The sequence below is a fragment of the Methylophilus methylotrophus DSM 46235 = ATCC 53528 genome (assembly GCF_000378225.1).
Taxonomy (GTDB): domain Bacteria; phylum Pseudomonadota; class Gammaproteobacteria; order Burkholderiales; family Methylophilaceae; genus Methylophilus; species Methylophilus methylotrophus.
The window spans coordinates 115344-173014 of the sequence record NZ_KB905145.1 but is presented as its reverse complement, the minus strand read 5'-3'; the positions used below and the strand labels follow the sequence as shown (position 1 = coordinate 173014).

Annotated in this window: 51 protein-coding genes (2 of these 51 cut by a window edge); 13 read left to right on the top strand and 38 right to left on the bottom strand. The window is 49.7% G+C overall.

Annotated elements, in window-relative coordinates; genetic code table 11:
• The 3 genes in view from F463_RS0111765 to F463_RS0111755 are tightly spaced (at most 22 nt apart) and all read right to left on the bottom strand, a layout consistent with a single transcriptional unit that may run on beyond the window.
• Positions 1-44, bottom strand: the start of a protein-coding gene (locus F463_RS0111765) for a TolC family protein (protein WP_018987295.1). Its footprint begins 1420 nt before the window's first position; the window shows 44 of its 1464 coding nt (coding positions 1-44); its start codon is at positions 42-44; the stop codon falls past the left edge of the window.
• A complete protein-coding gene (locus F463_RS0111760) occupies positions 44-2167 on the bottom strand; it encodes a peptidase domain-containing ABC transporter (RefSeq protein ID WP_018987294.1) in 2124 nt (707 codons plus the stop codon). The genes F463_RS0111765 and F463_RS0111760 overlap by 1 nt, the downstream gene beginning before the upstream one ends.
• Before the next feature lie 22 nt (positions 2168-2189).
• Positions 2190-3458 (bottom strand): HlyD family secretion protein, encoded by a 1269-nt coding sequence (locus tag F463_RS0111755; RefSeq protein ID WP_018987293.1) that lies wholly within the window; start codon positions 3456-3458, stop codon positions 2190-2192.
• 310 nt (positions 3459-3768) lie between these two features.
• Here F463_RS0111755 and F463_RS14825 point away from each other — a divergent pair, with 310 nt between their 5' ends.
• Positions 3769-3975, top strand: coding sequence for a hypothetical protein (locus F463_RS14825; RefSeq protein WP_088177814.1), 207 nt, complete (start codon positions 3769-3771; stop codon positions 3973-3975).
• A gap of 159 nt (positions 3976-4134) precedes the next feature.
• On the opposite strand, the gene F463_RS0111750 is transcribed toward F463_RS14825, so the two are convergent.
• From F463_RS0111750 to F463_RS0111715, 8 genes are read right to left on the bottom strand one after another with little or no spacing between them, the layout of a single operon-like run.
• Positions 4135-5472, bottom strand: coding sequence for an FMN-binding glutamate synthase family protein (locus F463_RS0111750; RefSeq protein ID WP_018987292.1), 1338 nt, complete (start codon positions 5470-5472; stop codon positions 4135-4137).
• 2 nt (positions 5473-5474) lie between these two features.
• A complete protein-coding gene (locus tag F463_RS0111745) occupies positions 5475-6167 on the bottom strand; it encodes a GltB/FmdC/FwdC-like GXGXG domain-containing protein (protein WP_018987291.1) in 693 nt (230 codons plus the stop codon).
• Positions 6155-7051, bottom strand: coding sequence for a class II glutamine amidotransferase (locus F463_RS0111740; RefSeq protein ID WP_018987290.1), 897 nt, complete (start codon positions 7049-7051; stop codon positions 6155-6157). The genes F463_RS0111745 and F463_RS0111740 overlap by 13 nt, the downstream gene beginning before the upstream one ends.
• A 58-nt stretch (positions 7052-7109) precedes the next feature.
• A complete protein-coding gene (glnT, locus tag F463_RS0111735; protein ID WP_018987289.1) occupies positions 7110-8444 on the bottom strand; it encodes a type III glutamate--ammonia ligase in 1335 nt (444 codons plus the stop codon).
• A 42-nt stretch (positions 8445-8486) separates the two neighbouring features.
• Complete coding sequence (locus F463_RS0111730; RefSeq protein WP_018987288.1) at positions 8487-9161, bottom strand: hypothetical protein; 675 nt, start codon at positions 9159-9161, stop codon at positions 8487-8489.
• Between the two features lie 2 nt (positions 9162-9163).
• Entirely contained in the window at positions 9164-12058 is a 2895-nt protein-coding gene (locus F463_RS15285; RefSeq protein ID WP_018987287.1) for a 2Fe-2S iron-sulfur cluster-binding protein, read from the bottom strand.
• Positions 12055-12315: a sarcosine oxidase subunit delta gene (locus F463_RS0111720; protein WP_018987286.1), complete on the bottom strand. Its 261-nt coding sequence runs from the start codon at positions 12313-12315 to the stop codon at positions 12055-12057. The genes F463_RS15285 and F463_RS0111720 overlap by 4 nt, the downstream gene beginning before the upstream one ends.
• 18 nt (positions 12316-12333) lie before the next feature.
• Entirely contained in the window at positions 12334-13575 is a 1242-nt protein-coding gene (locus F463_RS0111715; RefSeq protein ID WP_026295546.1) for an FAD-dependent oxidoreductase, read from the bottom strand.
• A 323-nt stretch (positions 13576-13898) separates the two neighbouring features.
• Between F463_RS0111715 and F463_RS0111710 the strand changes: the two genes are divergently transcribed.
• Entirely contained in the window at positions 13899-14552 is a 654-nt protein-coding gene (locus F463_RS0111710) for a helix-turn-helix domain-containing protein (protein ID WP_018987284.1), read from the top strand.
• Positions 14537-14995: a GNAT family N-acetyltransferase gene (locus F463_RS0111705; protein ID WP_018987283.1), complete on the top strand. Its 459-nt coding sequence runs from the start codon at positions 14537-14539 to the stop codon at positions 14993-14995. The genes F463_RS0111710 and F463_RS0111705 overlap by 16 nt, the downstream gene beginning before the upstream one ends.
• Positions 14996-15169: 174 nt before the next feature.
• Here the strand turns inward: F463_RS0111705 and ssb are convergent, their stop codons facing one another.
• Positions 15170-15694, bottom strand: coding sequence for a single-stranded DNA-binding protein (gene ssb / locus F463_RS0111700; RefSeq protein ID WP_018987282.1), 525 nt, complete (start codon positions 15692-15694; stop codon positions 15170-15172).
• Between the two features lie 7 nt (positions 15695-15701).
• Positions 15702-17093 carry an MFS transporter gene (locus tag F463_RS0111695; protein ID WP_018987281.1) on the bottom strand — a complete coding sequence of 464 codons (1392 nt, stop codon included), beginning with the start codon at positions 17091-17093 and terminating at the stop codon, positions 15702-15704.
• 78 nt (positions 17094-17171) lie between these two features.
• Here F463_RS0111695 and uvrA point away from each other — a divergent pair, with 78 nt between their 5' ends.
• Entirely contained in the window at positions 17172-20006 is a 2835-nt protein-coding gene (gene uvrA / locus F463_RS0111690) for an excinuclease ABC subunit UvrA (protein ID WP_018987280.1), read from the top strand.
• 138 nt (positions 20007-20144) lie between these two features.
• Here the strand turns inward: uvrA and mtgA are convergent, their stop codons facing one another.
• From mtgA to F463_RS0111675, 3 genes are read right to left on the bottom strand one after another with little or no spacing between them, the layout of a single operon-like run.
• Positions 20145-20831 carry a monofunctional biosynthetic peptidoglycan transglycosylase gene (mtgA, locus tag F463_RS0111685; RefSeq protein WP_018987279.1) on the bottom strand — a complete coding sequence of 229 codons (687 nt, stop codon included), beginning with the start codon at positions 20829-20831 and terminating at the stop codon, positions 20145-20147.
• Between the two features lie 7 nt (positions 20832-20838).
• Entirely contained in the window at positions 20839-21663 is an 825-nt protein-coding gene (gene aroE / locus F463_RS0111680) for a shikimate dehydrogenase (protein WP_018987278.1), read from the bottom strand.
• An 11-nt stretch (positions 21664-21674) separates the two neighbouring features.
• Entirely contained in the window at positions 21675-22124 is a 450-nt protein-coding gene (locus tag F463_RS0111675) for a rhodanese-like domain-containing protein (protein ID WP_018987277.1), read from the bottom strand.
• A 350-nt stretch (positions 22125-22474) separates the two neighbouring features.
• Here F463_RS0111675 and glnA point away from each other — a divergent pair, with 350 nt between their 5' ends.
• From glnA to ntrC, 4 genes are all read left to right on the top strand, one after another.
• Positions 22475-23884, top strand: a complete 1410-nt coding sequence (glnA, locus tag F463_RS0111670) for a type I glutamate--ammonia ligase (protein WP_026295545.1) — start codon at positions 22475-22477, stop codon at positions 23882-23884.
• A 126-nt stretch (positions 23885-24010) separates the two neighbouring features.
• Positions 24011-24502: a DUF4124 domain-containing protein gene (locus F463_RS0111665; RefSeq protein WP_026295544.1), complete on the top strand. Its 492-nt coding sequence runs from the start codon at positions 24011-24013 to the stop codon at positions 24500-24502.
• 110 nt (positions 24503-24612) lie between these two features.
• Complete coding sequence (gene glnL / locus F463_RS0111660) at positions 24613-25713, top strand: nitrogen regulation protein NR(II) (protein WP_018987274.1); 1101 nt, start codon at positions 24613-24615, stop codon at positions 25711-25713.
• Positions 25714-25726: 13 nt separating this feature from the next.
• Positions 25727-27118: a nitrogen regulation protein NR(I) gene (gene ntrC, locus F463_RS0111655; protein WP_018987273.1), complete on the top strand. Its 1392-nt coding sequence runs from the start codon at positions 25727-25729 to the stop codon at positions 27116-27118.
• A gap of 242 nt (positions 27119-27360) precedes the next feature.
• Here ntrC and F463_RS0111650 read toward each other — a convergent pair whose 3' ends face one another.
• Entirely contained in the window at positions 27361-28596 is a 1236-nt protein-coding gene (locus F463_RS0111650; protein WP_018987272.1) for a porin, read from the bottom strand.
• A gap of 371 nt (positions 28597-28967) precedes the next feature.
• Here F463_RS0111650 and F463_RS0111645 point away from each other — a divergent pair, with 371 nt between their 5' ends.
• Positions 28968-29450 carry a hypothetical protein gene (locus F463_RS0111645; RefSeq protein WP_018987271.1) on the top strand — a complete coding sequence of 161 codons (483 nt, stop codon included), beginning with the start codon at positions 28968-28970 and terminating at the stop codon, positions 29448-29450.
• A 3-nt stretch (positions 29451-29453) separates the two neighbouring features.
• Here the strand turns inward: F463_RS0111645 and mutY are convergent, their stop codons facing one another.
• The 4 genes from mutY to katG all read right to left on the bottom strand — a co-directional run bounded on the left by mutY (position 29454) and on the right by katG (position 36296).
• The gene (gene mutY / locus F463_RS0111640) at positions 29454-30497 is read right to left on the bottom strand and encodes an A/G-specific adenine glycosylase (protein ID WP_018987270.1); all 1044 of its coding nucleotides are present in this window, start codon (positions 30495-30497) and stop codon (positions 29454-29456) included.
• A gap of 2 nt (positions 30498-30499) precedes the next feature.
• A complete protein-coding gene (locus F463_RS0111635; RefSeq protein ID WP_018987269.1) occupies positions 30500-33184 on the bottom strand; it encodes an AsmA family protein in 2685 nt (894 codons plus the stop codon).
• Positions 33185-33202: 18 nt separating this feature from the next.
• Complete coding sequence (locus F463_RS0111630) at positions 33203-34006, bottom strand: undecaprenyl-diphosphate phosphatase (protein ID WP_018987268.1); 804 nt, start codon at positions 34004-34006, stop codon at positions 33203-33205.
• Positions 34007-34109: 103 nt separating this feature from the next.
• Entirely contained in the window at positions 34110-36296 is a 2187-nt protein-coding gene (gene katG / locus F463_RS0111625) for a catalase/peroxidase HPI (protein WP_018987267.1), read from the bottom strand.
• Between the two features lie 321 nt (positions 36297-36617).
• Between katG and F463_RS0111620 the strand changes: the two genes are divergently transcribed.
• A complete protein-coding gene (locus tag F463_RS0111620; protein WP_018987266.1) occupies positions 36618-37523 on the top strand; it encodes a hydrogen peroxide-inducible genes activator in 906 nt (301 codons plus the stop codon).
• Between the two features lie 287 nt (positions 37524-37810).
• Here F463_RS0111620 and F463_RS0111615 read toward each other — a convergent pair whose 3' ends face one another.
• The 8 genes from F463_RS0111615 to cutA all read right to left on the bottom strand — a co-directional run bounded on the left by F463_RS0111615 (position 37811) and on the right by cutA (position 44753).
• Positions 37811-38686: a DUF3426 domain-containing protein gene (locus F463_RS0111615; protein WP_018987265.1), complete on the bottom strand. Its 876-nt coding sequence runs from the start codon at positions 38684-38686 to the stop codon at positions 37811-37813.
• Positions 38677-39579, bottom strand: a complete 903-nt coding sequence (prmA, locus tag F463_RS0111610) for a 50S ribosomal protein L11 methyltransferase (RefSeq protein WP_018987264.1) — start codon at positions 39577-39579, stop codon at positions 38677-38679. The genes F463_RS0111615 and prmA overlap by 10 nt, the downstream gene beginning before the upstream one ends.
• A gap of 2 nt (positions 39580-39581) precedes the next feature.
• The gene (gene accC, locus F463_RS0111605; protein ID WP_018987263.1) at positions 39582-40931 is read right to left on the bottom strand and encodes an acetyl-CoA carboxylase biotin carboxylase subunit; all 1350 of its coding nucleotides are present in this window, start codon (positions 40929-40931) and stop codon (positions 39582-39584) included.
• A 6-nt stretch (positions 40932-40937) separates the two neighbouring features.
• Positions 40938-41396 (bottom strand): acetyl-CoA carboxylase biotin carboxyl carrier protein, encoded by a 459-nt coding sequence (gene accB, locus F463_RS0111600; protein WP_018987262.1) that lies wholly within the window; start codon positions 41394-41396, stop codon positions 40938-40940.
• 34 nt (positions 41397-41430) lie between these two features.
• Complete coding sequence (aroQ, locus tag F463_RS0111595; protein ID WP_018987261.1) at positions 41431-41868, bottom strand: type II 3-dehydroquinate dehydratase; 438 nt, start codon at positions 41866-41868, stop codon at positions 41431-41433.
• Positions 41869-42063: 195 nt separating this feature from the next.
• The gene (locus F463_RS0111590) at positions 42064-42597 is read right to left on the bottom strand and encodes a TlpA family protein disulfide reductase (RefSeq protein WP_018987260.1); all 534 of its coding nucleotides are present in this window, start codon (positions 42595-42597) and stop codon (positions 42064-42066) included.
• Positions 42590-44404 carry a protein-disulfide reductase DsbD gene (dsbD, locus tag F463_RS0111585; protein WP_026295543.1) on the bottom strand — a complete coding sequence of 605 codons (1815 nt, stop codon included), beginning with the start codon at positions 44402-44404 and terminating at the stop codon, positions 42590-42592. Before dsbD ends, F463_RS0111590 begins: the two co-directional genes overlap by 8 nt.
• Before the next feature lies 1 nt (position 44405).
• A complete protein-coding gene (gene cutA / locus F463_RS0111580) occupies positions 44406-44753 on the bottom strand; it encodes a divalent-cation tolerance protein CutA (protein ID WP_018987258.1) in 348 nt (115 codons plus the stop codon).
• Positions 44754-44782: 29 nt separating this feature from the next.
• On the opposite strand from cutA, the gene F463_RS0111575 reads away from it, so the two are divergent.
• A complete protein-coding gene (locus tag F463_RS0111575) occupies positions 44783-45238 on the top strand; it encodes an FxsA family protein (protein WP_018987257.1) in 456 nt (151 codons plus the stop codon).
• A 19-nt stretch (positions 45239-45257) separates the two neighbouring features.
• Positions 45258-46268, top strand: a complete 1011-nt coding sequence (locus F463_RS0111570) for a CDP-6-deoxy-delta-3,4-glucoseen reductase (protein ID WP_018987256.1) — start codon at positions 45258-45260, stop codon at positions 46266-46268.
• Between the two features lie 213 nt (positions 46269-46481).
• Here the strand turns inward: F463_RS0111570 and F463_RS0111565 are convergent, their stop codons facing one another.
• The 3 genes from F463_RS0111565 to F463_RS0111555 form a co-directional block, all read right to left on the bottom strand.
• A complete protein-coding gene (locus tag F463_RS0111565) occupies positions 46482-47726 on the bottom strand; it encodes an AmpG family muropeptide MFS transporter (RefSeq protein WP_018987255.1) in 1245 nt (414 codons plus the stop codon).
• A 170-nt stretch (positions 47727-47896) separates the two neighbouring features.
• A complete protein-coding gene (locus tag F463_RS0111560; RefSeq protein WP_018987254.1) occupies positions 47897-48217 on the bottom strand; it encodes a c-type cytochrome in 321 nt (106 codons plus the stop codon).
• 13 nt (positions 48218-48230) lie between these two features.
• Positions 48231-50099 (bottom strand): methanol/ethanol family PQQ-dependent dehydrogenase, encoded by a 1869-nt coding sequence (locus F463_RS0111555; RefSeq protein ID WP_018987253.1) that lies wholly within the window; start codon positions 50097-50099, stop codon positions 48231-48233.
• A 269-nt stretch (positions 50100-50368) separates the two neighbouring features.
• Here F463_RS0111555 and F463_RS0111550 point away from each other — a divergent pair, with 269 nt between their 5' ends.
• Entirely contained in the window at positions 50369-52282 is a 1914-nt protein-coding gene (locus F463_RS0111550; protein ID WP_081620825.1) for a sigma-54-dependent Fis family transcriptional regulator, read from the top strand.
• Positions 52283-52308: 26 nt separating this feature from the next.
• Here the strand turns inward: F463_RS0111550 and metW are convergent, their stop codons facing one another.
• The 6 genes in view from metW to prfA are tightly spaced (at most 56 nt apart) and all read right to left on the bottom strand, a layout consistent with a single transcriptional unit that may run on beyond the window.
• Entirely contained in the window at positions 52309-52914 is a 606-nt protein-coding gene (gene metW / locus F463_RS0111545) for a methionine biosynthesis protein MetW (RefSeq protein ID WP_018987251.1), read from the bottom strand.
• Entirely contained in the window at positions 52911-54038 is a 1128-nt protein-coding gene (gene metX, locus F463_RS0111540) for a homoserine O-succinyltransferase MetX (RefSeq protein WP_018987250.1), read from the bottom strand. Before metX ends, metW begins: the two co-directional genes overlap by 4 nt.
• A 53-nt stretch (positions 54039-54091) precedes the next feature.
• Positions 54092-54889 carry a TIGR01458 family HAD-type hydrolase gene (locus F463_RS0111535; RefSeq protein WP_018987249.1) on the bottom strand — a complete coding sequence of 266 codons (798 nt, stop codon included), beginning with the start codon at positions 54887-54889 and terminating at the stop codon, positions 54092-54094.
• Between the two features lie 56 nt (positions 54890-54945).
• Positions 54946-55803 carry a peptide chain release factor N(5)-glutamine methyltransferase gene (prmC, locus tag F463_RS0111530; protein WP_018987248.1) on the bottom strand — a complete coding sequence of 286 codons (858 nt, stop codon included), beginning with the start codon at positions 55801-55803 and terminating at the stop codon, positions 54946-54948.
• The gene (locus F463_RS0111525; protein WP_018987247.1) at positions 55803-56651 is read right to left on the bottom strand and encodes a hypothetical protein; all 849 of its coding nucleotides are present in this window, start codon (positions 56649-56651) and stop codon (positions 55803-55805) included. Before F463_RS0111525 ends, prmC begins: the two co-directional genes overlap by 1 nt.
• 6 nt (positions 56652-56657) lie before the next feature.
• Positions 56658-57671, bottom strand: partial view of a peptide chain release factor 1 gene (gene prfA / locus F463_RS0111520; protein WP_026295542.1) — the 3' portion only. Its footprint extends 69 nt past the window's final position; the window shows 1014 of its 1083 coding nt (coding positions 70-1083); the start codon falls outside the window, past its right edge; it ends in the stop codon at positions 56658-56660.

Here is a 57671-nt window from a genome sequence, read left to right as displayed (position 1 = left end):
AACAGGGCGATGAAGCATAGCTTGAGTATGCCCGGCCTGCTCATTAGGCGACGCCCTCATTAGCGGCTTTCACTCTACCGGCTTCTAATGTAATCACGCGATCAGCCGACGCAATCGTTTCAGGTCGATGGGCAATAATGATGCGCGTCATATTCAACGCCTGTATTTCCTGATTGACCATGGTTTCTCGGATGACATCCAGGTGGCTGGTCGCCTCATCAAGGAATAAGAGCCGAGGTCGCTTGTACAAAGCGCGTGCGAGCAGAATTCGCTGTTTTTGCCCGCCTGACAACGCAGCGCCCATATCGCCGATCAAGGTATTAAAGCCCATGGGCATGGCAATGATCTCTTCATATACTGCCGCTTTATGGGCACACTCTTCGACCCAGCCATGATCGACTTGCTGATCAAAGAAAGCAATATTGTCTGTAATCGAGCCGGCAAACAGCACATCATCTTGCATGACAACACCTATCATGGACCGCAACTGTTCAAGCCCTAATTTTGCCAAAGGCTGCCCCCCAATCAGAACTTCTCCCTCATTGGCTATACGGATACCAAGCATCACGCTCAGGAGGGTGGACTTGCCGCAACCAGAAGGGCCGACGATCGCCACTGACTCGCCTTCACGCACATGCAAGTCAACCCCATCCAGCACCCAAGGTTCACCATCTGCATATCGATAACGCAAACCTTTAATGTCGATAGTGGCAGGTAAGCGAGCCAGCTCTTGCCGATTCAACCCCTCTACAGAAGTTTGCTCCTGCTCGGCGAGGGCAATATCCGCCAGCCGCTCTCCCTGCAAATGCAACATGCGGATTTCAACCAGGCGATCAATCAGACCACTGACACGCGACACAAACTGGTCTTTATAGGCAATAAAAGCGAGGAGGGCACCCACGGTGAAATCGCCCGCGATGACCAGCCGGGCGCCCAGCCAGATAATTAACACGCGCTCCGCCCCAAACAACAGCCCATTCATCAAACGGTATAAAACATTCAGCTTTTGTGTACGTAAGTCAGCGTTCACTTGCTCTACAAACAAACCCAACCAGCTGGTTCTGCGTTCGTCCAGGCGCTGGAACAACTTAAGCGCACGCACACCGCGTACGGTTTCAATAAAATGGGTTTGCTGTTTGGCGGCGTGGACAATTTGCTCTTCGGTCGCATTACGCAAAGGGCGGAACCACACCCAGCGACCCAAGGCATACAGCGCCATGGCTCCAATGGCAATCCAGGCCATCGATGGGCTGTACAAGAACATCATGACCAGAGTGACAATTGTCAGTACGCCATCCAACATGGCTTCGACAAAAGTGCTGGTCAATGTATGCTGGATTTGGTCGATTGCGCCAAATCTGGAGACGACATCCCCCAGGTGACGCTTTTCGAAAAAGTCTACCGGCAGACGGATCAGGTGGGCAAAGATATTGGCACGCCATTGCACATTGAGCGTGGTGGCCATATGCATAATGACCCAGGCTCGCACGGTGGTAATGGCTTGTTGCATCAACATTAAGATGCCAAAGCCAATCGCCAGGGTAGTCAGCAAATCATAATCTGCGGCAACAATGGCATGGTCGACTACCCATTGCATATACAACGGTGACACCAGCGCAAAGACTTCCAGCGCTAAGGCTAGCAACAGGATTTGCCCCAGTGAGCGGTAAAGACCCGTGACATGACCCATCATGTCGCGCAACTTGATACTTTGCTTAAAAGTCACGCGCTTGAATCCGGGGTTAGGCCACAATTCAAGGGCGACACCGGTAAACGCAGCAGAAACCTCTTCAAATGGGACTTTGCGCAATCCCATAGCCGGGTCGTGGATGACCACATGCCGGGTGCCAACCTCCTTCAACACCACAAAATGATTAAAGTTCCAATGGAGGATACAAGGACGCCGCAAATCGCGAAGGTCTTCCAGTTCCAACTTGACTGGGCGGGTGGTAAACCCTACAGCCTGTGCCATCGCCATCAGGTAATTCAGCGTTGTACCCTTAATTGAGATCAGGAATAAACGCCGCAGGGTTGATAAATCTGTACGAAAGCCGTGATAGTTGGAAACCATCGCCAGGCAAGCCAACCCACATTCGCTGGCCTCGGTCTGTAAAATAATCGGCAGCTTGCGCCCAAAACCGAATGACAGTTGATTAAGAAATGACATGACCTTCTTTCATGCGGATGGATTACAGCTTCCCTGTCAAACTGAACAAGGGCTCTAGCACCCACTCATACAAGTGTCGACGCTCCAGCATAATGTCGGCATCCAGTAACATACCGGCCTGCAACGGCTGCTGCTTGCCATAAGCCACCATGGATTGGTGATCGAGTGCTACCGTGATGCGGTAAAAAGGTTCGCTATGCTGGTTGTTGGCAGACACATTGCCCATGGTAAAGATTTCCCCTGCGGGCAGTGCCGTTCTTGACACAGACTGTACCCGCCCACTTGCCTGGCCAAATTTCTGGTAAGGGTAGGCTTGGTAGCGCAACCTCACCGGCACGCCTTCACGCACAAAACCCACTGCGCGGCTGGGTGCAAACAAATGCGCTTGCAGCATTGCGCCGCTTGGCACAATGCTTACCAAGGGACGGCTACCTTCTACCGCTGTACCAAGGTTGGCGACCACTGCAGTTGCAGTGCCAGATTCTGGTGCTCGAATCACCAGCCTGCGCTTAGCCTCACTCTCGGTAAGCTGCTGGTTGACACCTGAAATACTGCGCTCAAGCTGGGCGATCTGGTTTTGATGCTTGGCCCGTAAACTGGATAACTCATCTTGCCTGGCGACCAATTCGCGCTGCATGCGTACCTGCTCGCGTGCCAGCGATTCAAGGCGGGAGGATTGCTCTATCCAGTCCTCCTGTTTTTGCTGGGTCTGTTCACGGGAAATATAGTTGTTTTCCAGCAAGCCCAAATAGCGCTTATGCGCTTCTTCACTGAGCTGTACACGCGTCTGCTGTGACTGATATTGCGTATCCAGCCGATGAAGCTCATCCTTGATTCCCTCAATACGTGATTGCAAGGCTTGCTGCTCATCTCGCTGCTGTAATTTTGTTTTTACAATTTCATTTTCTAATGACTGTCGCTGCTGCTTGTGTTGGGCACTAATAGAAGCCTGAATGGAGCCTTGCGCATCCGAATAACGCTCACTGGAAAGAATAAAAAGGATGTCATTCTGTTTGACTGGCTGCCCCTCTTGCACCCGCTTTTCGACCACAATGCCAAATTGTGGCGCATAGACCTTTACCAAGCCAGTTTCCGGTACCAGCTGACCGACCACTGTGCTGCGTTTGGTATATGTTCCCCATACCATGAAAGCCACGACTATCCCGGCAAACAGCAAGGCCATCAGCGTCAAAAAAAGATAACTCATGGGGCGAATGAGCAGAATCGTGCCCAGCCAGTGGTTTTTTTGCGCATTAAGTGCTGCATGACGGAAAAGAGGAAGATTTGCCATGAGAGTAGGCCGGAAGCGGTGATTACAATAGGTTAAATTTAATAATATTTATTAACAATCCTGTGGATTATAGGAGGGCTTCAAATTTGATGCAATAAAGTCTGTCTATTTACTAGTCATATTTCTAAACGCATCTCCTTCCGATTAGCAAGCACCCCACATTCATGGAGCTTTAATTTACAGAAAACCTCCTTTTAATCATCCCGATATCAATTCAACGCCAAAATACAGCATAATTAAGATTCTCTTACGCGCCGCAACCCATGGGTTGGCTAGCACATTACATGACCGCATTGGGACAGGATCGAGTTTGGTTAACAAAACAAGAGAAAGTGCTATCAAGGCCTTAGAGTTCAATCCACACGATCTTACCTGTGAAGAATTGCGCCATGTTTACCGCGGTAAAAACAGTAGCATATTGATTGTTCTTTTCTGTGGATCGGTCGCCGCAAGTATGCTGGCATGGGATATTAGCTGGCAATTGGCGATTCAAATATCTATTTTTGGAGCGCGTTAATCACCTATGCAAAAGCCCTGTAAAGGCGGCAATATCAATATTATTGCTTGACTCTAGTGCAATCTAAAAACCAAATAGCAGCTACTTATCTAAATCTAAACGTCAAGGGGCAAGATTTCTTAGCCTTGCCCCTTTGCAGCATTGATTAGTCGTTTTATGTCAGAACGAAGACGTTCCTGGAATCCAGGTAGTGCCTGCGAGCGGAACCTTGGCCATCGCAGCGGATTCAATCGTGAGTGCCACCAAATCCTCAGGTTCCAAATTATGCAAGTGAGATTTACCGCATGCTCTCGCGATCACCTGAGCTTCCATCGTCAGCACAGAGAGATAGTTAGCAAGACGACGGCCAGCTTTCACCGGATCTAAACGCTTCATCAATTCTGGATCTTGTGTAGTAATCCCTGCAGGATCCTTACCTTCATGCCAATCATCATAAGCGCCGGCAGTGGTCCCAAGTTTTTGGTATTCCTCTTCCAGATGTGGATCGTTATCACCCAACGCAATTAATGCAGCGGTGCCGATAGCGACAGCGTCTGCGCCCAACGCCAAGGCTTTAGCGACATCAGCACCATTTCTGATACCACCCGAAACAATCAGCTGAACTTTACGGTGCATACCCATATCTTGCAGCGCCTGGACAGCTGGTCGAATTGCCGCAAGAATAGGGATGCCCACATGTTCAATAAACACCTCTTGTGTGGCAGCGGTCCCACCTTGCATACCATCGAGTACCACAACATCGGCGCCCGCTTTAACAGCGAGTGTGACATCAAAATATGGACGCGTCGCACCAACCTTCACATAAATTGGTTTTTCCCAATCTGTGATCTCACGCAGTTCAGCAATCTTAATTTCCAAGTCATCTGGACCAGTCCAGTCCGGATGGCGACATGCAGAACGTTGATCGACGCCTTTAGGCAAGCAACGCATTTTCGCGACACGGTCACTAATTTTCTGGCCCAGCAACATCCCCCCGCCACCAGGCTTCGCGCCTTGGCCAATCACCACTTCAATGGCATCCGCTTTCCGCAGATCATCTGGATTCATGCCATACCGAGAAGGCAAGTATTGATAGACCAGAATCGAAGACTGACCACGCTCCTCAGGCGTCATACCGCCATCCCCAGTGGTTGTACTGGTACCGACTGCGCTTGCCCCACGGCCCAGCGCCTCTTTTGCTGGCCCAGACAGCGCACCAAAGCTCATGCCCGCAATCGTTACCGGGGTCTTGAGATGAATAGGTTTTTTGGCATACCGTGTTCCGAGGACCACATCTGTGCCACATTTCTCACGATAACCTTCAAGTGGATATCTACTGACAGAAGCCCCCAAGAATAATAGGTCATCGAAATGTGGCAATTTTCGTTTAGCACCCGCGCCACGAATATCATAAATGCCGGTGGCTGCTGCACGGCGAATTTCTGACATCGTTCCCGGATCGAACGTCGCAGAAAAACGCGGTTCTGTTTGCGGAGTTTTTTTAGAGGTATCGCTCATGATTAATATGCTCCTGCGTTATCAACATGGAAGTTATAGAGAGTGCGTGCAGAGCCAAATAATTTGAAGCTATCCGGATCCACCTCTGCGTGCCCGGATTTGGCCAGAAGATCCACTAAAATATTGCGTGACTCCTGATCCATCTCCTTCTCTTCACAATCGGCACCCAGGCTCTTGACGTTACCGCGCACAAAGAGCCGAGCTTCGTATAATGAGTCGCCTAATGCCTCACCTGCGTCTCCAAGCACCACCAGATTGCCAGCTTGTGCCATGAATGCAGAAAAGCTTCCCACAGAACCGCCAACCACAATATCAGCCCCTTTAAGCGAGATGCCGCACCGGAGCCCGGCGTCACCGTCAATAATTAACAAACCACCTTGCGCCGTTGCGCCAGCAGCATTAGAAGCGAAGCCTTTCACATGCACCACGCCGGACATCATATTCTCCGCCACGCCAGTGGAGGCACTGCCGGTCACAGTGACTGTCGCCAGTTGGTTCATGCCTGCGGCGTAATATCCTGCGTGACCATCGATCGTGACATTCACCTCAGCATTCAGACCGACTGCGATGTTGTGAGCCCCATTGGGGTTGCTAATGACCACGTTTTTACCACTCAACTCTGCTGCAGGGCGATGCAGATATTGATTCACGGTTCTCAACTCGGTATTTTCCAAGTCAAATTTTAGACTTTCCATACGTACATCTCCTTTGGTGAAGGTTCAAAAACGTGAGCATTCTTCACATCAGGAAGGTGGGCTAAAGAGCGGAACTCTGAAGCGATCGCGACATAATCATCATGCTCGGCGACCACTGCAGGCTTACACGCAAATGGATCCCTCACCAAGGCCAATTGATCTTTGGTCCCCATCAGCAATGTATAGAATCCATCCAGCTCGTCGAAACCATGTTCCAGGGCGGTTTTCAAATCATCACCTTCACGCATACGCCACTCAAGGAAGCGGCAGGCTGCTTCAGTGTCATTGTCGGTTTCAAAATTGATACCTTCATGTTGCAGCTTGCGACGGAGGCTGTTGGGGTTAGAAAGGGATCCATTGTGCACCAGGCACCAATCTGTGCCTGCTGTAAAAGGATGCGCATGCGCTGGGGTAATGGCAGATTCAGTCGCCATCCGTGTATGCCCAACCAAATGCGTGCCACTCAATGCTGGCAAATCATAACGCGCAGCCACATCGGCAGGCAGGCCGGTATCTTTGTACACGTCGATCGATTGACCCACCGAAAGGATATGAATCTGCGGATAGGCTTGCTTGATCCAGCTTTTTACTTTCACGGTGTCAACTGCGGAGGTGAGAATCGCATGATTACCCTTCACCGCGAGAGTGACCTGGTCTGAGTGCTCTGAATTAAACGCTTGCTCCAATGCCTTCCAGCTAAAATCTGCCGTCGGTGCATACAGGCTATATTTCAACGCATTTGCATCCACTGGCGACGTAAACACAGCCATGCCAGCAGAATCCGGTCCTCGCTCTGTCATCCCAATCAGCATCGGCATCATCAATTGACCGATATTTGCGCGCATACTCTGGTTTTTAACCAGTAATCCTACAATCCCACACATCATTTTCTCCTATCAATACTTCATGTTCGATGACCAATGCGTCACTCACATCAAACAATTAAAAGAACTCAACATACCTATCAATTTCCCACTGGGAGACATGCCGTTGATAATCAATCCACTCCATGCGTTTGATCTTTAAAAACTCTTGGGCAAGATTTGCCCCCAGCGCATCCATGATGACCTCATCACTCTCAAGCGCATCCAATGCCTCACCCAGATTCTGGGGAAGTATGCCAATCTTCAATGCTTGAAGTTGCTCGGGGCTGTAATCGTAGAGATTCTCATCATGTCCCTTGCCTGGGTTTAACTGACGGGCAACGCCATCCAAGCCCGCTGCGATCACGGCTGCGGTGGCAAGATATGGATTACAGCTGCCGTCAGGGAGCCGCAGTTCTAAGCGGCCATAAGGAATACGCACCAATGTCGAACGGTTATTGTTACCGTAACTGATATACGCTGGCGCCCAAGTTGAACCGGTTAATGAGCGCCCAACGACCAGTCTTTTGTACGAATTTACGGTCGGATTGCATAAGGCGGTCAGTGCCGGGGCATGCGCGAGGATCCCGCCCAGGAAATGGTAGGCCAGGCTAGACAACCCCAGACCAGAGGGATCATTGTCGTCTTGGAACAGGCTTTTTTCTCCATCCCCTATGGACATATGCATGTGCATACCATTGCCAGGCCGATTGCTAAATGGCTTAGGCATGAACGAGCAGATCATGCCCATCTCATTGGCGATCTCACTCGCAGCCATCTTGAATAAAATGTAATCGTCTGCACTTTTGAGGCATTCGGAGTAGGTGTAGTTAATTTCAAACTGACCATTCGCATCCTCATGATCAATTTGATAAACATCCATCCCTGCCGCAATCAGCGACTCAGTTAACTTACCCAGATACTCAGCGTGTCTTGTAATCCCTTTATAGTCGTAACATGGTTTTTGCAAAGTATCAGTTTCATCAAACGGCAGAATCTGACCCTGTTCGTCACGACGCAGTAATGAGAACTCTGGCTCTAATCCTGTGTAGAAAGTCCATCCACGTTTGGATAACCGGGCAATCTGCTTCTTAAGAACGACGCGTGCATCATATTCATGCGGTTGATTGTTGACATGTCCATCGCACACCAGTCGCGCATAACCAGGTTGCCAAGGTACCAAGCCGATGGTGCTCAGCTCACCAACCGCCATGTAATCAGGGCCATTGGGTGCAATGCCTGTCCCCCAAATTGCCCCACCAGCAAAACCTGCGCCTTTCGTCAGGATATCGTTGAGATGCTCAGCCGGCACTGACTTGACCTTGGCTACCCCATGAATATCGACGAATTGAGCAAGGACGTACTTGACCTTGTTTTCCTGCAAAAACTTTTGTGCTTCCTGCAATGACTTCATTGAGTGCCTCACCTAAAATTTATTAATTAAAATTCGAAACGATCAAGAACCAGTTATCATCTGTTTGAAGTGAACATCCAGGCCAATAGCGCCGCCGCCGAACTCCCCGGCGATTTCAGTGAGCGTGCTCCACATGTAGTTACCATAGCTACCATCGCACCATAACCGGTAGACCAGCTCCCCATTCAGCAATTGGCGAATTAAAGTCACAGACACGCCAGCCACACTGGTCATCAACACAGCGTCAGCAGCAAATGCACTTTCACTCAGGTCTAATGCACAAATTTCACTGAATGCACTGTGGAAATGCACGCCGCTCAGAATGAACGAAGCGTCATAACGCGCCACTACATAAAGATTCTCTGGTGCATCATTTGCATTGATTGCAATCTGCCCCTGGTGGAAACCTTCCAATAAAAATTCACTCCGCCCAAGTCTTAACACCAATCCTCCAGCGTGATCTTGACGCCATGTATTGGGTGCTTTTGGTACGGTAAAGCCTCGGGATTCAAGCCACTCAACGGCCTTTGCTCCTTTAATGCCTACTCTGGAAAATGCGCTCACATCACAAATACCGAGCTTCTTCATCCGTTGCATCTCGATATCCGTATTTTCATAACTTAGAACGATTTCCATCCCGTTCAAGATTGCTTTCTTCATCGTTAACCCTGTCTGCGCAAAACTGACGGGGGATAGTCGGTCAAATACCATTTCCATATTTAATCCCCTTCAATAAATGGTGACTGGACAACATAGGCCTCCACCATCTGGCCGCTGTCAGTTCTAATACTCAAGACGTCACCCAACTTTGTATTCACTGGGGATACATATGCAAACCCTATGAATCTTTGCAGCGTAGGACTCAACGATAGACTGGTGACCCTGCCCTCAATCTGGCCACTTTTGCTGATCACTAAATTACATTCACATGGCACAGGTCCCTGGAAATATGGCTTAAACGAAAAAGCCACTAGTTTTTTTAGCAGAGGACGTTTGCGGATAATTTGCAAACTGCGTTTACCGATAAAGAAAGGTTTATTGAGGTTGATGGCCCAGTCAGCACCAAGCTCAAAGGGGTTTGTAAGACCATCGGTATCATGCCCCATTAATGGGTGGCCCATTTCCAATCGAAGCAATCTTTGTGCCTCTGTACCAAATGGTTTAACACGTCCATCAACGCTTCCACTGTCTAGCAGCAAATTCCACAACTTAAGAACAGATGAGGCAGGCACATGAATCTCATAGGCCTGGTTAGAGACAAATCCAACGCGAATCACACGAGCCTTTATTTCTCCTATGGACGTATCGGCTACTGCACCTAATAGAAACTGGTCTTCAGAAATATCCAATAGGGTGATTTTCTGCAGCACCTTTCTGGCCAATGGCCCGGCAATGTTCACCGCGCCATATGCGCCCGTGACATTGATGAAGGTCACATTCAGGCCCCAAATCTGATTCCACCGCTGCATCTCACGGTAAACCGCGGCGGCATTGCTGGTACTTGCGGTCACATAGAAGAAATTTTCTGCGATCCGGCAAGCGACACCGTCATCTACCATCACCCCTGATTCGTCCAGCATTAAGGCATATCGGGAGCGCCCAACCCTTTGATCTTTAAAATTACCCGTGTAGAAACGTTCTAAAAATTCAGCGGCATTAGCGCCATGAATCTCTATCTTGCCCAAGGTGCTGACATCAATGATGCCCGCTGCACTTCTGACGGCTTTTGCTTCGTTCTGTATAGACTGCTCTTTGGTTTGCCCATCCACTTTGTAGTAGGCTGGACGTTTCCATGCGCCGACATCCGTGAACACTGCACCGTGTTCTGCGTGCCACTGATGCAGAGGGGTATCTCGATGAGGATGCAACCCCCTGCCTGCCAAATGACCTATTGGTGTTGGATGAAAGAAGGGCCGTGCTGTCGTCGTGCCAATTTTATTGACTGGAAGACTTCTGATACGCGCCAGAATACGAATCGCATTCATATTTGAATGCTTGCCCTGACTAGGTCCCATGCCAACTGTCGTGAAACGCTTCATTAATTCGATGTTATCGAAGCCTTCCTGAGCCGCATGGATGAAATCTTTTACGCTGATATCCTCGTCGAAATCCACAAAGTTTTTACCTTTGGGATGCATCACAATCGGATAAGGATGGCTAGGCGATGAACCGGCAAAACTTTCTACGGTGGTGTCGTTTCCAACATAGCCCAAATACTTGAGGGCATCAGAGGCAGCACGGGCGCCATCCTGGAGGCGTTGATTCAAGCCAAAAACACCGTTGACCTTACCTGCCGCGAAAATGCCATTGGGCAGTCTTGACGGTACGAATTGGTGTATTTGATCGTCATAACGCATGCCGGTGCCAGCCTGATAAAGCAATGCAGCAGCAGGCGCCCAGCCTGCACACATGACGATACCGTCACAGTCAATCTGTATGGATTTCTGAGTATCGGCCTGCGCAGAGGCTTCATCGTAATCCGCGACAATCGCGCCTTTAACACCTAACTTGCCGGATACCGGCACAGCTTCATAGATGCAGGCACCGTTATGGATTTTTATGCCTTTATTTGCGACCACACTGGCAATGGCATCCGTCTCTCCACCCGCCCGCATATCAACAATCGCCGCGACCTCTACGCCAGATGCAATCAGATCAAGCGCCACCCGGTAGCCATAGCTATTAGCGGTGACGACTACGCCCTTCAAGAATGGCTTAACGGCATATCGTGCGATGAGACGTTGTGCGGCCGAACCAAGCATGACACCCGGTAGATCATTGTTTCTGAACACGGGAGGTTGCTCAAAGGCACCACTGGCAACAATCACTGCTTTAGCACGTACTTTTGTGATTCCAGATTCGTCTACGATCGGGACCAGATGATCAGCATAATATCCGGCTGCATAAGCGTTAGTTTTCACTGTTAAATTAGGCAGGCTTTGTGCTTCACTCAACATGTTTGCTAACTGTGCGTGATGCGCTGAATTGCCAGCATTGTCGTAAGCAAAACTTCCGCCGGGCTTGGCATTTTCATCCACCAACAGAACCTCTAAGCCTTCACGGGCCGCAGTCAAAGCTGCAGATAACCCTGCAGGGCCAGCGCCAATTACCAGGAGATCGTAATGCGCATAGTGTTTCTTTTTTAAGATCCGCGGATAGTTAAAGTTCACCACGCCCAAACCAGCTGCGTTGCGAATGATGCGCTCCCAAAATGGAAACAAACTGCGTGGGGTATGAAATGCTTTGTAATAAAAGCCCACTGGTAAGAGCGCCGATATCGAATCAAGAAAGCGCTTCTTATCCGCCATCACCCCGCCGTCAACATTCACTACTTGGAGTTTCATCCCCGCTTTAACCTGAACAACATCGGCTCGGATATTGGTATCGACACCATCCGTCACCATGATATTGACGTCATGATTTGCCAGGGTAAAAATGCCTCTGGGGCGATGGTATTTAAAACTACGCCCTAATACTTTCTCGCCCGCAGCCCACAAGGCGCTGCTAATCGTATCGCCTTCAAAACCCTCATAATCTTTACCTTCAAATGAGAATTTAATTTTGTTGTTCCGATTGATCCACTCACCGGAAGTATTTTGTAACCTCATGCTCATTTAGCAGCTTCCTGTTCGTATAAATAGGTACGTGCTACGTTGTCTGTTAAGGTGTCTCTTTCTGCAACAAACCAGGTTCCGCTTGGAGAGTGATACCACCATTCTTTTTTTAGCCCTGGCGCGCCATTGCGGTTATAAACATAATCGGCCCACTCTTTGTCGCTGCATTCAGCCTCGGGCATATCACGAAGTTCGCCACCAAAGACAAATTCGCTTAGTGGTCTCACGCCATTAATCGGGCAAGTAAGTAATTTCATTTCTAATCTTCCTGATGCTTAATGACCGACCGAAGCCGCACCTTTTTCGCCAGTCAATTCGTACTCTTCAAATCTTGAAAGCCTGAAAGGCTTGATGAGATCTGGCGCCATATCGTTAGCAATCGTGGCAGCCATCGTTTTCCCACTGATCGGTGTGGCCTTGAATCCCCATGTTCCCCACCCGGCATCGAGGTAAAAGCCTTCCACCGGTGTCTTGCCCATAATGGGAGAGAAGTCAGGGGTCATGTCTGCCATCCCGCCCCACTGCCTGACGATCTTCACATTGGAGAGGAATGGGAACATGTCTAACATGTGAGACGTCAGTCCCTCCACAAAGTCTAAAGAAGACCTGGTCGAATGAACCTCATAGGGATCCAACGAAGACCCCATGACCAATTCGCCACGGGAAGATTGACTGACGTAGACATGCAAGCTACCGGAAACCAGGATTGAATCCAGCCAGGGTTTCATTGGCTCAGTCACACAGGCTTGCAATGGATGAATGACAATAGGCGTATCAATGCCAGCCATTTTGCAGATGCGGGGAGTGAACCCTGCCACCGCTGAAAGCACTCTGGGGGTAGAGATATAGCCTCGGCTCGTTTGTACCCCTTGAACCTTACCGCCCTTGATATCGATGCCAGTCACTTCTGTACTCTGAAATATATCGACACCTAACCTATCGGCGCCGCGGGCGTAACCCCAAGCGACAGCATCATGCCGAGCCACAGAACCTGGCCCATGATACAAAGCCCCTAAAATGGGCGCATGGCCACTACAGCTGATGTCTAACTGAGGACAGGCTTTTGAGATCTCATCCGGACCAACGACATAACTGTCCACGCCCACATGTTTATTGACCTCAGCGCGCCAACGCATTGTCCGCATCGCTGATTCTGTATGTGCCAATGTGAAATGGCCGCGCGTTGAATAGAATAGATTGATATCTAACTCTTCGGACAAACCTTCATATATTTTGACGCTGGCATCATAGAAGTTCACGCCCTCTGGGGTCAGGTAATTAGACCTGACAATGGTGGTATTGCGGCCAGTGTTGCCTCCACCCAAATAACCCTTTTCAAGCACGGCAATATCAGTCATGCCATGGTCTTTAGCCAGATAGTAGGCAGCAGCCAAACCGTGTCCGCCTCCACCAATAATGACTGCGTCGTAACTTTTCTTAGGGGTCACATTCTCCCTAAAAAACCGAGTCTCTTTGTACTCTTTACTCAACGCATATTTAAGCAATCTTAGAGGCATTCAACGCTCCGCAACTATCCAACATCAATCTCGACATGAAAATTTTATTCCCAGCAGGAAACAACAATTCCATTTATACGCATTGCAAAAACCACTGTCAACGGCTTTATGAATATTTTTTTCCTGCCAGGAATAAATTTACCTATTTTGCAATGATTTGGTGCATAATTTGGTCTGATGAACACATTTAGAGCATGTGAATATGGCTGAGGATGGGTTAATGACCAGGAAATGGTTAGTTAATTAATTTTCCAGCAGGAACTTGATTTACTGTGCCTGTGATAATTGAACGAGAAGAATGGATATGGGAGTTTTAGCCGCCAATGACTTCTGATTTGAAAAAAAATGTTGTCCCTATTACTGAAACAGAATCCAAACCTTTGGGTAAACACTTGGGGAATGTCATCAAAGAGGTCAGAAAACAACATGGCCTGACGATTGCTGATGTCGCTGAGAGAGCGAATATTAGTGTTGGAATGTTCAGTAAAATTGAGAATGGTCATGTATCGACCAGTCTTGAAACATTGGAACAAGTAGCTAACGCGCTTGGCGTAACGCTTTCAAGACTGTTCCGCGACTACAACGCTCCATCAGGAAATGCACAATTCGTTAAAAAAGGGCATGGTATGGAAGTGGTACGCCGCGGTACAAAACTCGGCCACACATATCATTTATTAGCCTATGACCAAGGACCTCAAAAGACTTTTGAGCCGTTTTTGATCACGCTGGAAGATCAGGCGGAAGAATTCCCCCCTTTTGAACATGGAGGGACTGAATTTATTCATATGTTGGAGGGGGTATTAGAGTACAAGGTAGGCTTGGAGACTTTCTTACTTGAGCCAGGCGACTCACTGACTTTTAGAGGGGACCAGCCGCATCAGCCAGCCAATCTAATAGAAGTTCCAATCCGTTTCCTGGCCATTATTCATCACGACCCAGTTGATCATTCAGGAGGCAGTGAGTGGACGCAGTCATAAGTATTCGAGATGCACAACAAAAAGATGCCGCTCAACTAGCCAACCTTCTACATGCGCTATTTAGTATAGAAGCCGATTTCAAACCGGACATGGAGAAACAAAAAGCCGGTTTAAGTATGCTGATATCACAACCAGAACATGGGGTAATCAAGGCGGCATTTACAGAAGACGGGAAACTGATTGGGATGGTTAGCGCGCAACTTGTCATCTCCACGGCACAAGGAGCACTCTCTGCTTGGGTAGAGGACATGATCGTTCATGCAGAATTTAGACAGCAAGGAATTGGTAAAAAACTACTACAGTCAGCATTAGATTGGGCAAAAGAAAAAGGAGCGACTCGTGCCCAGCTATTGGTCGATGTTGAAAATGAACCTGCAATAGGATATTACCGGCACCTGGGTTGGGAAAGCACTCAGTTAAATGCGAGAAGATTATTTTTATAAATTTTGAACTAAAGTTTTCATTTGTTTGATCTTAAATAAACAAAAAACATGGCAGTAGTTTACAAAATCACATCCCGTTTTTTATAAACATTTTTTTCGCTGCTAAAAATAAAAAAGCCCTGTAAAAACAGGGCTTTGTAAATTTAAAATCTACAATTTTAATTATTGTCAGACTCAAAATGGAATATCGTCGTCAAAATCATCAAAATTACCGGCCGGCTTACTCGCGGCTGGCTGGAAAGCATTCCGGTTAGCACCGGCATTGCCACCACCCATCGCTGGCTGCTGGCGTGGAGGGGCCTGGTTGTAATCATCCATGCCACCACCCTGGTCCATGTCGCCACCATCAAATGCTGTACTTCCACCTTCACGGCCAGTGCCTAACATTTGCATTTGGTCTGCGACGATTTCGGTGCTGTAGCGGGTGACGCCATCTTTTTCCCATTTGCGGGTTTGCAAACGGCCTTCAATATATACCGGACGGCCTTTTTTCAGGTATTCGCCAGCGATCTCTGCCAAGCGGCGATACATGACAATGTTATGCCATTCGGTTTTTTCCTGGCGCACGCCGGATTTGTCTTTCCAGTTTTCGGTGGTGGCGATGCTGAAGTTAGCCACTGCCTCACCGTTTGGCATATAGCGCACTTCCGGGTCACGCCCCAGATTACCCATCAAAATCACTTTGTTGACTGATGCCATGGTGTCACTACTCCCCTATTCGATTCATGATTGCTTGCGACAATGCCGCCTGAAATTCTTTGCTGCGCTGATTTTCCAACTTCACCATAAGCATGGTTTCTGAAGGAATGGCGACCACTTCATACACGCCGTCCATTGCGCGGATATCCTGCACCAGGATGGCGGCTTGCTCATCATTATACCCTTGTATGTGGAACATTTTGGTTTTGACACTGGGGGGTGCCTGCATGCCAAGCGCCAGGCCAAACCACACCACCATCAAAGCAGCACAGAAGACAAATACAGTGGGACTGCCATAACTGTGTGATAGCCAGCCACCAAGCGCAGCCCCCAAGAACATGCCAAAAGATTGGGCGGTATTATGAACACCCATGGCCGTGCCTTTGGCGGCCACTGGGGCCATCTTTGAAATCAGCGAAGGCAAAGAAGCCTCGAGGATATTAAACGCCACAAAATAAGAAAAGAGCGTTGCCACAATGCCCCATAAACTGGTCAGGCTAAACATAAAGGCAATTTGCGTCAGCAACATCAGGCCGACTGCGGTAACAAACACTGGTTTCAGTTTGGCCTTTTTCTCGGCATAAATAATCGCAGGCACCATGAGGATAAACGACAATACCAACACCGGCAGGTAAATTTGCCAGTGCGTGTTTTCGTTCATGCCAGTGCTATTTTTGATGGCAAATGGCACCACCATGAACATGGCCATTTGCGCACCATGCAGGCAAAAGGTACCAAAATTCAGGCGCAATAATTGGGTGTCTCGCAACACTTCACGAATTTTGGCCGGGGCGGCCTGCGCATCGGAGTGAAAATGCGCATGCAATGGCTCTGGCACGGCAAACTTCACTACGGCAATCGCTGCGATCGACAACACAGCGGTCAGCCAGAAAATTCCCGACACGCCTATCCATTGGTTTAAAATCGGACCCGCCACCAGTGACACTGCAAACGTCACGCCGATGGTGGCGCCTATCATGGCCATGGCCTGTGTGCGGTGCTCTTCGCGCGTAGAGTCCGCCACCAATGCGGTGACCACCGCAGAAATGGCACCTGCACCCTGAATGGCACGGCCGACAATCACCATATAAATATCTTGGGCGGTGGCAGCAAACACGCTGCCCACCGCAAACATAATCAACCCCAGGTAAATGAGTTTTTTGCGGCCAAAACGGTCAGACGCCATGCCAAACGGCAACTGGAAAATCACCTGCATAAACCCATAAGCACCCAATGCCAGCCCGATCAAGGCATGGTTATCGCCGCCCTGTAATGTTTCGGCATAAATCGCAAAAATAGGCAGAATCAAAAACATGCCCAGCATACGTAGCCCATAGATAGAAGCAAGGGCAGCAGTCGCGCGAGTTTCTATCTGGGTCATTTTTTCGGAGAACTGCATGAATCTTTTAAGAAAACTTGGCTTAATTTTGAATAATTGCGTATATTATCAGGTTGGCTGTCTGTTCGTGAAAGTATCATGGAATTTATCAAAATTCGCGGGGCGCGCACCCATAACCTCAAGAACATCAATCTGGATATTCCACGCAACCAACTGGTTGTGGTCACCGGCCTGTCAGGCTCCGGAAAATCTTCACTGGCTTTTGATACCTTGTATGCAGAAGGGCAGCGCCGTTATGTCGAAAGTTTATCAGCCTATGCGCGCCAGTTTTTGGCGCGCATGGACAAGCCTGACGTCGACCTGATTGAAGGCTTGTCGCCCGCGATTTCCATTGAGCAAAAATCCACCTCTCACAACCCACGCTCCACCGTTGGCACGGTAACTGAAATCCACGACTATCTGCGCCTTCTGTATGCGCGTGCTGGCGATCCCGAGTGCCCGGATCATGGCATCAAGCTCGAAGCACAAACTGTCAGCCAGATGGTGGACAGTGTCCTCAAGTTGCCGGAAGACACCAAGTTGATGATTCTGGCGCCAGTGGTCTCTAACCGTAAAGGCGAGCAGCTGGATTTGTTTGATACGCTAAAGGCACAAGGTTTTGTTCGTCTGCGCATAGACGGCAAAGTCTATGAAATAGACGAACTACCGCAGTTAGCCAAAACCACCAAGCACAGTGTAGACGTAGTGGTAGACCGCCTAAAAGTGCGTGAAGACATGAAGCAGCGTATTGCAGAATCATTTGAAACCGCGCTACGTTTGGCTGACGGTAAAGCCATTGCGCTAGAAATGGATTGCGAAAAAGAACATTTGTTCTCGGCCAAGTTTTCCTGTCCGGTATGTGACTACTCACTGGCAGAGTTAGAGCCGCGTTTATTCAGCTTTAACAACCCCATGGGCGCCTGCCCCAAGTGTGATGGCCTGGGCAATGTCACCTTCTTTGATCCTAAACGTGTCGTTGCTTTCCCGCACTTATCGCTAGCAAGTGGCGCCATCAAAGGCTGGGACAAGCGTAACCAGTTCTATTTCCAAATGCTGGCCAGCCTGAGCCAGCATTACAACTTTGATTTGGAAGCGCCTTTCGAGAACTTGCCGGAAGACGTTCAGCAAATCTTGTTATTCGGCTCTGGCCGCGAACAAATTACATTTAAATACCTCAATGAGCGCGGCACATTCTTCAGCAAGTCGCATACCTTTGAAGGCATTATCAATAACTTGCAACGCCGCTATCGTGAAAGCGACTCAACCGCCGTGCGCGACGAACTGGCTAAATATATCAATGCCACCGCCTGCCCGGAATGTGCCGGTACGCGTTTGCGCAAGGAAGCACGTCACGTCAAGGTCGGTGACCGCAACATTCACCAGATCTGCGAAGTGCCGCTCAAACAAGCACTGCATTTTTTTGAAACATTGCAACTGAGTGGCCAGAAGCTGGCGATTGCCGACAAAATCGTCAAAGAGATTGAAAGCCGCTTGAAGTTTCTGACTAATGTGGGTTTGGATTATTTATCGCTGTCACGCTCAGCCGAAACTCTCTCTGGTGGTGAAGCACAGCGTATACGCCTGGCTTCGCAAATCGGCAGCGGCCTGACTGGTGTCATGTACGTGCTGGATGAACCTTCGATTGGTCTGCATCAGCGCGACAATGACCGTCTGCTTGATACACTGAAACGCCTGCGCGACCTTGGCAACAGTGTGATTGTGGTCGAGCACGACCAGGACGCGATCCAGCTGGCCGATTTTATTGTTGATATTGGTCCTGGTGCTGGTGAGCATGGTGGCAATATTGTGTCGTTTGGCACCCCAGCACAAATTGAAGCTGACCCGAACTCACTAACCGGGCAATATATCAGCGGTAAAAAACAGATTACCTTCAAGCTGCCGCGTACAAAACCAGACCCCAAGCGTATGATGAAACTGCATGGCGCAACGGGTAATAACCTGAAAAACGTGAGTGTTGAAATCCCGGTGGGCTTGCTGACCTGCGTCACCGGCGTTTCCGGTAGCGGCAAATCTACTCTCATTAACGATACCTTATACCGCGTGGTTGCCACGCATTTATACGGCAGCACCACCGAAGCGGCGCCACACGACAGCATTGAGGGTCTGGAATTTTTTGATAAGGTCGTGGATGTGGACCAAAGTCCGATTGGCCGTACGCCACGCTCTAACCCGGCGACCTATACAGGCTTGTTCACGCCCATTCGCGACCTGTTTGCAAGCGTGCCAGAAAGCCGCGCTCGCGGTTACGGCCCTGGCCGTTACTCATTCAACGTCAAGGGCGGCCGCTGCGAAGCCTGTCAAGGCGATGGCGTGATCCGGGTTGAAATGCATTTCTTGCCTGATGTGTATGTGCCTTGTGATGTATGCAAAGGCCAGCGCTACAACCGCGAAACGCTGGAAATCCAATTCAAGGGCAAAAACATCCACGAAGTACTGGAGATGACAGTAGAGCAAGCGCATCAGTTTTTCAATGCGCAACCCGTGATTGAACGCAAACTGAAAACCCTGCTTGATGTTGGCCTCGGTTACATCACCCTGGGCCAATCGGCAACTACACTGTCCGGGGGGGAAGCACAGCGCGTTAAACTGTCGCTAGAACTCAGCAAGCGGGATACAGGACGCACGCTCTATATTCTGGATGAACCGACGACCGGCCTGCATTTTGCGGATATCCAGCTGCTGCTTGATGTGATTCATCGCTTACGTGATGCTGGCAATACAGTGGTGATTATCGAGCATAACCTGGATGTGATTAAAACCGCAGACTGGCTGATTGATATGGGCCCAGAGGGCGGTGACGGCGGCGGAACAGTGGTCGGCGTAGGTTCACCAGAGGAACTGGCAAAAAATACGGCCAGTTATACTGGCCGTTACCTCACACCCTTGTTGAAACATCTCGCTGTAAAGGGCTAAGGTCAACATGCAACCGGCCCCCAGATGCACTTTAATCAGTGCATCCAATACGGATGTGGTTAAGCCACACACATATATTTATATCAAACATTGTATGTGGCCCGATTTGGGTTCAATTACTTAAACAAGCGCTTAAAATCAGGGTATTTTAACCAATCGCATGCGTGCCTGTATCGTGGCCGCATGACGATTCAAATAGCGTGTACTGCGATGTACATCATAAAAGCGCGGATTGGGGATCATCGCAGCTAACCGTGCGGCCTGCGCTGGCCCAAGTGCCCGTGCATTGCCATGAAAGTAATGGCGCGCAGCCGCTTCAGCGCCAAACACGCCTTCACCCCACTCAATCACATTCAGGTAAATCTCGAGGATACGGCGTTTACTCATGAGTTTTTCGAGCATAAATGTGATCACCGCCTCTTGCGCTTTACGCCAAGGGGTTCTATGTCCGGATAAAAACAAATTCTTCGCCAGTTGCTGGCTAATGGTAGAACCGCCAGCGACAATTTTGCCTTTCTTGAGGTTTTTTTCAAACGCAGTTTCTATCCCCACCCAGTCAAAACCTTCATGATCGACAAATTTGCTGTCTTCAGAGGCGATCACGGCCCGCTTCAAATGGTTGCTGATGCGCGCATAAGGCACCCATTGCCGTTGCAATTTTGCGTTGGGACGGCGCTCCTGGATGACTTCAAGCCGCGCTTCCATAAATGCCGTGGACTCAGGGTTATGATCTACCCACCACAAAATGTGCAGTAGTAGCCAGACCTGGTACATAAGCACCCATAGCAACAAGATGCCAAAGAAAAGTTTAATGGCTTGTTTCATTAAAAGATTAAGACTGGCGGAAATACTGAATCACCGGGGCGGTCTCCGGACGCAAACCATGCCAAAGATAAAATGCTTCAGCCGCTTGTTCCACCAGCATACCCAAACCATCAGCCACGTGTGCTCCCGCTGCACGTGCCTGCTGCATAAATGGCGTTTCGCGCCCATACATCATGTCGTAAGCCAGTGTATTGGCCTGAAATATGTCCACCGGGAGTTGTAACGAGCTATCCGTTAATCCGGCCGAGGTCGCATTAATGACGATGTCATATGCTAGGGATAAATCCACGAAAGTCTTCACTTGCAATATTGTCTCACTGGAGACAGCGTGACTGGAAAATTTGTCCACCATCGCTTGTGCCTTGTCGACACTACGGTTGGCCACGGTCAAATGTGACGGCTTTTGTTGAAGCAGAGGCAGCATCACGCCTTGGGCCGCACCGCCAGCCCCAAGCAATAACACTTTTTTTCCAGCTAATAGGGTATGCTGATGCTGGAGAATGTCGTTCACTAGCCCACAGCCATCGGTATTATCACCGGCGATATACTGCTTATTAAAGCTTAAGGTATTGACTGCACCAGCTGCCTGCGCACGTGCAGACAATTCCTGGCAGGCATTAAAAGCCTCAAACTTAAAAGGCACGGTCACATTGGCACCCAAATAACCTTCCGCACGCAACCTTTGTAGCGTCACCTCGAATCCATCCAGCGGTGCCAAAACCTTTTCATAACCAATCACTTTATTGAACTGTTTAGCAAAAGCCTGGTGAATCAACGGCGATTTGCTGTGTTCAATCGGATTGCCAATCACTGCGTATTTTTCAACGGCCATACAATATGAAATCAATTAGTCCAGGGCAAGCCGGCATGTTTCCAGCCATTGATCAAAGTGCGTTGTTTGTGCTCGTTTGCCTCACCTTCAAAGCCTTCCAACATATTATAAACTTTGTTATAACCCAGTTTTTGAGCCAATAATGCGGCATTGTGGCTACGGCCACCGGTGCGGCACATAAAGATCACGGTGCTATCTTTGTCCACCTGCTTTTGTAATTGATCGCTGAATTCAGGATTTGCCACCATCCCAGGATAAAAAGCCCACTCAATATGCATCGCCAGCGGTACACGCCCCACTAACTCGAGCTCTGCACGTGATCGCACATCCACAAGCTTGATGGCACTGTCTTGACTGATGGCTTCAAACACTTCTGTCGGCGTCAGGGCACCAGCGTACGGCAACTTATTTTCTGCCCCTCTGGCATTTGCCTCGTTCAATATTTTTTGTAACTTATCCAAACTCGACCTTCTTCTGAATCAAACTATAAAATAGCGAGTATACCTTTGAAATTCCTACAACAGGCAATGCACCATTTAAGTGCTTAATTTGTTGCAATGCACACAAATAGTGCTTATGGTTTTTAATATTTTATGCACGTTCCACAGAAACCACCACAAATGCATATGTTTGCGTGGCATGCTTCCTGCTAATATTACACACTAAGATTTAATGTAATTCCGGATTTCCAGAATCCAGACTCACCAAAATCCATTTGTACTTGCTCACGTTTCGGGACATCCGCAACATGCCCCGTTTTTTGCGTGAGCAATTTGAATCATTTTAGACCTTGATCACTGAGGAGAATGTAATGTCCGTTGCAAACGTAATGAAATTGGTTGCGGAAAACGACATCAAATTTGTTGATTTCCGTTTTACCGACACCAGAGGTAAAGAACAACACGTGTCTGTGCCTGTTTCTCACTTCGACGAAGATAAATTTACTGAAGGCCATGCGTTTGACGGTTCTTCTATTGCTGGCTGGAAGGGCATTCAAGCATCCGACATGCAATTGATGCCTGACCCAACGACTGCATTTATCGACCCATTCTTTGACGAGCCAACACTGGTTCTCACATGTGACGTGGTTGATCCAACTGATGGCAAAGGCTACGACCGTGACCCACGCTCGCTGGCAAAACGCGCTGAAGCCTACCTGAAGTCCAGCGGCTTGGGCGATACAGCATTCTTCGGTCCAGAACCAGAATTCTTCATTTTTGATAGCGTTGAGTGGAATGCTGGCATGCAAGGCTGTTCCGTTAAAATCAACTCCGAAGAAGGCGCTTGGGCTTCTGGCGACAAATTTGAAGGCGGCAACACTGGCCACCGTCCTGCAGTAAAAGGCGGTTACTTCCCAGTGCCACCAGTCGACTCATTCCAAGACATCCGTTCTGCGATGGTCATGACTTTGGAAGAGTTGGGAGTGCCTGTTGAAGTGCACCACCACGAAGTGGCGACTGCTGGCCAGTGCGAAATCGGTACTAAATTTAGTACCCTGGTGCAACGTGCCGACTGGACACAAATCCTGAAATACGTCGTATTGAACACAGCTCACGCTTACGGCAAAACAGCGACATTCATGCCAAAACCAATCGTTGGCGACAACGGTTCAGGCATGCACGTTCACCAATCCATCTGGAAAGACGGCAAAAACCTGTTCGCTGGTAACGGCTATGCTGGCCTGAGCGACTTCGCACTGTACTACATTGGCGGTATCATCAAGCACGCACGTGCCTTGAACGCGATTACCAACCCAGGTACCAACTCTTACAAGCGCCTGGTTCCAGGCTTTGAAGCGCCAGTGAAACTGGCCTACTCTGCGAAAAACCGTTCTGCTTCTATCCGCGTACCATTCGTACACAGCGATAAAGCACGCCGTATCGAAGCGCGTTTCCCAGATCCTACCGCTAACCCATACCTGGCATTCGCTGCCTTGATGATGGCGGGTCTGGACGGCGTTCAGAACAAGATTCACCCAGGTGAACCAGCGACTAAAGACTTGTACCATCTGCCACCAGAAGAAGATGCATTGATCCCAACCGTGTGTTCATCACTGGATCAAGCGCTGGAGCACTTGGACAAAGACCGTGAGTTCCTGACACGCGGCGGTGTATTCTCTGACGACTTCATCGATGCATACATCGCGTTGAAGATGGACGAAGTGACTAAACTGCGTATGACACCTCACCCAGTCGAGTTCGGTCTGTACTACTCCTGCTAATCGCAAGAGTACGCACTAAAACAGGGCAGCCCAGGCTGCCCTGTTTTTTTATGTGCCCGCTGTTCCGTCAACGTTTTTAGGCGAGCGGACGTTGATACCCTTAACGATCTACTCTAAACTATTGCCATGAAAAGACTTTTTTACATTTTCACCTTCGCGCTCATGTGCAACCAAAGCTGGGCAGATATTTACAAATATACCGACAGTAACGGGGTCACGACCTACACCAACATTAAGCCAGAAGGTAAAAGGAAAGCTGAATTAATTATTAGCGGCCCAAAAACTACAGAGATGCCGCCGGCAATTCGTGAAAAAAAACCAGCCACCAAAACGCCTGCCCCGGCTAACTTTCCTAAGGTGGATAACCAGACACAAAATCAGCGTGACCAGAAGCGCCGCGAGCTGCTAATGAATGAATTAGCTCAAGAAAAACAAGCACTTGAGAATGCGCGACTCCTCTATGAAGAGGCCCAGAATACACCAGAAGTTTACAGAGGTGCCAATGGCAAAACATTCAGGAATGTCGCCAAATATGAAGAGAAACTACGCGTGATTGAGGCAGAAATCCAAGCACATGAACGGAATATCGAATTACTGAATAAAGAACTCAATCTTTAACACGCACCATTTTTGGGATGTTTTAAACCTTCTTTGCTAAGTAAGTTAGAATTGGCTTGGGTTTTGCTTTAAAACAGGGCGTGATTCACTCTTTTTAACAAACTTAGGATATGGTTCAAAAATCTCCCCAAGGGTTTAGCGGTTTAGAGCACATTGCGACAGCAGTGATCCTGCTCAACAACCAGCTGGAAGTCACCTATGCCAACTCGAGTGCGGAGATACTGTTCGCCTTTAGCGCCAATCAAATCCAGGGTTTACATATTCACGATGTATTTGTGAATTGCGAGATTTTGCAAATGGCTGTGACCAATGCCATCCAAACACAAGGTCCTTTTCGTGAGCATGAATTCACACTGACCACTCAACGTGGCCATACCACTGCCGTGACATGTACCGTCACACCAATCTCTACCACGTTTAACCAGACAGCTGAAGACATGCTGATTCTGGAGTTTGTACAAATGGACCAGCAATTGCGTATTGCGCGCGAAGAGCGCATGCTGATTCAGCAACAGGCGAATTCAGAGTTATTACGTAACCTGGCTCATGAAATCCGCAACCCCTTGGGAGGCTTACGTGGTGCCGCGCAGTTGCTCGAATTTGAACTGCCGCAACCAGGCTTGAAAGAATATACCCAAGTCATTATCAAAGAAGCTGACCGGCTCCACAGCCTCATGGACAGGTTACTGGCTCCGCATCGTGTACCCAAATACGAACCTACCAACATTCATGAAGTACTTGAGCGCGTGCGTAGCCTGCTTCTGGCCGAATCGCCCAACTATATTCGCGTGATTCGTGATTACGACACCAGCCTGCCCGAAATCATTGGTGACCGCGAAAAACTGATCCAAGCCGTACTCAATATTGCGCGCAATGCCGCACAGGCCATGCAACAAAACCAGACTGAAAATGCGAGTATTACCTTTAGGACACGAGCAGAGCGTCAAATCACGCTCGCGAGGAAGCGCTATCGCGTCGGTATCCACCTTGAAATTATCGATAATGGCCCAGGCATTCCAGCCGGTATCAAAGAGCGTATTTTCTATCCGCTCGTTTCTGGCCGCGAAGGTGGCACTGGCTTGGGTCTTGCGCTGGCACAAACTTTTATTACCCAACACCATGGCATGATCGATTGTGACTCACAGCCAGGCAAAACAACTTTCCATATATTGCTACCCATTGAGAGTACGCAATTAAAATCAGCACAATAATACGAGAATAGCTATGAAGCCAATCTGGATCTTAGACGACGACAAATCAATCCGCTGGGTGTTTGAAAAAGCCTTGGCCCGGACCGACTTTGATTTCAAAACCTTTTCTTCTCCGGCAGAGGCCCTGAATGCCTTAAACCGTGAGCAACCTCAGGTCATCGTCAGCGACATCCGCATGCCCAACGGTTCAGGGCTGGACTTCCTGTCAGAGGTCAAACAACGCTACCCCGAAATTCCTGTCATCATTATGACAGCCTACTCTGACTTGGAAAGTGCGGTTGCCGCTTTCCAGGGTGGGGCGTTTGAATATCTGGCTAAACCATTCGACGTCGACCAGGCGATTGAGATTATCAAACGTGCGGTTGAAGAGAGCATGCGCCAATCTGTTGAGGCCGTTGAAGACACTGGGCCTTCGCCGGAAATCATCGGCCAGGCTCCTGCCATGCAGGAAGTATTTCGTGCTATTGGCCGCTTGAGTCGCTCGCATTCTACCGTATTGATTAACGGTGAGTCTGGTAGCGGTAAAGAATTGGTAGCCAGCGCATTGCATAAACATAGCCCACGTGCAGACAAACCGTTTATTGCCATCAATACGGCAGCGATTCCCAAAGATCTATTGGAATCCGAATTATTTGGTCATGAACGGGGTGCATTTACTGGCGCAGCGGCAGCAAGAAGAGGGCGCTTTGAACAGGCAGATAACGGCACACTGTTTCTGGACGAAATCGGTGACATGCCTGCCGACTTGCAAACAAGATTATTGCGTGTCTTATCCGACGGCCAGTTTTACCGCGTGGGTGGGCATCAACCAATCAAAGTGAATGTACGCGTGATTGCAGCCACCCACCAGGACCTTGAAGAGCGTGTCAAACAAGGCTTGTTCCGAGAAGACCTGTTTCACCGTTTGAACGTCATCCGCCTGCGCCTACCACCCTTGCGCGAGCGCAGGGAAGACATCCCCTTGCTCACCAAACATTTTCTCGCCCACAGCGCTCAACAGCTAGGCGTAGAGCCTAAACAATTATCCCAAGCCGCCATCAAATACCTGATGTCCGTGAACTGGAGCGGTAATGTCCGCCAACTGGAAAATGTATGTCATTGGCTCACCGTTATGGCGCCCGGCCAAAATGTGGACGTCAATGATCTACCCCCAGAGTTAAAAGAAGATACCGGTAAACATAGTACAGGCGGCTCCTGGCAAGAAGCATTGGCCCAAGAAGTCACCGACTCACTCAATCGTGGTGAAACCAATATTCTGGATACCAAAACCAAAGAGTTTGAACGTATTCTTATCACCCGCGCCCTCGCGCATACCGATGGCCGACGTATTGAAGCAGCCAATCAGCTGGGGATGGGGCGCAATACGCTCACACGTAAGATTCAGGAATTGGGGATTGATGATTAATCATCCTCATTGATTAAGTATGTGTTTGCTGGTAGTGCCAGAATTGCGATGAAATTCATCTCATGTGCGTTAAATTTTGACACAATAGATGCTTAAGACTTCACATCGTTGGGACTAGCCGCTAAGTAGATTGGGGGGGGGTAATCTCTGAAGTTTGAACCATGTTTTACGTAAAAAAACGGCAACCGAAGTTGCCGTTTTTGACTTTTAATTTATGCAGAATACTCTGCTATTAAATTAAATTAGAAGAACAAGATCGCACCCAGAGAGATGGTTTTTGCGTCACCTTCAACAGTTGTTGTACGGTTATCAAATTCACGCTCTGATTTAGAGAACTCAGCAACCAAGTTCAAGTGCTTGGTCAATGGGTGGTAAGCACCAACTACCCACATGCTATCTTTGATCTCATCCAAAGCTACATCAGCACTGTTGCCTTCCAATTTTGATTGGCCCCAGCTCACGCCCAGTTTTGTACCAACACCAGGCAGTGTGTATGTACCTTGTACATAGTAACCGTTAGAATCACGACGGTTACCAGCAGCATCTAAACCACCCGCAAATTGGAATGTTTGACCGATACCTTTACCATCGTAGTAGTAACCTGTCAGGCCGAAACCAGCAACATTAACTGTTGTACCAACGTCCCATGAGTAAGCATTTTCGCTACCACCAGCACCTGTTACACCAGCAATTTTTTGACTAATAGCAGATGCCCATACTTTACCAGCAACATCGCCTGTCCACTCGTAGGAAGCTTTACCTTCGTAACCAGTGCTTGCAGCTGAACGGTCTGTAGATGTTGCGCCTTGAGCTACAGTTGGAATACCTGTGTTAGTAGCGTTCCAGCCTTGTGTCAAACCAACGGTGAATTGGAAACCGTTCCAGTTTGGTGATGTGTAAGCAACTTGAGATTTCCAGTCAGCATACATGAAGCCTGAACCGATACGGCCCAAAGTTGTTGTGTTACCTGACAGTGAACCAGCACCACCACCAACGCCCAACAATGTCATATCATTCAAGATAGCGTCTGAACCGTAGATGCCCAGATCTTTACCCAATTTCATAGAGCCCCATGAAGCATCACCGAATGTCAAGAATGCTTGACGGTTTTCAGCACCGCCGCCATTAGCGCGGTCGTTGTCTTGAATACCAGAATTATTTGATGATGAACCTGGGTTGATGCTGATAGTGAAACCAACATCCAGGTCGTTCTGACGTGTTTTACCAGAAACGCTCAGGTAGTTTGGCAGCAAACCAGTAGTGATGTTGCTTTGTGAACTAGCATCGCCAGCGCCCAAACCCAAAGCAGCTGTACCAGCACCAGTATCACCACCAAATTTGGTGTTTGTGTAGTAAGCGTTAACAACGCCACCGATGTCCAGAGTCCAGTCACCAGCTGGGATAGTGATGCCAGCTTGTGCGCCAGTAGCGGCAGCGAACAGAGCTGCTGCAACTGCAACGTTCAATTTTGTATTCATACGAATCTCCAAAAATGTTGTTTTCACAACTTGTGTAAGGATATTGCTTGCTTGGATGAGCGCTCAAAACGCTCAACCTTCAGAACTCCCTCGGAACCGCTCCAAGCATTTCCAAGAAGGTCAGTGCAATTTTTGCAAATGCGGCACTCAGCGCGCAAGTGAATACGTCAAATTGCTTAGTGCAAGTTTGGTTTGTTGCGGATTTGCAACAATATGGCCACTTTACACAACGTACGAGATGATGAAAAGGAACGGTTTTGCAAGGCTATTCAAATTAAATTTACCTAAAAGTTTCTGCTAGCATAGCAATGCTTTACACTAGTCTTAACCATCCGCTTCCTTTTTACTTTAACTATTAGCCGGGGTTCAACATGATTTCTGACATTCAGTTATGTAGTCGTTTTATTGATACATTAGACTGGATTTGCCAAGTGCTGATCAGACACTCCGATGACTTTCATGTTGCTTTGGTCAGAATTGCATATGGTGACGATAACAGCCTTGGTGAAACTTATGGTGCGCCTGAGGCGTTGCGCCAATTGTCGTCATTGACACATGACTTACAAAACTCTTTCAGGCGTTCGGATTTGGTAGGCCGGGAAGGGACTGACTTCTGGATCTTGTTCCCATATACACGGGTAAGTGACAATGTTTATGACAAGCTGCTGGATGTGATTCAGGGATCGGCACATCATAACTTGAATATTGTTGAGCGTGAAATTGCCATTTTCGAGTTGCCAATCATTTATACCAAAGCGTTGGTAAAACCTGATAATGGACATTCTTTATTGCAACACCTCAAAATCAATCAAGCTGAGCTGGCTAGTCATGTGTTCCGGCTGGCCAATCTATAAAATTTAAATACTCGAGTGTTGGAGTGTTTTAATTAAGGTACGTACCGGAGTTGGCAAAGCCGCTGTAATAGCATCGGGGAGGGCAAGCCACTGCATATTAGGGGGGAGTGAAGATCGCCGCCCGGTTAGCTGCAAAGGTTGCGGTGTAATTTCAAGTTTAAAATGCGTGAAGGTGTGCCATAAGACTGGCAATACTTCCAATGCTTCAACCTCCATGCCCAATGTTTGTTGCACATGCAGCACAGCAATTTGCTCAGGCGATAACTCTGGCAAACTCCACAAGCCTCCCCATATCCCTTGGTTGGGCCGTCTTTCAAGCAGAATTTCACCCGCGTCCAGTATCATTAGCATGGTGACCTGCTTTTCTGGCAATGCTTTACGCGGTTTGGAAGCAGGCAGTCGAGCAACCTGATGTTGCTGATAGGCGAGACACTGACTTTGCATTGGGCAATCGGTACAGCGCGGCTTACTCCGGGTACACAGCGTTGCGCCAAAATCCATCAAGCCTTGCACATAAGCGGGTAAGCCTTGCTCAGGTAACAAAGTTTCGGCAAGTTGCCAAAGCCGCTTTTCAACGTCTGGTAATCCAGGCCATCCATCAATGGCATACAACCTGGCCAGCACACGTTTAACATTGCCATCAAGAATGGTCTGTCGTTGATTAAAGGCAAACACGCTAATCGCAGCCGCTGTGGATCGGCCTATGCCTTTAAGTGTTTGAATGGTATTGAAATCTGTTGGAAAAGTACCGCTATGCTCTCGCATAATGGTTTGTGCGGCATGATGCAGATTACGGGCACGTGAGTAATAGCCCAAACCACTCCAGTACCGCATGACTTCATCTTGCTCTGCCTCGGCGAGACTGGCAATCGTAGGGAAGCGCTGCATAAAACGGTCATAGTAGCCAATCACGGCAGACACTTGGGTTTGCTGCAACATGATTTCAGAAACCCACACCGCGTAAGGATCTCGCGTCTGTTGCCAGGGTAAATCATGACGGCCATGCGCCTGTTGCCAGGCGATTAATTTTTCAGCAAACGCACTCACAACTAAAAATTCAACAGCTTTTTCAAAGCCTTTTGTTTGAGCTGGTCAGCAGGTTCCGTTGCCGTCCCGCTTTCGGATTTAGCGGCATCGCCATTGGTGCTCTCGCTGGATGTTTTACCATTTAGCAATCCTTTTAAAGTATCGGCCTTACTACCGCCAAGCTTCTCGGTGAGTGCATCCAGTGCCGCAGACTTGGCCAATGCCTGTCCAAGCGCAGCCATATCGATAGCAAATTTGGGGGCAGCAAAAGTGCCTGTGATTTTAACTGGCACCCCTATGCTCCCAAGTTGTTCGGCATCCTTACCACCCTGGCCTTTGAGCGAATTGACCAGTGTTGGCTTGGCTACATAGTTAATCTGCTCTTTACCAATATCGATATCGCCCTTGCTTTCACCTTTGGTCAAACGAAAAACCGGAGCCTTCATAGCAAGGTCATCATTGTGGGCGACACCATTCTTGATATTAAAGGTCGCGGTTAGCTCACTAAAGTCGGTTTTCTTACTGTTGTCAGCATTGGCATTAGACTGCCCTTTGAGCAGGTTCAGTTTTCCTTTGGCATCGCGTATCGTTCCGGCCAAGTCAAAGCCTTTTACAGCGCCATCGGCCATACGCAAATCAACCGAGCCGCCCAGCGACTTTTTTAGCGCAGTCACCGTAGTGCCTTGTGCCGTCACATTCAGGTTCAAATTACCGTTACCTGACAACATATCATTATTAATGGTATCGACTAACATTGGCCCTACCGCGATGTTTTGCAGGTTTTGCTGAATGGCTACCGCAGGGGTAGCGCGAGCATCAAGCTTGACCGAACCGCGCATCGTACCCTGATAAACATCCAGATTAAGTGGGTCCAGGCTGGCCAGACCGTCTTGTGCTTTTAAACCAATATTGAGGTTTTTGGCTTCGGTTTTGCCATATTTCAGCCAGCCAATTCGTATATTGCCTTGGGCATTCAAGGCTTTTAATGCGGATAAATCAATAGGTTGCTCGGGGCTGTTTGCAGTTTTTTCAGCGGTTTTGGTTTCAGCGGCTTTCGCTTCGGCAGCGGGCAAGTAACGGTTCAGGTCCAACTTGTCGATATTCAGGTCAAATGTATACAACGGCTTGCTAAACTGGCTGATGCCCACATTGCCCCGGATATGGCTGTCATCAAGCTTGACGTCCAGACCTTGCAAGGCGAGCTTCTGCCCATCGGCCTTGATGCCGACATTAAGGCCGGTCAGCGTATATGGGCTATACAAAATCTTGCCGATATTGATACTGCCATCAAGGAATAAGGTTTTTAAAGCGCTTAGATCTGCTGGCTTGTCTGATTTTCCACCAGCTTTATTACTGCTGCCCGCAGCCGCTTCTTTTTTGCTGCCTGTATTGCCAAGCAAGGCATTTAAATTCAGCGTATCGGCATGTACTTTAAAACCGATATGCGGTGTGCTGAAACCGGCGACGCTGACATCGCCATTGAGCTTAGTTTCGGCCAGGGTTAAATCAAATGTGCTTTTGACTTGCTCCTGCTTCACGTTGGCAAGCGCCGCCAGCTTGAACTGGCCCTGCATGGCACCATTGGGCAAGGCTGGGTCTTTAATGTCAAACTTGCCAGCGAGCGATGGCACTTCAAAGATCATATCGGCCAGGTTGGCCTTCACGGGAGAAGCAAAATGCCCTTCTACCTTGCGCGCACCGGCATTCACATTCACATCTGCCGTCAAACCCTTGCTTTCTACCGCTTGCTGATTGCCTTTTAATTCTGCCAGTGTCACGTCGACGCCCAGATCACCATTGGCATCTTTTTGCCTGAGCGCCAGTACAACCTTTTCACTGCTGATCAGTTGCGGATTCACAGCCAGGGCGGGTGCTTGCAAACTGAGTTCACGCTCAACCCCTTTGAAGTTACCCTGCATTACCAGCTTGAGCCCAGAAACATCCAGAGCTGTTTTCGCGGCATCGACATCTACCGCGCCAGTGGCGGTCACGATTACATCCTGGCCATCCAGCAGGGCACCTTTAAGGTGCGCATCCAGGTCTTTCACTACAAAATGTTTGCCTTCAGGATCAGCCATCACATTGGCTTTGATCACTGCTTTGGCATCGACGGCGGGCTGATTTGCCACCAGGTGGAAATCGGTCGCAATATCAAACGGTTTTTTGAGCGCCACCTGGCCGGTGGTCAGGTTAAACTGGTCTACTGTATATTTGGCCCCGCTTTTTTCATTGGTAAAACTGGCTTGGGTATGAGTGACCTTGATACCTTGCACATCAAAATTGATCTGCTGTGATTCTTCCTCTTCTTTACTCAGCAAATCATCAAAGTTAAAACTGCCATCTGCATGTTGAATGACATTTACCTGCGCACCATCCAGGTACACTGTATCTACGACAATTTCCTTTTTCAGCAGGGGCAACACGGCCAATGCAACCTTGGCACTTTTAATGGCAGCGAACTGTTGGTCAGACTGATGCTCTGATAAAGTGATTTCACCTAAATCGGCCCCGATCTTGGGCCAGAAACTCAGTCTGATATCGCCCTTAATGTCTAGCGTGCGCTGTTTTTTGTCTTTGACCAACTGAATCACGGTTGGCTTGTAATCATTTGGGTTAAAGGTCACCGCCAGGTACACGACCAGCAACAGCAACACTGCCAGTAGCGCAGCAACCCCAATCGCGATTTTTTTAAACAGCGTACGATTCATGACTCACACCCAAGCTAGTTAATGTGCAAAAAACACTAACACCAGAATCCCGAACACTATGCGGTACCAGGCAAAGACTGCAAATGAGTGCTGGGCCACAAAACGGATCAAGGCGCGGATGACGACAAGTGCCGACAAGAATGAGACCACAAAGCCCACCAAAAAGATCAATGCATCATCGGCAGATAACAAATCACGTGCCTGATACAAATCGAGGCCTGTCGCGGCAAACATGATAGGCAAGGCCAAAAAGAATGAAAATTCGGTCGCTGTTTGCCGGCTCAGGCCAAAACACATGCCACCCATGATGGTGGCACCGGAACGGGACATGCCAGGAAACAAGGCAAGAGATTGCGCGAAACCAATCTGCAAGGCCTGCTTGGCGGTAATCTGGTCGACATCTGTGGTTTTACCTGCGGGCACGAATTTTTCAATGACTAAAATCAACACGCCACCGACCACCAGCGCAATGCCCACAGTGAACGAGGAAAACAAATATTCTTTAATTTGGTGGTGAAAGGCGAGGCCAATCAGGGCGGCAGGCAGAAATGCAATGATGAGGTTGCGGACAAAATGCTGGGCATTGGTATCGGTTTGAATGCGCTGCACGGTATGCCACAAGCGTTGCCGATATTCGACACAGACAGCAAGAATAGCGCCCAGTTGGATGATGATTTCAAATACATCGCGTTTATCTTTAGAGAGAAAATCCAGCCACTCCCCGGTAATGATCAGATGTCCAGTACTGCTTACAGGAATAAACTCGGTCGCGCCTTCGACCAGGCCCATGATCACGGCCTTCAGCATCAAATAAATATCCATGCCTGTATTCTAGCAGAGCAATGCGACAGTGCGATGATTCAATATTTACATAAAACAACAGGCGCCCTGTTGATACAAGGCGCCTGTTTGCGGCCAAGAATAATTACTTCAGGTCAAAACGGTCTGCATTCATGACTTTTGTCCAGGTAGCGACAAAGTCCTCTACAAATTTCTGCTTGGCATCATCTTGTGCATATAACTCCGCATAACTGCGCAGTATTGAATTAGAGCCAAACACGAGGTCGACGCGTGTGGCGGTCCATTTCACTGCGCCCGAGCGGCGATCACGGACTTCATACAGGTTTTTACCGGTGGGCACCCAGGTGTAACGCATATCAGTCAGGTTGACAAAAAAGTCGTTACTAAGCACACCTGGCCTGTCAGTGAATACGCCATGCTTGCTGCCGCCATGGTTGGTATCGAGTACACGCAGACCGCCAATCAGTACTGTCATTTCCGATGCAGTCAGCCCCAGCAGTTGCGTGCGGTCCAGCAGCATTTCTTCCGGTGTCGGCACAAAGTCGCCCTTGAGCCAGTTACGATAGCCATCATGCACTGGTTCCAGCACCTCAAACGACTCAACATCTGTCTGTTCAGCCTTAGCGTCACCGCGACCAGCAGCAAAGGGGACTGTCACTGCCACACCAGCTGCATTGGCAGCTTGTTCAATCGCAGCCGATCCGCCCAGCACGATCAAGTCAGCGATACTGACAGGCTTGGCAAAATGCTTCTGGATATTTTCTAATACGGCCAGTACTTTTTGTAACCTGGCCGGCTCATTGCCTTCCCAGTCTTTTTGCGGTGCCAACCGGATACGTGCACCATTGGCCCCTCCCCGGTAATCAGAACCACGGAATGTCCGTGCGCTGTCCCAGGCGGTGGCAACCAGTTCCGCTGTTGTGAGGCCACTGCCCAGAATTTGCGCTTTCAAGGCAGCAATATCGGCATCGTTCAGGGCTGCATTACCTGCAGGCACCGGGTCTTGCCAGATCAGGTCTTCTGGCGGCACATCCGGGCCGATATAGCGGGCTTTCGGCCCCATATCTCGGTGTGTGAGCTTGAACCAGGCTCGTGCAAATACTTCCGAGAAATAGGCTTGGTCATCGCGGAAGCGCTCAGAAATTTTCCGGTAAACCGGATCCTTGATCAGGGCCATATCCGCATCGGTCATAATAGGGTTATAGCGTATCGACGGGTCCTCCACATCCACTGGCTTGTCTTCTTCTTTGATGGTGACGGGCTCCCACTGCCAGGCACCTGCCGGGCTCTTTTGCAGCGCCCACTCATGATTAAACAGCATGCCGAAATAACCGTTATCCCACTTGGTAGGATGTGTGGTCCAGGCACCTTCAATCCCGCTGGTGACCGCATCTCGCCCCACGCCACGACCGACATGATTGTTCCAGCCGAGTCCTTGCTCGTGCACATCAGCAGCTTCGGGATTTGGACCCAGATTACCAGCCTGACCATTGCCGTGGGCTTTACCGACGGTGTGGCCACCTGCCGTCAATGCCACGGTCTCTTCATCATTCATAGCCATACGCGCAAAAGTGACACGCATATCCTGCGCCGTTTTTAATGGATCAGGATTACCATCCACCCCTTCCGGGTTCACATAAATCAAGCCCATCATCACAGCAGCCAACGGATTTTCAAGGTCACGCTCACCGGAGTAACGGCTGCCCTGGCTGCCAGTTTTTGCCAGCCATTCTGTTTCGTTGCCCCAGTAAATATCCTTTTCCGGATGCCAGATATCTTCACGGCCAAAAGCGAAACCAAACGTTTTAAGGCCCATGGATTCATAAGCAATGGTCCCGGCAAGCGCAATCAAATCAGCCCACGACAGTTTATTACCGTATTTTTTCTTGATTGGCCAAAGCAGGCGGCGTGCCTTGTCGAGGTTACCGTTATCCGGCCAACTATTGAGCGGGGCAAATCTCTGGCTGCCAGTCCCTGCACCACCACGGCCATCCGCAACACGATAGGTCCCGGCTGCATGCCAAGTCAGGCGGATCATCAACCCGCCATAATGTCCCCAATCTGCTGGCCACCATTCCTGGCTATCGGTCATGAGGGCATGCAAATCTTTTTTAACTGCAGCGACATCCAGTGTGGCGACTTCCTTACGATAATCAAAAGCCTCCCCCAGTGGATTTGTTTTGCGGTCATGCTGATGCAAGATATCCAGGTTGAGTGCATTTGGCCACCAATTGGTATTGGTTTTGCCTGATGCTGTCATTGCCCCATGTCCAAAAGGACATTGACCAGCTGTATTTTGTTTATTCTCCATGTTGAGCTCCTTTTGATTACTGTTCATCAAACCAAGATGTACAGATGATAAATATACTACTTGTTAAATATTGCGATAATAATTCACTGTGTAAACAATTGGATTCATGCGCTTGCCGCATAAGCAGCCAACATTTCTTGTACAAGGGATGATTCTTGAGTTAGCCAGGCGAACATATTTTCTCCAAAAGACTTCCTGTGTGGTGAGTGCATGGATGGCATTCTAGGCCTCGCTGTTGAATTTGCATAATTGTATGTTTTGATGTTATTGATTAATAAAATTAATCGCATTAGACTGTAGAAAACACCTTGAGAGATCACCATGACCCTGATTGAATTGAAGTTTGTGTTAGCCGTGGCGCAAGAGCGTAACTTTCGCCGTGCTGCAGAAAAATGCTTTGTGACGCAACCTGCGTTAAGTTTGGGGATTAAAAAACTGGAAGAAGAATTGGGCGTTTCATTGTTTGAACGCAACCGGAACGAAGTGACTCCAACCGAAATAGGTGAGCAGATTATTGCGCAGGCAAACGTGGTTCTGGAACAGGCTGCAAAAATCAAGGAAATGGCCAAACAGGGCAATGATCCGTTAAATGGGCCATTTAAGCTGGGCATGATTCACTCAGTGGGCCCGTACTTGCTGCCAGAGATTATTCCGCCACTGATTAAAACTGCACCGCATATGCCACTGGAAGTGGAAGAAAATATTACTGCCACGCTGGAGCAACAGTTAAAAAATGGCGTCATTGATGCCGCTGTGATTGCCTTGCCTTTTGATGTGCCAGGCATTGAAACAATACCGCTTTACGATGAAGATTTTAATGTAGTGGTGCCTGTGAATCACCCGTGGGCGAAACGCAAGACGATTGATGCTGATGAGTTAAGTAGCGAAAAAGTATTATTACTCAATACCGGCCACTGCTTTAGTAACCAGGTCACACAGGCCTGCCCGGAGCTAAGCCGTAAAGGGGAGGTATTACAGGGCAATTCTTTGGAAACCATCCGTAATATGGTCGCTTCAAACTTGGGGATTACAGTATTACCAGCCATGGCAACAGCGGCACGCTACCAGAATCCGCTGATACGCGTGATCCCATTCAGCAAACCTGCACCCAGTCGTCGCATTGCACTGGCCTGGCGCAAAAGCTTTGTGCGTACGGCCGCGATTGAGGTACTCGAAAAAGTCATGGCAGAAGTTGGTGAAGGGCAGGCGCAAATAGCACGCCTGTGACAAACATCTAGGGTCTGTTAACGCTATTTCAATTGTCGATGTTGCCTCTGTCATCAGTGCTATCAAGGCGTGAGAAGCGCAGTTTGGTGATTCCCAACAAGCGCCGAACAACGCGGAGAGCGCTGATGACAGAGGTAACCCTGCGGGCTGGATTCATTGATTCGCTTCGCTACGTTGTCTATCGCTTATGTAGCCAGCTACACCAAATCTATTCCTGCGACTCTTTCCGCCTTGCGTAACGAATAAATGCTCTCCAGCAGCCGCAACTGAAATAGCGTTAACAGGCCCTAGTAGGCGATAGCCACGCGGAAACCCGTCACCAATTTTTCGTCTACACCCAGTAACACTTTCACTGACTGCTCTTGCTGCGGAGCCAGTCCTAAGCTGTGGTTAACCGACGCGGGCAGATAATCCGCTGGTTTCAGTATTTTGCGCAACACTGCCTCATCTGCGGTATTGGTCAAGGTCAACTCCACCTTTGGGTAAGCTTGAGGAACTGAGCCATGATTCATGAGCACGCTGGAAAAAGCCAACACGCCCTGGCGCTCTTTATGCTCCTGAATATCAGCGTCATCTATGGTTAACTGGGTGATATCTTGAGGCAAACTCACATCACAATGGAGTTGCTGGCAGAATGCCTGTAAAAAAGGTTTGGTTTGCGGATAATTGGCAGCCAGGCTGGTGCGCGAGAAATAGACGAATTGCAACAATAACAATAGTAGCAACATGCCGGAGAGCGTGACGAATAGCCATTGACTGGCTGGGCTCTCAACGGGCGCTGGCCGTTCATCTGCCAGGGAAACATTACGCAAGAATGCAGGGACTTCAGGTTCTGCATGCTCCACTTCATCCACACGCACATTCCAGGTAGGTGTAGGTTCTTCCAGCGCTATGTCAGGTTTCAAAGAGATATCAGTCGTTTCAGCCAGGGTATCAATCTGTGCGGCTGCAGCACTCACCTTGAAATAGACTTCGGCATCACTGGCTGTTGCTACAACGTCAGATTCAGACTGAGGGGATGCCCCAGTGGCCACTAGATGCGAACGGGCATCAAACACATGGTTGCATTCCCCACAACGTACCTTACCTGCATAAGCCTGCAGTTGTTCGTCGGTGACTTCGAATTGTGTTTGGCAGGCCGGGCAGGCCGTAATCAAGGACATTGTCTGGTTCCCGTCAGCAAGACCCATCCATCTTGCTGGATGGGGGCATCCATTTCAAACCACTGTGAGTAATGCGCCAGCAGCATCTCCTGCTGGCTATCCAATATGCCCGATAATGCAACTTTGCCGCCATTTTTGCAAGATTTGGCAATCACGGGGGCCAACACCATCAAGGCACTGGAAAGAATATTGGCCACCACGATATCAAATGGCTCGTGCAGGTAATCTGCAGAATCGTAAAAAATCGCATCTACCTGGTTATTGACCGCATTATCACGGCTGGCAATCACTGCTTGCGGATCAATATCCACGCCTGTAGCCGTTTTCGCACCCAGCTTTTTGGCTGCAATCGCCAAAATACCTGAGCCACAGCCGTAATCCAGCACATTCGCCTGTGCCAACAATGGTTTGGGCAGTTGTGCCAACCAGCTCAGGCATAAATGCGTGGTCGGATGGCTACCGGTACCAAACGCCAGGCCAGGATCAAGCACAATGTTGATCGCTGCTGGATTGGGAGCCTCATGCCACGAAGGCACAATCCATAAATCATCGGTGACACGAATAGGATCAAATTGGGCTTGCGTCGCGCGTACCCAGTCCTGCTCCTCAATCTGCTCAACCTGGTATTTCAATCCATCCAGTTGCAATTCAGCTTGTACATTTGCCAGTAAGGCCTGCACATCGGCGTCGGCATTGAGCATGGCTGTCACTACGTTTTGCTGCCAGATACCAGGCGGCGGATCACCCGGCTCGCCGAAAATGGCCTGCTCGGCCATGGTGTCCGCATGCGCATCTTCGATGCTAACCGACAAGGCACCGTTTTCCATAAGCGCATCACTGAGCGTTTCGGCCTGTGGTTCGGTCGATTGAATTTTAAGTAACAGCCAGTGCAAGATTATTTCGAGCTGATACCCAGCTTCTGCTCCAGATAGTGAATGCTGGTGCCGCCTTGCTGGAATGCCAGATCAGCCATCAAATCGGCATGCAAGGGCGTATTGGTCTTAATGCCTTCCACATACATCTCGGACAACGCGACACGCATCCTGGCAATCGCCTGTTCACGTGTTGCGCCATGCGTGATCAGCTTGCCTATCATGGAGTCATAGTGTGGTGGCACGGTGTAACCACCATACACATGGGTATCCATGCGCACACCCGGGCCGCCCGGCATATGGAAACGATTGATAAAGCCAGGAGAAGGTACAAAAGTGTACGGATCTTCTGCGTTAATACGGCATTCAATCGCATGGCCATTGAGTACGATATCACGCTGGCGGAACGGTAATTTTTCACCTGCTGCAACAAAAATTTGCTGTTGTACCAAGTCTATCCCGGTAATCATTTCAGTGACGGTATGCTCAACCTGCAAGCGGGTGTTCATCTCAATAAAGTAGAACTCCCCATTTTCGTACAGAAACTCAAATGTACCCGCACCGCGGTAACCAATCTTGCGGCAAGCCTCTGCGCAGCGTTCACCAATTTTGTCGCGCAATCTTGCCGGCAACAATGGAGAAGGCGCTTCTTCAATGATTTTCTGGTGACGACGCTGCATAGAGCAGTCGCGGTCACCGAGAAATACCGCATTTCCATGCTGATCAGCCAGAATCTGAATCTCGATATGGCGAGGGTTTTCAAGGAATTTCTCCATGTAAACCATTGGGTTGCCAAACGCACTTTGTGCTTCGGCTTTGGTCATGTTGACCGCGTTCAATAAGGCAGCTTCTGTATGCACCACACGCATGCCACGGCCACCACCGCCACCTGCTGCTTTAATAATGACGGGGTATCCAACGCGCTTGGCTGTTTTGATGATTTCGGCCGGGTCGTCCGTCAGCGCGCCATCAGACCCTGGCACACAAGGCACACCGGCTTTTTTCATGGCGTCTTTGGCAGAAACCTTATCGCCCATTAAACGGATAGTCTCAGCACGTGGACCAATAAAGACAAACCCGCTCTGCTCAACACGCTCGGCAAAATCGGCATTCTCAGACAGGAAACCATAGCCAGGGTGAATGGCCTGCGCATCTGTCACTTCGGCAGCACTGATGACCGTCGGAATATTGAGGTAACTTTTGGCAGAAGGAGCTGGGCCGATACAGACAGACTCATCAGCGAGTTTGACGTATTTGGCATCACGGTCAGCTTCAGAGTGGACAGCAACTGTTTTAATCCCCAACTCACGGCACGCACGCTGTACGCGCAGGGCGATCTCGCCGCGGTTGGCAATCAGAATTTTCTCAAACATAGCGGTTTAACCAATCAGGAACAGTGGCTCGCCATATTCGACAGGCTGACCGTTTTCAACAAAAATCTTTTTAATCGTGCCGGAAAATTCGCTCTCAATTTCGTTGAGCAGCTTCATCGCTTCGATAATACACAGAGTATCACCGGTATTCACACTGCTACCCACATCAACAAAAGACTTGGCATCAGGTGAAGACGCGCGATAGAACGTACCCACCATCGGTGATTTCACAACTTTGCCATCCAGCGCCTCAGCTGGTGCAGTGGCGGGGGCCGCTGCTGGGGCAGTGGCACCTGCAGCCACCGGGGCTGGAGCAGGTGCCGCCACGTATTGTGTCACCGGCGCAGCACCTGGCGCCATGGCGCGACTGATACGTACTTTTTCCTCACCCTCGGTCAGTTCCAGTTCAGAAATCCCCGACTCCTCTACCAGATCAATCAGTTTTTTGAGTTTGCGTAAATCCATAAAAGCCTCGAATGTATAAATGTTTTAAGTGTTATTAGAGTTGTTGGATATAGCGATAAGCGGCGAAATATCCCTCTGCGCCCAAACCGCAAATGACTGCGGTAGCAATATCGCTGAAATAAGAATGGTGCCGGAATGACTCTCGTGCATGCACATTGGAGAGATGCACTTCAATAAACGGCACCTTGACTGCAGAAATGGCATCGCGGATAGCGATAGAAGTGTGCGTGAACGCCGCAGGATTAATAATGATGTAATCCACACGATTCACGGACAATGCATGTATTTTCTCGATGATCTCAGCTTCGGCATTACTCTGGAATGTTTCCAGACGCACTTGATCAGCACGAGCCAAGGCTTGCAAACGTTGGTCGATGTCTGCAAGCGTTTGGCTGCCATAATGCTGCGGCTCTCGGGTGCCCAGCATATTTAAATTGGGTCCGTGAATCACCAGGATGGATTTGGTGCCCATGTCACATGCCTCTCATGGAGAAAAATACAACCTTCATGGCGTCGAAGTTTGCCGAAGTTATCGCATTTTGTCCAGCAGAATTCGCAATTTAAAGAAAATTGAAAGTCGCCAAATGAGAAGTTAAGTGAGGGGGTTTTGCCGCGAACATGCAGGCTATAAGCCATAGCCAAAGTGGCTGCAGCCTTGGCGGATGAGTTACAAATTGAGTGCTTTTTGCAGCATTTGGCGGTTTACACGACCGAAGAAGATCTGCGTCACTTCACCCTGGGCTGAAATGATTACTGTATAAGGCAATACACCTTTATTATTACCCAATACCTCAGCTAAAGGCATACCTTCATTTTCTGCAATCAGCAGGGGGTAGCTGACGGGGGTGCTTTCAACAAACTCATGCACAGCCGCCGCTTCATCGATCGCCAAGCCAAGCACAGCAATCTCGGGATGCTGGCTGGCCAATTCAGAAATTTCCGGCATTTCGTCACGACAGGGCTCACACCAGGTTGCCCAGAAATTTAAAATCAGTGGCTTGCCTTTAAATTGCGACAAGGTATAGGTTTTACCGGCATGATCGGCTAAAGTGGTTTCCCACAAAGACGCAATTTCAGTAGCCGCAGGCAACGCAGACTCTGTATTCATAAACTGGTCGCGGTTGAGATAAAGCCAGCGGAAACCACTGCCTAAAACAACGATCAGCAATACCGTCATCACCACACGTGCGACATTACGCATCTGAGGCATCCTCAGTTGGCTGCAGTTTTAGCGCACGCACCGTATTCAGAAATCTGGACGCATCCTGGTAACCTTTAATCACAGGTTGGAGCGCTTGCCCTTGCGCGTTGAAGAAGACAATCCCAGGTGGGCCAAATAACGAAAACTGCTTCAACAACACCGCATCCTGCTCGAGATTATCCGTGACATCTGCCTGTAATAGCACCACGCCTTTTAACGCGGCTTGCACTTGCGGGTCGGTAAACACAAACTGCTCATATTCTTTGCACGATACACACCAGTCCGCATAAAAATCCAGCATGACCGGTTTACCATTGGCTGTATTTACCGCTTGTTGCAGCTCCTGCAAGCTGTGTATCCGCTGAAAAGCTAACGGTTGAAGATTTTGGGTAGATGCCATCGTCAAGTTCTGTAACGGTTGCAGAGGGGAGCGTGCCCCAGACCAGGCTCCGAAGAGTAACGCTATGCCATACAGCAGCACAATAACTGCAAAACCTTTGAACACACGTTGCACATTGCTAGCAGTTGCCGGTAAAGGATCAATGGCACGCAAATAAATGGCCGGCACGATGCATAGCGCAGCCCATAACAGCAACTGTAGAGCCACAGGCAGGATTGGACTCACGACCCAGATTGCCACCCCCAACATGAGCACACCGAACAGGCGGCGAACCGCATTCATCCATTCGCCCGCTTTGGGCAAAATAGTCCCGGCGGATGCGCCAATCAGCAGCAATGGGACGCCCATGCCCAAGGACAATGAGAACAATGCTACCGCCCCCAGCGTCACATCGTGGGTTTGGCTGATATAAAGCAAGGCACCCGCCAGCGGGGCTGCCACACAGGGGCTAATAATCAGTGCTGAAATCGCGCCCATCAGAAAATCACTAAGCAAATGCCCGCCCTTAAAGCGGTTGCTCCAGTTAAAAAAGTAATTTTCTATTGCGCTTGGCAATTTGAGTTCATAAAAGCCGAACATGGAAAAAGACAGCACAACAAAAATCAAGGCGCCAACAATTAAAGCGGCAGGCGTTTGCAATGCATTGCTTAACAACTGGCCAGAAAGACCCGCGGCCACACCCGCTAGCGTGTAAGTCAGGCTCATCCCCAAGGTATAGGCTAGTGACAGGGTAAAAGCTTTGCCGCGAGACACATGCGCATTTTTGCCGACAATAATCCCCGACAAAATGGGAATCATGGGAAACATGCAAGGTGTGAATGCCAGTAACAAGCCAGCACCAAAGAAACCCGCCACAATTTGCCACCAGTGACCAGACGACAGCAGCTTGCCAGACAATTCATCGTCGCCCTCATTGCCTGTCCTTGCTGGCGACATTGAAAGTGGATAACCAGGCGAGGCTAAAGCGGAATTGCTCAATGTCAGCAATTTAGTTTGCGGTGGGTAACACAGACCCTTTTCGCTACACCCCTGGTAACGTACCTGCAAGCTCGAAGGCGCAGTACCAACAAACGTCACTTCAGCTAAAGTATCATGGTGAAATACCTGTTGCTCACCAAAATTAGGATCATTTTTGGTTTCGCCGGCAGGCAATGTGATTTTCGCCGTCTCCCCTGCAGACATCAGCTGTATACGCTCGCGATACAAATAATGACCAGGTGCGATCACAAATTTGAGTTGGGCATGGCTGGCATCAATGAGGCCAGCCTCGACTTTAAACGCCTGATCGACCGGCAGAAATTCTTCTGACTCACCGTCAGTAAACAGCTTGGAAAACTGTGACGCTGCGTGCACTGGCAAAGTACTCAGCAGCAGCATCGCCAGAATGATCCAGCACCTCTTCCACATTTTAATCAACGATTGACTCCCGCCCCATTGTTTCTGCCACCACCCAAGCCAGATATTCCGGCAAACCCTCGTTCACATGGATACCTACAATCTCCGGAAGTTCATAAGGATGCAGCATCCGTAGCTTAGTTTCGCAAGCAGCATATTTCTTACAACTGGTTTTAATGACCAGGCCAATCTCTTCTGCGCGCTCCACTTGCCCTTGCCAGCGATAGATAGAAGTGACAGGACTTGAAATATTCACACATGCCGCCAACTTCTCTGTAACGAGCGTCTGCGCGATATGCTCTGCACATGTCCTGTTCGGCACGTGCGTAAACACGATTATAATTTCCTCTTTTGGCGTCATGGGCGCTGACTCACAGACAGGATTCTGACATGCGTTTTCTCATCTTTGCTATTTTACTGGCTTTTCCGTTCCTGGAGATAGCCGTCCTGATTGAGCTTAGTCAGCACTATGGCTGGTGGGTGTTAGTTTATCTGCTGACTATCGGCTACCTCGGCCTGCGACTGATCCGCAGCGAAAAAGACCTGATCGCCGCCCGTATGTTCCAGCAGATGGGGGCGGGGGGCAATCCTGTCTCTGCCATGTTTTCCACCGCCCGCAATATGTTGGCCGGTGTATTGTTACTCATCCCTGGCGTGATCAGTGATGTCATTGCCGTCATTTTGTTGCTAATCCCTGCGAACAATCCAGGTTTGGGTCAAGCGGGCCAAAAAAGCAGCGCGCAGTACCGCGCCAGTGCCAATGATGAAGTGATTGAAGGTGAATTTACCGAAGTGGAAGAAGCAAAACCGGCGGATAATGTTGTTCATTTGCCACGCAAAGATTAACCCATAGAACACAAAAATCATGAACCACGTATTGATTGAGAACAGCGGCCATACGTTTGATGTACGTCCGAGCCAGACCGTACTGGAGGCAGCCATTGAAGCCGGTATTAATATGCCCTATGGCTGCCGCAATGGCGCCTGTGGTGCGTGCAAGGGCAAAGTACTCACCGGCAAGGTCATGCATGATGACTACCAGGGCAATGCCTTAACAGACGATGAACTCGCTGCAGGCATGGCGTTGTTTTGCTGCGCCAGACCACTCGAAGATCTAGTGATTGAATGCCGGCAGATCGACATGGTGCAAGGTATCAAGCCTCGCATCCTGCCCGTGCGGGTACAGCATAAAGAACTGCTTGGCGATGATGTCATGGTATTGCATCTGCAATTACCCGCTACTGAACAATTGACCTTTATGGCCGGGCAATACATTGAATTCCTGCTCAAAGATGGGCGTCGTCGTGCGTTCTCCATTGCCAATGCGCCTCATGAAAAAGGTTTCCTTGAGTTGCATATCCGCAAAATTGCAGGCGGGCATTTCACCGAACAGGTGTTTAACGAGATGCCTTTAAAAACCATTCTACGCATTGAAGCCCCTCTGGGCAGTTTTTTCCTGCGCGAGCAAAATGACAAACCCATCATCATGGTTGCTGGCGGAACCGGCTTTGCGCCGGTTAAAGGCATGATAGAACACATGATTTTTAACCAGATCCAACGACCAGTGTACCTCTACCGCGGAGCGCGCCAGGTGAATGATTTGTATATGGAAGAGCTTTGCCAGCGTTGGACACAGTTTATACCTAACATCCAGTATATTCCTGTGATCTCAGATGGCAATGAAGAAGATGGTTGGGATGGCCGCCGTGGCCTGGTGCATCAGGCGGTGCTTGAAGATCATGCCGATTTGAGTGGGTTTGAAGCTTATGTCTGTGGTGCACCGGGCATGGTGGACATTGCTAAAGAAACATTTGTGAAGCAAGGGTTACCGGAAGAAGAATTTTACAGTGATGCGTTTACATTTGCGCCTAAGTAAACGGCAATGTTGCCAAAGCTCGCTCACTTAATTCCATGTATCCTTACTTACAAAAAGCGCAAATTATATTTAGCCCTCATTGAGCCGACCTGGCTGGTAATGACACGCCTTTTTTGCCTTTAGGCGAAGGTAAATGCGGATTGAACGTCGAACATCGTCAAACAAAAGATTTGTTTTCATTCACTTATCGCAAGATGAGACTCAGCGACTTGCCTAACGATCCCGCCAAGGCGCTACCTTAAACAACAATAACATCCCTGGAATCGCCAACAACGTGCATACATAAAAAAACTGCTGCCACCCCAAAGTCTCCACCATGCCGCCAGTGAGTGCGTTGAAGACAGAGCGCGGTACGGCTGACAGGCTGGTAAACAATGCAAGTTGGGTGGCGGTATAGGCCGGGTTGGTTTCACGTGCCATGTAGGCCACATAAGCGGCCGTCCCCAGGCCAACACCAAAGGCTTCAAAACCTATCACAATCGCCAGCATGCCACGTTCAGCTGCGCCGATCTCGGTAAATGGACCACTGGTTGCCAGCCAGGCGAAGCCGAGGATGGATAAGGCTTGTACCACGCCGAATACCCATAAACCACGATTGATGCCCAGTTTTAGCATCCATAGGCCGCCGACAAAGGCGCCCGCAATTTGCATGACGAGACCGCTGCCTTTGGCAATCGCCCCGATATCTGTTTTGCTAAAGCCCATGTCGATATAAAACGGCGTGGCCAGGGCGGTGGCCATGCTATCGCCCAGTTTGTAGAGCAAGATAAACAGTAACACCCATAGCGCATGCTGCCAGCCGCTCCGATGTATAAACTCTTTGAAAGGCTCCACCACTGAAGCTAGCAATGTTTTAGGTGCGCTGACAATCACAGGCTCTCGCGCCCAGAGCGTAAATCCTATGCCAGGCAGCATAAATAGACCCACGACCAGGAACACTTGTGACCAGGCCATATGGTCGGCAAGTATAAGTGCGAGTGAGCCAGGCACCAAACCAGCAATCCGGTAAGCGTTGACGTACAAGCTGTTACCTAAGCCCAACTCTTCATCACTGAGGGTTTCGCGGCGGTAGGCATCAATGACAATATCCTGGCTGGCAGAGAACAAGGCGACCAGCGTGGCAAGTAGCGCAACCATGGCGATGTTCAGTTGTGGCTGGCACATACCCAAGCCGACAATACTGGCGAACAGCGCCAGTTGGGTGACTAAAATCCAGCTGCGCCGTCTGCCCAAGGTTTGTAATAAGGTGTAGCGATCCATCAGCGGTGACCACAAAAACTTCCAGGTGTAAGGCAACTGCATGAAGGCAAACGCAGCAATGGTTTTGAGGTTAAGGCCTTCACTGCGCAACCAGGCCGGCAGAAGTTGCAGCAAAAGGTATAAGGGGAGGCCGGAACTGAAGCCGAAGGCCACACACATCAGCATGCGGCGGGTAAACAGGGTTTGCGAGAGGGTCATGCCCGCATTGTAAACGCTTTTACAAGGCGGCTAATATGCGAACAAAAAAAAGCCAACCCTTGCGGGTTGGCACACTCGGAGATCAATGGTCAAACTTTGGAAATTTGGCGCCAGCAGATCAGTCCTTGGTCATGCGGAACATGCCACTGCCGCCATATTTCACAGGGTAACTACAAACTCAACACCCACTGGACAAGGGTCTTGATATCCTCATCCTTTACCTGCGGGCTGTTAGGCGGCATGGGCATATCACCCCATACGCCTGCACCGCCAGCTTTTACCTTCTGGATCAGCTTGGCTTCAACAGATTTATCGCCTTTGTACTTGGCGGCCACTTCTTTATAGGCTGGGCCTAGTACTTTTTTGTCTACGCCGTGGCACAGCAAACAACCGCTTTTCTGTGCCAGAGCTTCAGCGCCGCTACCCGCAATGGCTGAGGCAGTGGCCACTAACAATGCCGTTGCCAGCAAGGTTTTGTTAAATAATTGCATCTGATTTCCTTCCTTACAAACTGAATACATTCATTGCACCACCACCAGGGGCAGCATTGTATTTGGTTAGCTCTTTGTAACCGCCGGCTGCGCCTAGGCCATCGGTATCGTTGGTCAGGCCGAGGTTCATCGCTACTCCCGCCCAACCACCAATGCCGGACAATACACCTACGTATTGCTTGCCTTTGTGACCATAAGTGATCATGTTACCGACCACGCCAGAGCCTACCTGGAATTTCCACATCTCTTTGCCGGTTTTGGCATCCAGTGCTTTTACCCAGCGGTCCAAGGTACCGTAAAACACTAGGTCAGTGGCAGTCACCAACGCACCACCCCAAGCAGAGAATTTCTCCTTGTTATACCACTGGGCTTTACCTTTTAAACCGTCCCAGGCCATAAAGCCGCCCATCACGCCGTCCGGGCCAGCAAACATGGTCAGGGTTGCGCCTACCCATGGTTGACCAGCCACATATTTGGATTCAACCGGTTCATAGGTCATACATACATGGTTCAAAGGCACGTAGAAAGTCTTGTTTTTAGGTGAATATGCAGCGGGCTGCTCATCCTTCACGCCCAGCGCAGAAGGACAAACACCTTTAGCGTTGTAATCCTGGTGCGTGGAGTACTTGGGATCCTTCACCGGAATGCCTGTTTTCAGGTCAATCTTGGTTGCCCAGTTAACGAAGGGGTGCATTTTTTCAGCGACCAGTAACGTGCCATTGGTGCGGTCAAATGTGTAGCCAAACCCATTACGGTCAAAGTGTGAGGCCAGTTGCTTCCCGTTGGCTTCCCATAGAATGATTTCGTTCATGCCATCATAATCCCACTCGTCATGCGGGGTCATTTGGTAACCCCAGCGTGCCATGCCTGTATCGAGATCACGGGCAAAAATGGTCATGGACCATTTGTTATCACCAGGACGCACGTCCGGGTTCCAGGTGCCTGGGTTGCCTGTACCGTAGTACATCAGGTTTAGTTTAGGGTCATAGGAGTACCAACCCCATGTTGGGCCGCCGCCATTTTGCCAGCCGTCTTTTTGCTGTTGTGGTTTCAGCCAGGTGCGTACACCCAGGTTGGCTTCAGGGAATTTCAGTTGGGATTTGTCCAAGCTCTTGAAAGAACCACCCATTTTGTTGCCGCCGTTGACATCTTCGTACACTGATAACGCGCTGTAGTGCGGGTTCTCCTTGTTAAAGTCGGCACCGATCATCACTTCGCTATCAGAACCCGTGCTATAGGCTTTCCAAGCCAGGCTGCCATCTTTGATGTTGTACGCGCTGATGTGGCAGCGTACGCCAAATTCACCGCCTGAGCAGCCGGTCACTACTTTGTCTTTAAATACATGCGGTACATTGGTGTTGGCAGAGCCAGTTTTAGGATCGTTAACTTTTACATCCCACAGCTTGGCACCTGTTTTAGCGTCCAGTGCAACCAATACGCCATTGTTCTGTTGCAGGAAAATCTTGCCGTCACCGTAGCCCAGTCCTTTGTTCACGTTGTCACAGCACAGTACGGATTGCACATCTGGATCCTGTTTCGGGAAATAGGACCAGCGAATTTTCTGGTTGTCATCTAGGTCCAGCGCATACACGTTGTTTGGAAATGCAGTATGGATATACATAGTATTGCCGATGACCAGCGGTGCGCCCTCATGACCACGGTTAACGCCGGTGGCAAATGACCAGGCGAGTTTCATTTTTTTAACGTTGCTTTTATTGATTTGCGACAGACGGCTATAGCCCTGGTTAGCGTAATCTTTACGCGCCATGGCCCATTGGTTGTCGTCTTTCATTAAAGCGTCCAGTTCGGCATTTGCCCATGCGCTGGTGCTGATGCTGCCTAACAGTAATGCGCTGACGGCAAGCTTGATACGTTGTTGCATAAATAACCTCCAAAATGGTTGCTTTGAAGCTGGATGAATTGTTTAACACGCCGGTAACAAACGCTTCTTTTGTAACGGCTTGATCACTCATTGCAATGCGTGTGCCAAGCGCAACATTTTTTTGGAAATTTTTAAAAAATATATTAAAATCAGTGAGTTATTCAGATATGTTAACTGTCCGCGAGCGTGTGCAAGATTGTGTGCGCTGTTCACGACTGTGTCATACTGGTACAGTTGTTCAATCTGATGTGACAGGTGCTCAGTTTTCCATGCCCAACAAGTATTCCCCTTCATCTACAACACAGCCAACATTGGGTTTGCGTGACGATCAACGCGCCATTGCCGAGGCGATTGCCCGCTCATGGCGGCGTTGCATGGTTAAGGGCGTGGATGAGCAGGCGACAGCTGAAGACCAAGTGATCACCGCGCAAGAGCTGGCGCAGCGCCTGGAGAAAAACCGCCTGTTGCTCACCCATGCCGAGCCAGAAATGATCACCTTGAGTGAGCAAATTGCCCATACGCGCAGCCTGGTGATTTTGACCGATAACGAAGGCGTGATTTTGCGCACCATGGGTGAAGGCGTGGATGAAAACCAGGTCAGGGCGTCCCTATTGCCTGGCGCTTCTTGGAGCGAGGAGCACCGCGGCACCAATGCGATTGGGACAGCATTGGTCGAACGCCTGCCAATCAGTGTGCAGGGCGCCGAGCATTTTATGGCCTACCACCATTCACTCAGCTGTTCCGCCGTGCCAATCTTTGCCGCCAATAATCATTTGGTCGCCACGCTGGATGTCTCCAACGACCTCAATGCACCACAGCAACATACCTTGGCCCTGGTGAAAATGGCCGCACAAATGGTAGAAAACAGGCTGTTCCATGCCTCTGCAGAGGGCGAGATTGGTGTGCACTTTCATGTGCGGCCAGAGTTTATTGGCACTTTATGGGAAGGGGTTGCCTTGTTTGATGCCACTGGCCAGTTGCAGGCCATTAACCGTAGCGGCCAGTTCCAGTTTGGTTTGCCGCTGGACCAGGATAGTCTGTCTGCGCGCCGTATTGCTTTTGAAGACATTTTTGACGAGTCATGGGCCTCGTTCAAGCAGCGCGGTTTAAATGCTGATGTCCTATTTCCCTTGCATCTGCGCAATGGCGCCCGTTTGTTTGCGCGTGCATCGACCAGCCAGCCAGCCACTATCGCCAAAAAGCCAGTGGCGATGACGCCACGCGAATCTGCGGCCAGCCTGGAGCTGCTCGATAGTGGTGACCCCCAATTTAAATTGGCGATCACCCAGGTCAAACAAGTGCTGGATAAGGACATTCCGGTGCTGATTCTCGGCGAAACCGGCGCGGGTAAAGAATTATTTTCCCGTGCCATTCATGACGCCAGTGCGCGCCGCAACAAGCCGTTTATTGCCGTCAACTGTGCGGCCTTGCCAGAAGGGCTGATTGAAGCCGAACTGTTTGGCTATGAGGAGGGCGCGTACACCGGGGCGAAACGCAAAGGCAATATTGGCAAGATTCAGCAAGCGGATGGCGGCACCTTGTTCTTGGATGAGATTGGCGATATGCCGCTGTCGCTACAAGCACGCTTGTTACGCGTGCTGCAAGAGCGCAGTGTCACCCCGTTGGGAGGCAGCAAGGCGATTCCGGTCAACTTTATGCTGCTGAGCGCGACGAATCAGAAGTTAAAAGACAAAGTGGCAGCGGGCGAGTTTCGCAGTGATCTATATTACCGCATCAATGGCTTGAGTGTGCAGTTACCTGCGCTACGCGAGCGGCTGGATATGGCAAGGCTGATTCAGGTGATTCTGCAAATCGAACAGGCGCCACAAGCCAGCTTAAGTGATGAGGTCATGGCACTGTTTAATGCGCATCCTTGGCCGGGCAATGTACGCCAGTTGCATAATGTGTTGCGCACGGCCGTGGCCTTGGCAGATGGCGGCGTGATTGGCCGCCAGCATTTGATGCAGGACTTTCTCGATGAAATGTACCCCATCAGCGAACCTTCTACACCCGTCGGTTCTGCACGGCCAGCGTTAGCAGCCGGCAACTTGAAAGCCCAAAACGATGAAGCCATCCGGCAGGCCATGCTGCAGCATGGCGGCAATATTTCGGCCGTTTCCCGTCAGTTGGGGTTAAGCCGAAATACGCTTTACCGGCGCCTGAAAGCGCTCAATCTTTCTTAAGGGCACCCTTTGGTCTCTTGTCGGGATTAGGCGGCGCGTTTCAACCGGTACATTGCGAGATTGCCCAGCAGGTTAGGCAAAAAATGAATATCCTGGCCATCGGTAATCACTTTACGTTCAATGACTTGAATGTTGTGCTGGCGGCAAAAGTGGTCAAAGTCGTGGATGGTGCATAAATGCACGTTGGGCGTGTCATACCATTGATATGGCAGGCTTTTGGAGACCGGCATATTCCCCAGCGTGATTTGCAGGCGGTTGCGCCAATAGCCAAAATTGGGGAAAGTCACGATGATTTCGCGGCCAACACGCAGCATTTCGTGCACGATGCTCTCAGTATTGTGCATGGCTTGCAAAGTCTGCGACAGGATGACCGTGTCGAATGACTGGTCTTCAAAGCCGGACAGGCCTTCTTCAAGGTTCATTTGAATCACGTCCACCCCGTTTTTTAAGGCTGCCAGCCAGTTACCATCATCTTTTTCGATGCCATAGCCGGTGGTGCTCAGGGTTTCATGTAAATGCGTGAGCAGTGTGCCATCGCCACAACCGAGATCCAGCACTTTGGCTTTTGCTTGCACCCAGTTTGTAATTAATGCAAAGTCTGGGCGAATATTGGTAATATTTGCATTCGTCATACTTTGATTTGCTCCAGGTAGGCGCGCATGATGGCGTGGTAATGCGCATCCGGCATCAAGAAAGCGTCATGGCCATGGGCAGAAGTTACCTCGGCATATTTGACGGGCAAGGCGTTATCCAGCAAGGCCTGGACAATTTCGCGTGAGCGGGCAGGCGAAAAGCGCCAGTCAGTGGTAAACGAGATGACGACAAACTTGGCCTTGGCACGGCTGAGCGCCTTGCTTAAATTGCCGTCATAATCGAGGGCCGGGTCAAAATAGTCCAGTGCGCGTGTCATGCGCAAATAGGTGTTGGCATCAAATTCCCCGGCAAACTTGTCGCCCTGATAGCGCAAGTAAGATTCCATTTCAAATTCGACATCAAAGCTGTACTTCACATCGCCATGGCGCAATTTGCGGCCAAATTTTTCACCCATGGCGTCATCTGACAAGTAGGTGATATGCCCCAGCATACGGGCAATACGCAAGCCGCGGCGGGGGACGGTGCCATGATTATAATAATCGCCGTCAAAAAACTCGGGGTCGGTAATAATCGCCTGGCGTGCCACTTCGTTAAAGGCCATGTTCTGTGCGGTCAGGTTGGGCGCAGAGGCAATGACAAAGGCATGCCGTACACGCTCGGGGTAGACAATATTCCAGTGCAGCGCTTGCATGCCTCCCAGGCTGCCACCAATCACGGCTGCCAGTTGGTCAATTCCAAGATAATCCAACAGGCGCGCCTGAGATTCCACCCAGTCTTCTACCGTCACGACTGGGAACGTTGCACTGTAAGGCCGGTCAGTGAGTGGATTTACGCTGGAAGGGCCGCTACTACCGTGACAGCCGCCCAGATTGTTGAGGCCAATCACAAAAAACTTGTTGGTATCCAGTGGCTTACCGGGGCCAACAAGGTTATCCCACCAGCCAGGATATTTATCTTCCGGCGAATAGCGACCAGCGACATGATGATTGCCGGACAAGGCGTGACAAATCAATACCGCATTGGTTTTGGCCGCGTTGAGTTCACCATAGGTTTCATAAGCAAGATGGTATTGTGGCAACACAGCGCCGCTTTTAAGGGTCAGCGGCTGGGTGAAGTGCGCAACCTGCGCTTTAACGATACCAACAGAATTCGATTCAGACATGCCGCGATTATACTATGCAGCATGCCGAAACGGCGAGACAGGCTAAGTTGCGTTTAATGGGTCTGAATCGATAAACAACCCAGCAACGTGGGAAGGTCTGCGACGGATTGGATAATCGCATCTGGCTCAATCGCTGAAAGGCGGGTATAGGTTTCGCGGTACTTGCCGGTTTTCACCAGAATGCCATGCAGTCCAGCATCCTGCGCGCCACCCACATCGGCATCAATATCGTCACCCACCATCACGATATCAGAAGGCTTCATCCGTAATGTATCCACCACCTGATTGAAAAAATGGCGGGAAGGTTTACCCATGAGCATGGCCTGGGTGTTGCTGGCATATTCCAGGCCGGTAACAAAGGCACCAATATCCATTTGCAAGCCAGTTTCGGTTTGCCAGAAACGGTTTTTATGAATCGCGATTAACTGAGCACCATTCACCAGGCAATGAAACACTTCATTCAATAACTCATAAGACCACTGGTCACCGATATCACCAATCACCACATAATTGGCTGCGGTTGCAGACTGGTCAAAGCAGGCAAAGTCCTTTTTAACGTCCTCTGCCAGCAATAGTTTGCAAACCGGATTGGATTGCTTTTTTAAATACTGGATGGTCGCTTGTGGTGCACTCATGATTTCTTCGGGCACCGTATTGAAGCCGAGGTCGTTCAGCTTTTGCTGGAGTGAGTTTAGGGAAAGTGTGCTGGTATTGGTGACAAAGCGCACGGCAATCCCTGCTTTGCGCAACTGTGCCACAGCGGACAATGCGCCGGGAATCAGCTGTTTGCCGATGTAGAGCACGCCATCCAGGTCAAATAAAACGGCTTTGATATGTGGGATAGATTGCATAATGTTTTTTCCAGAAAATGATACTTGAGACTAACGTATCTTTACTCAAGCAAAAATCATACTGGGTTGGTGCTGCCTATTTGTCCAAGGGTGACGCGAGGATTATCGCCCAGATCCTTGATGGTTTGGATGTCTTGAAAACCATGTGCGTTCAATAATTTTTGGACTGCTGGAGCTTGGTTGTAACCATGTTCCAGCATCAACCAGCCCCCTTCATTTAAGTAGGCGGGTGCCTGGGCAATGATCTGGCGGATATCTTGCAGACCATCAGCACCGGATGCCAGGGCTGATAAAGGTTCGAAGCGCAAATCGCCTTGTTGCAAGTGTGGGTCATTGCCTTCGATATAAGGCGGGTTGCTGACGATGAGGTCAAATTTGCACTCAGGCAGGGCCGCGAACCAATTGCTGGCTACGCATTGCAGGTTGCCGAGTTGCAATGCTGCTGCATTTTCTTTGGCAACCGCAAGTGCAGCAGCTGACACATCCACGGCAATGACCTCACATTGCGGAGCATGTCTGGCAATCGCCAGGGCAATGGCACCAGTCCCAGTGCCCAAATCCAGAATATGCATAGGCCCATTGATTTTTTGCAGCGCGGCTTCAACCAGCGTTTCGGTATCCGGGCGGGGAATCAGCGTATCCGGTGTGACTTTGAGGGTGAGCCCAAAAAACTCCCGAGAGCCTAAGATATGCGCAACAGGCTCCCCTTGCAGGCGGCGCTGAACCAGCTTTTCAAAATTATTGGCCGCAACGGCTTGCAGCAGGTCAGTGGCATGCGCAATCAGCCAGGCGCGATTCACATTGAGCACATGCATCAACAGTAACTGGGCTTCGATCGCCGCTTCATCAGGCAGCACAAACTGAGCCAGTTGTTGCCGTGCCGATTGCAACCATTGTTGCACGGTCTTTGGCACTACCTGCCCCCTGCTGCTTTACGTAAGGCAATCGCAGTGGCATGACCCTGTTTGGCCGGATGACGCACGGCATGGCGGATCACCCATTTCAGGTCTTTGTCAGCATTTGTGAGCCAGCGCTCACATATGTCAAACGCCAATTCCGGATGGTCTTTGGCAATATCACCCAGATGATTCGCAACACTGCGGCGCACATACAGGCTGGGGTCATTTTTCAGTGCCTCGAGTATCGGCAGCGTCGGCCTGGGGTCTTTAATCAGCTGGGGAATGCGAGCACCCCAAGGTAGCCGTGGACGGCAGCCCTCAGTGCATAGACGGCGCACATGCGGGTCTGGGTCATTGAGCCATAAGGTAAGTTGATTCAGCGTGCGCTCAAAATCATGCATTAAAAACGGACGAATGGAAAACTCGGCAGTAAAGCGGCGCGTCAATTCATACTGTGCACGCATGGCCACTTCAAACGGATCTTCGCCACCATTATGTTGTGGGTTACGCCCGTATTCCGCGACAAAGCGGGTATGGGGCAGATAAAAAAACACGCTGAGCCCCAGGCGTTCGGTATGCACATTGGGTGGGGTGAGCGTTTTGAGTAGGATGTCAGTGGCATCTGAGAATTTGGCTGGCAATGTCGCTTTTAAAGCCGCGGCAATGTGTGCCGAACGGTCCATAATCCCTAACGCCGCAATGTTGGTGATTGCCAAGGTTTTGAATACTTTTGCATCAAAGTGGGAATGCACTAAGGCGATATTATGTGCCAGGCAATCAATGGCTTCAGCATCCAGCAAAAACTTGATTGGATTGTCTTTCTGGATGCTGCTAGGCGCAACAGGCGTCCGGAAGGCATGCACAGTGCGTTAACCTTCTTCACCTAAACTCGCCAGCAAATCCGCCTGATATTCAGTCGCCAGCGCATTAATCAGCTCATCCATATCGCCTTCGGTAATTGCTTCAATTTTATACAGCGTCAGGTTGATGCGGTGATCGGTAATCCGGCCTTGCGGGTAGTTGTAGGTGCGGATGCGCTCTGAGCGATCACCCGAACCAATCAGGTTGCGGCGCTCGGAGGCGATTTTGCTTTGTTGTTCATCGACCTGTTTGGCCTTGATACGCGCGGCCAACACTTGCATGGCTTGCGCCTTGTTGGCATGCTGGCTGCGGCCGTCCTGGCATTCGACCACAATCCCTGTGGGGGCGTGGGTAATGCGCACGGCAGAGTCGGTTTTGTTAATGTGCTGACCACCGGCACCCGAGGCGCGGAAAGTGTCGATGCGAATATCGGCCGGGTTGATTTCTACATCACCCACCTCTTCCACTTCGGGCAAAATCGCCACCGTACAGGCAGAGGTATGAATACGGCCTTGGGTTTCGGTATCGGGGACACGCTGTACGCGGTGGCCGCCAGACTCGAATTTGAGTTTTGAATAAGCCCCGTAGCCGATGATTTTGGCAATAATTTCTTTATAGCCGCCGACTTCGCCTTCATTGGCAGAAACCACTTCCACCTTCCAGCCCTGGCGGTCGGCATAACGTGAATACATGCGGAACAGGTCGCCAGCGAACAGGCCGGATTCGTCACCGCCGGTACCGGCGCGGATTTCGAGGAAGATATTCTTGTCGTCGTTGGGATCTTTGGGCAGCAGCAGTTTTTGCAGGGTGAGTTCAACCTCTTCGAGGCGTTTTTTGCCGCTCTCGATTTCTTCCTGCGCGAACTCTTTCATCTCCGGGTCAGAGAGCATGTTGTGCGCCTCTTTGAGGTCAGCCTCCGTTTGCACGTACACATGGTATTGCTCAACAATCGGCGTGATTTCCGTATGTTCTTGCATGATTTTACGGTACTTATCCATATTGTCAGTGACGCCTTCGCTGCT

Bases quoted from the DNA above. Each gene is read 5' to 3' on its own strand.
- F463_RS0111760 (WP_018987294.1), bottom strand. From the start codon at position 2,167: ATGTCATTTCTTAATCAACTGTCATTCGGTTTTGGGCGCAAGCTGCCG.
- F463_RS0111755 (WP_018987293.1), bottom strand. From the start codon at position 3,458: ATGGCAAATCTTCCTCTTTTCCGTCATGCAGCACTTAATGCGCAAAAA.
- F463_RS0111750 (WP_018987292.1), bottom strand. From the start codon at position 5,472: ATGAGCGATACCTCTAAAAAAACTCCGCAAACAGAACCGCGTTTTTCT.
- F463_RS0111745 (WP_018987291.1), bottom strand. From the start codon at position 6,167: ATGGAAAGTCTAAAATTTGACTTGGAAAATACCGAGTTGAGAACCGTG.
- F463_RS0111740 (WP_018987290.1), bottom strand. From the start codon at position 7,051: ATGTGTGGGATTGTAGGATTACTGGTTAAAAACCAGAGTATGCGCGCA.
- glnT (WP_018987289.1), bottom strand. From the start codon at position 8,444: ATGAAGTCATTGCAGGAAGCACAAAAGTTTTTGCAGGAAAACAAGGTC.
- F463_RS0111730 (WP_018987288.1), bottom strand. From the start codon at position 9,161: ATGGAAATGGTATTTGACCGACTATCCCCCGTCAGTTTTGCGCAGACA.
- F463_RS15285 (WP_018987287.1), bottom strand. From the start codon at position 12,058: ATGAGCATGAGGTTACAAAATACTTCCGGTGAGTGGATCAATCGGAAC.
- F463_RS0111720 (WP_018987286.1), bottom strand. From the start codon at position 12,315: ATGAAATTACTTACTTGCCCGATTAATGGCGTGAGACCACTAAGCGAA.
- F463_RS0111715 (WP_026295546.1), bottom strand. From the start codon at position 13,575: ATGCCTCTAAGATTGCTTAAATATGCGTTGAGTAAAGAGTACAAAGAG.
- F463_RS0111710 (WP_018987284.1), top strand. From the start codon at position 13,899: ATGACTTCTGATTTGAAAAAAAATGTTGTCCCTATTACTGAAACAGAA.
- ssb (WP_018987282.1), bottom strand. From the start codon at position 15,694: ATGGCATCAGTCAACAAAGTGATTTTGATGGGTAATCTGGGGCGTGAC.
- F463_RS0111695 (WP_018987281.1), bottom strand. From the start codon at position 17,093: ATGCAGTTCTCCGAAAAAATGACCCAGATAGAAACTCGCGCGACTGCT.
- uvrA (WP_018987280.1), top strand. From the start codon at position 17,172: ATGGAATTTATCAAAATTCGCGGGGCGCGCACCCATAACCTCAAGAAC.
- mtgA (WP_018987279.1), bottom strand. From the start codon at position 20,831: ATGAAACAAGCCATTAAACTTTTCTTTGGCATCTTGTTGCTATGGGTG.
- aroE (WP_018987278.1), bottom strand. From the start codon at position 21,663: ATGGCCGTTGAAAAATACGCAGTGATTGGCAATCCGATTGAACACAGC.
- glnA (WP_026295545.1), top strand. From the start codon at position 22,475: ATGTCCGTTGCAAACGTAATGAAATTGGTTGCGGAAAACGACATCAAA.
- F463_RS0111665 (WP_026295544.1), top strand. From the start codon at position 24,011: ATGAAAAGACTTTTTTACATTTTCACCTTCGCGCTCATGTGCAACCAA.
- glnL (WP_018987274.1), top strand. From the start codon at position 24,613: ATGGTTCAAAAATCTCCCCAAGGGTTTAGCGGTTTAGAGCACATTGCG.
- ntrC (WP_018987273.1), top strand. From the start codon at position 25,727: ATGAAGCCAATCTGGATCTTAGACGACGACAAATCAATCCGCTGGGTG.
- F463_RS0111650 (WP_018987272.1), bottom strand. From the start codon at position 28,596: ATGAATACAAAATTGAACGTTGCAGTTGCAGCAGCTCTGTTCGCTGCC.
- F463_RS0111645 (WP_018987271.1), top strand. From the start codon at position 28,968: ATGATTTCTGACATTCAGTTATGTAGTCGTTTTATTGATACATTAGAC.
- F463_RS0111635 (WP_018987269.1), bottom strand. From the start codon at position 33,184: ATGAATCGTACGCTGTTTAAAAAAATCGCGATTGGGGTTGCTGCGCTA.
- F463_RS0111630 (WP_018987268.1), bottom strand. From the start codon at position 34,006: ATGGATATTTATTTGATGCTGAAGGCCGTGATCATGGGCCTGGTCGAA.
- katG (WP_018987267.1), bottom strand. From the start codon at position 36,296: ATGGAGAATAAACAAAATACAGCTGGTCAATGTCCTTTTGGACATGGG.
- F463_RS0111620 (WP_018987266.1), top strand. From the start codon at position 36,618: ATGACCCTGATTGAATTGAAGTTTGTGTTAGCCGTGGCGCAAGAGCGT.
- F463_RS0111615 (WP_018987265.1), bottom strand. From the start codon at position 38,686: ATGTCCTTGATTACGGCCTGCCCGGCCTGCCAAACACAATTCGAAGTC.
- accC (WP_018987263.1), bottom strand. From the start codon at position 40,931: ATGTTTGAGAAAATTCTGATTGCCAACCGCGGCGAGATCGCCCTGCGC.
- accB (WP_018987262.1), bottom strand. From the start codon at position 41,396: ATGGATTTACGCAAACTCAAAAAACTGATTGATCTGGTAGAGGAGTCG.
- aroQ (WP_018987261.1), bottom strand. From the start codon at position 41,868: ATGGGCACCAAATCCATCCTGGTGATTCACGGACCCAATTTAAATATG.
- F463_RS0111590 (WP_018987260.1), bottom strand. From the start codon at position 42,597: ATGCGTAATGTCGCACGTGTGGTGATGACGGTATTGCTGATCGTTGTT.
- dsbD (WP_026295543.1), bottom strand. From the start codon at position 44,404: ATGTGGAAGAGGTGCTGGATCATTCTGGCGATGCTGCTGCTGAGTACT.
- cutA (WP_018987258.1), bottom strand. From the start codon at position 44,753: ATGACGCCAAAAGAGGAAATTATAATCGTGTTTACGCACGTGCCGAAC.
- F463_RS0111575 (WP_018987257.1), top strand. From the start codon at position 44,783: ATGCGTTTTCTCATCTTTGCTATTTTACTGGCTTTTCCGTTCCTGGAG.
- F463_RS0111570 (WP_018987256.1), top strand. From the start codon at position 45,258: ATGAACCACGTATTGATTGAGAACAGCGGCCATACGTTTGATGTACGT.
- F463_RS0111565 (WP_018987255.1), bottom strand. From the start codon at position 47,726: ATGACCCTCTCGCAAACCCTGTTTACCCGCCGCATGCTGATGTGTGTG.
- F463_RS0111560 (WP_018987254.1), bottom strand. From the start codon at position 48,217: ATGCAATTATTTAACAAAACCTTGCTGGCAACGGCATTGTTAGTGGCC.
- F463_RS0111555 (WP_018987253.1), bottom strand. From the start codon at position 50,099: ATGCAACAACGTATCAAGCTTGCCGTCAGCGCATTACTGTTAGGCAGC.
- F463_RS0111550 (WP_081620825.1), top strand. From the start codon at position 50,369: ATGCCCAACAAGTATTCCCCTTCATCTACAACACAGCCAACATTGGGT.
- metW (WP_018987251.1), bottom strand. From the start codon at position 52,914: ATGACGAATGCAAATATTACCAATATTCGCCCAGACTTTGCATTAATT.
- metX (WP_018987250.1), bottom strand. From the start codon at position 54,038: ATGTCTGAATCGAATTCTGTTGGTATCGTTAAAGCGCAGGTTGCGCAC.
- F463_RS0111535 (WP_018987249.1), bottom strand. From the start codon at position 54,889: ATGCAATCTATCCCACATATCAAAGCCGTTTTATTTGACCTGGATGGC.